This window comes from Streptosporangium sp. NBC_01755, from assembly GCF_035917995.1.
In the GTDB taxonomy this organism is placed as follows: domain Bacteria; phylum Actinomycetota; class Actinomycetes; order Streptosporangiales; family Streptosporangiaceae; genus Streptosporangium.
In genome coordinates this window covers 1,996,564-2,053,512 of record NZ_CP109131.1, presented here as the reverse complement: position 1 = coordinate 2,053,512, position 56,949 = coordinate 1,996,564, and the positions used below count along the sequence as shown (strand labels likewise).

The following is a 56,949-nucleotide window of genomic DNA, read 5'->3' as shown; positions in this document are numbered from 1 at the left end:
GGCCGGGCGGATCGCGCCGTGGATGGTCACCATGGACTACTGCCGTGAGCTGGGCGTTCCCATCGAGACGTTCGTCAACAACAACGCCTCGGCGTACGTCTACACGCGGGGCATGACCGCCCCGGTCCGGGCGCGCACGGCCCGCGCGGACCTGTACGGCTACGTCGCGGAACTGCTGGCCAAGGCGAGCAGCACCGGTGCGCTGAACCGCAGGCTCACCGCCGACGACCGCGAGCGGCTGGCGGAGTTCCTGCGGCGCTTCGGCGACCTCGGCCCCGGCCTCGCCTACCGGGGGTCCGGGCGGCGGGGTTTCGAGACCTATCCGGGAGTGGACGAGGGCGTTCCCCTGGGCGCGGCGCCCTCGCTGCGGGACGTGCTCGCCGCGGGCACCGGCAGGGCCGTCACCATGGACTTCGGCTACGACCAGGCGATGCCCATGTTCCAGCCGGTGGGCGGCATGGACGCGATCGCCGCCGCGCTCGCCGACGCGGTCGGCCGCGACCGGATCAGGACGGGCACCCGGGTCACCGGGATCAGGAACCTGCCCGACGGGGTGGAGGTGACCCACCAGGGCGGTACGGTCCGCGCCGACTACTGCATCGCGTCCCTGCCGCCCCACCTGCTCGCGCGCCTGCCGCACAACCTCGGCACCCCGGTCACCGCCGCGCTCCGCACGCCGGTACCGGTCTCCGCGGGCAAGATCGGGCTGGAGTACGGCAGGCGCTGGTGGGAGATCGACGACCGCATCTACGGCGGCGTCACCGAGACCGACCTGGACATCACCCACATCTGGTACCCCTCCCACGGCTACCACTCCCGCAGCGGCCTGGTGGTCGGCTACTACAACACCGAGGAGAACGCCGACCGCTACGGCGAGCTCTCCCACCGCGACCGCCGAGGGCGCGCGCTCACCCAGGGCAAGAAGATCCACGGTGAGAAGTACCGTGCCGAGCTGCGCTCCAGCGTCTCGATCGCCTGGCGGCGCAGGCCGCACATCGAAGGCGGCTGGGTGAACTGGCCCTCCCACGAGGGGGCCTTCACCCTGCTGCGGCGCCCGGCGGGCCGGGTCTACTTCGCCGGCGACTGGCTCACCCACCTGATCGCCTGGCAGGCCGGTGCCATGGAGTCCGCGAGGAGGACGGTCACCGATCTCCACCGCCGGGTGCTGAGTGCGACCTCCTGACTTCTCCGTAGCGGCCGTAAGGTCTTCGGTGCGGGGAATCAGGAGAACTCTCAAGGAGATGGGGCAGCGATGGCGATCGGGACGTTGGACTGGGTGAGCGTGGCCGAGCGGTTGGAGCTGCTGGCCGAGCCGGTGGCACGGGCGGTAGGGGGGCTTGACGGGGTCGAGGTCGCCGAGATCGACCCGGAACTGGCCGACACGGCGGCCTTCTGCGAGCGCTACGGCGTGGACATGGGCGAGTCGGCCAACTGCGTGATCGTGGCGGCCAGGCGTGCGGGGGAGGTTCGCTACGCGGCGTGCATGGTGCTCGCCACCACGAGGGCCGACGTCAACGGCGTGATCCGGCGTCACCTGGACGCGCGGAAGATCTCGTTCGCGCCGATGGACGACGCGGTCACGCTGACCGGCATGGAGTACGGCGGGATCACCCCGCTCGGACTACCCGAGGAGTGGCCCGTGCTCGTCGACGAGGCGGTGGCGGCCCATCCGGAGGTCGTGATCGGCAGCGGGGTCCGCCGCTCCAAGCTGGCGGTGCCGGGCTCCCTGCTGGCCGGGTTGAAAACGGCGCAGGTTCTCCGCCTGGCGAATTGAAGCGAAAATGAGATTGAGTGGGAACGGGATTCGGGAAACCGTCGGGGTTCTGTGAACGTTATTCAGTCGGAAAATGTGGCCCGATGGTTCATCTCATGGGCGGGGTCTAAGCCGATATGGTGCTTCATGCCATGAATCAGGACGACCGATTGGGTCCTTACCGGTTGCTGCGGCGGCTCGGCGAGGGCGGTATGGGTGTGGTTCACCTCGCAGTCGACCCGCAGGGTCGGCAGGTGGCGGTGAAGGTTCTCCGCGCCGAGGTGGCGGGCGACGACGTAGCCCGTCGCCGTCTTTCGCGTGAGGTCGAGACGATGCGGCGGGTGCGCAGCGAGCACATCGCCGAGGTCCTCGACGCCGATGTGACCGGCCACCGCCCGTACATCGTGACGAGGTACGTCGCCGGCCGGCCGCTGGACGAGGTGATCAAGCAGGACGGCCCCATGGAGCTGCCCGCGCTGCTGCGGGTCGCGCACGGCGTGGCGTCGGCGCTGGCCGCCGTGCACTCGGTCGGGGTGATCCACCGCGATCTCAAGCCCGGCAACGTCCTCATCCTGGACGGCGAGCCGGTCCTCATCGACTTCGGTATCGCCCAGGCCGTCGACGCGACCAGGCTCACCCAGACCGGCATGTTCATCGGCACCCCCGGTTACCTCGCCCCCGAGATCATCGAGGGACACGAGGCGGGCCCCGAGGTCGACGTGCACGCCTGGGCGGGCACCCTGGTCTTCGCCGCCACCGGCCAGCCGCCCTTCGGCAAGGGCACGCTGGAGATGATCTTCTACAACATCACCGCGGGCAAGGCGAACGTCGAGGCCGTCCCGCGGGAGCTTCAGCCGGTGCTGCGGGCCGCGCTCCAGCGCGACCCGGCCAGGCGACCTCCGGCCGCCGACCTGGCGGCGCAGGTAGGGCGCCTGCTGCCGGACACCGGCCGGCCCCGGGTGCCGGACGAGATCACCACGGTCGCGGAGTTCGACGACCCCGCTCCGGGTTTCCGCGGCGACCCCGGCGACGTGCCGACCCCGGTGGCGTCCCGCCCGGCGGCCCCGTCGGTCTCCTGGCCCCCCGCCCCCGTGGCACAGCCCCGCGAGTACGTCTCGCTGCTCGGCGAGGAGCAGCCCGACCCGTGGCCCACCCGCCGGGTGACCCCCGAGGAGCTGCGCCAGGCCACGGCGGCCCAGCAGCCCGCGCACGACCTGCCCACCGGCATGCTCGCTCCGGAGGACGTGCCCACCCGCGCCCCCGGTGCGGTCCCCGGCTCCCCGCCCGTCTCGGGTTCCGCGCCCGTTCCCACCGTCCGTGACCAGCCAGGGGCGCGGGTCAACGACCAGGGCTTCACCGCGCCCGCCTCCGACGGGGACATCCCCACCCAGCGGGTCCGCCCTCAGGATCTGCAGGAGTACATCCGTCAGTACACCAACCAGCCGGGCCAGCCTGGTCATCAAAACCAGCCTGGTCACCAAAACCAGCCTGGTCACCAAAACCAGCCGGGCCGGCCGGGCCAGCCTGGTCAGCAGAGCCAGCCGGGCCGGCCTGGTCACCAAAACCAGCCTGGTCACCAAAACCAGCCGGGCCGGCCTGGTCACCAAAATCAGCCGGGCCAGTACGGTCAGCAGAACCAGCCGGGCCGGCACGGTTACCAGGGGCAGCAGGGCCGGGCGCCGCAGGCGGGCACCCCGCAGCCCTACCCGCAGCGGCAGGACCCGTTCGACCAGCAGCAGACCCCGCACGTCCGCCCCCCCGCACCCCCGCCCTACCACCCCTACCCGCACCCTCAGCAGGCCCAGCAGTACCCCCAGCAGGCCCAGCAACCCCCCTCGCCGCTCCACCCCGGGCAGCGGCCGGGACACGCATTGCAGCGCTCCAAGGCGTACGGGGTGGTCAGCGTGCTGATGCTGGTCATCATGACGATCGCGGCGGTCATCGCTCCGCTGATCGTCGCCGCGGTGGCCATCCCGGTGGCGATCCTGCTGCGCGCCGCCGACATCGCACAGCCCGCCCTCAACGCCCGCAGGACCGCCGGTGAGGCGGCCACCGACGTCCTCCGGGTGCTCGGCCGGCCTGCCGCGCTCCTGAAGTCGATCGGCATCACCGTCGCCCTGGTGCCGTACGCGCTGATCCTCGGCCTGCCGGTGACGCTCCTGCTCGCCGTGCTGGTCGGGAGCATGCCCGTCACCAACACGCTGAGCTGGGGCGCGGCCGTCGCGCTCTGGACCGTCTGCGCCGGCCCCGGCGTGGAAGGCCCCAGCCGCCAGATGCGACGTACGCTGGCATCATTGCTGCCATCACGCGGTGCGGCCATGATCGCCGCCGCGGCGCTGGGCGCGGTGGCGGCGCTGATGGTCTTCCTGGCGATCGGCACCGTGGGAGACAGGGCACGGCCGGCGGTGTGGACGCCGGTCGACGTCGGAACGGTGGTGGACGAACTGAGAGACCTACGAGAGAAGGCGGCGTGATGACGGGGGACACGCGGGCGCACGAGAGGCTGGGCCCGTACCGGCTGCTCAGGAAGATCGGCGAGGGCGGCATGGGCGTCGTCCACCTCGGGGTCGACGAGGACGGACGCGAGGTGGCCGTCAAGGTCCTGCATCCGCATGTGGCGGCCGACCTCAAGGCCCGCGACCGGCTCACCCGCGAGGTGGAGACCATGCGGCGGGTGCGCAGCCCGCATGTCGCCGAGGTGCTCGACGCCGAGTTGACCGCCAAGCAGCCCTACATCGTGACCCGGTTCGCGCCCGGGCGCACGCTGGAGGAGACCGTCCTGCAGGACGGCCCGCTCCCCGCCGACCAGGTCATCCGGCTGGCTCAGGGCATGTGCGCGGCACTGGTGGCCATCCACGCCGCCGACGTCATCCACCGCGACTTCAAGCCGTCCAACGTGATGATCGTCAATGGTGACCCGCTGGTCATCGACTTCGGTATCGCGCACCTGGTCAACGCGACCAGGCTGACCCAGACCGGCATGTTCGTCGGCACCCCCGGCTACCTCGCCCCGGAGATCATCCGCGATTCCGAGATCACCCAGGCGGCCGATGTGCACGCGCTGGCCTCGACGGTCTTCTTCGGTGCGACCGGCAAGCCGCCGTTCGGCACGGGTAGCTTCGAGGTCGTCTGCTTCAACATCATGGAGGGCCGGGCAAACGTCGACAAGGCCCCCGCGTGGCTGCGAGGCTGGCTCAAGCGCGCGCTGGCCATCGACCCCGTCGCCCGGCCGTCCGCGACGGAGCTGCACCGGATGGCCCGCGCCCTCGACCCGACGGTGGCGACCTTCCACGAGACGCCGCCCACCTCCGTCCTCGACGGCGGTACGAAGATCCTCAACACCGACGGCACCCGTGTCCTGGACGGCCAGAGCCCGCCGCCCCCGCCCCCGCCGAGCGGCACCCGTGTCCTGCCGCAGGACGACGGCTACTCCGACCTGCTCCCGCCGGTCGAGTACGCCAAGCCGGAGCGGCGCGCCCGCTCTCCGAGGCAGGAGCCGGAGCGGCGCGAGCGCAGGCCGAGGCAGGAGCCGGGCCAGGCGTCCGGCGCGGCGGCTCCGCCGCCGTACGTCCCGGCCCCCCAGCCGCCGCCCTATGTCCCCGCGTCGCCTCCGGCGCAGGCCAGGGGCGCGGCGCCGCCGCCCTACCCCGACCAGCGGGTGGCCGGATACCCGGCGCCGCCGCCGAGTGGCCAGGCGCGGCCCTACCCGCCGCCGGTCCAGGCACGGCCGCACACCCCGCCGCAGGAGCGGTCCGCGCCCAGGACCCCGCCGCCGGTCCAGGCACGGCCGCACACCCCGCCTCAGGAACGGTCCGCGCCCAGGACCCCGCCTCAGGAGCGCTACCGCGCCGGCCACCCGCTGGCCGCGCTGCTGCTGCTGACGATCCTCGTGGCGGTGGCCTGCGTGCTGCCGGTGGTGGTGAGCGTGTTCGCGCTGGCCGCGGCGCTCTGCCTGCGGGTGGGGGAGTACCTCTTCGGGGACCTGGTCCAGCGCCGCTCCATCAGGGGCAGCAGCGCCACCGATCCCCTGCTCGCGGTGCTCGGCACCCCATGGGCGCTGATCAGGGCCACGTTCGCGACGCTGGTCACCTCGCTGCTCTCCGCCATGTTCGGCATGTGCGTGTGGGGGCTCCTGGTCTACGCCGGCGACATGAACAAGAACCACGCGGCCGCCTACGCGGCCGGTGCCTTCGCGGCAGGGCTGTTCATCCTTCCCGGCGGCGGCAAACCGCGCAAGGCCGTCGCCCGCGCACTGAGCGGGGTCATCCGGAGCCCCGGCGCGGGCATGGTGACCACGATCATCCTGGGCACGCTGGCGTTCTTCGCGGTGATGGCCGCGTTGAGCGTGACCCCCTCCTTCTCCCCGTGGCAGCAGCCGACCGATGTCGTCAACGATCTCACGGCGCAGTGGCGGCAGTCGGCGAACGAGGGCGCGATGGGCGCGCTCGACATCGTCGGCGGCCTCTTCAGCGACCTGATGACAAGTCTCGGCCTCGGGTTCCTGACGTTCTGGAAGTGACGATCTCGCCGACGGAGGCGGGCCTGTGGAGAACAATGGAGAGGACCCACCGGGAGGAGTCGCATGGTCGCGCCGGACGGTGAACGTCTTGGCCCCTACCGCCTGCTGTCGAGACTGGGGGCCGGAGGTTTCGGCGAGGTCCACCTGGCGCTGGATCCCCAGGGGCGCACGGTGGCGGTCAAGATCCTGCATCCCCACGTCGCGGCCGACGCGACGGCACTGACCAGGCTGGCCCGCGAGGTGGAGACCATGCGGCTGGTCCAGGGCGCGCACGTCGCCGAGGTCCTGGACGCCTCCCTTGAGGGAGACCGCCCCTACCTGGTGACCCGCTACGTGCAGGGACGCCCGCTCGGTGAGGTGGTCGCCGCCGAGGGGCCGGTCACAGGCGACGATCTCCTGCGGCTGGCGCGCGGCCTGGCCGAGGCCGTGGCGGCCGTGCACGCGGTGGGGGTGGTGCACCGCGATCTCAAGCCCGCGAACGTGATCCTGGCCGAGGGCGAGCCGGTCGTCATCGACTTCGGCATCGCCTACGCGCTCGACTCGCCCTCGGTCACCGCCTCGGGGGCGGTGCTCGGCACGCCCGGCTACCTGGCGCCCGAGGTGCTTGAGGGCACCGGGTCCGGTGCCGAGGCCGACGTCTTCGCCTTTGGGGCGACGCTGGCGTACGCGTCCACCGCGCGGCACCCCTACGGCACGGGCCCGGCGTCGGCGATCGGCTACCGCGTCGTTCATCACCCTCCCGACCTCGAAGGTGTCCCCGGCCACCTGGAGCCGCTGCTGCGGGAGTGCCTGCTGCGCGACCCCGCCGCCCGGCCGGACGCGGGTGCGCTGCTGGCACGGCTGGGTGCGGACCCCGTCGTGGGGCCGCCGCGGCCCCGTGCCGTGCTGGAGAGCGGGATGCACGGCCTCACCACCCGGGAGTGGCGGCCAGGCGATCGCCGCCCCCGCCCGCAGAAGGGCAGGCTCACGCCGGAGGAGGCCCACGAGCGTCGCAGGATCGTGCTGCACCGCCGCTGGGTCGTCGGCACCGGCCTGCTCGTCTCGCTGACGGCCGCGACCGCCAGGGAACCGCTGCCCGAGGTGGCGCTGCTGTTGCTGACCGGGTACGGCTCGGCGATGCTCGTCGACGCGGGCATCGCGCTGTTCGCCCGCCGGGACCGCGGGCGCACGATCCTCGATCTGTCCGCGGGCGCCGGGGCCGTCGCGCTGGGGCTGGCCCTCAGCACGTTCTTCAGCACGATCACCCTGGCGCTCGCGCTGGGCACCGTCGTCTTCGTCCTGGTCGCGATCCTGGTGGCCGGCTGAGCGGGCAGGGGGCCGGCCGGTCCCCGGGACGCGTTTTCGGTCAGCCGTCACCGGGATACCCCCCACACGCCAGGCCGCAGGGATCCTGACGGGCCTCGGGACGTGTTTCCGGAGCGCGGGACCCGCACACAAGTACCGGAATATAGTTCGGTATGGTGGTGGGGGGATCCTCCGGGGAGACTCCGGACCGTCCGGTCGCGAGCCGTCCCGTCTGATGATTTGCCGCTAAGCTACTGATAAGTAACATAGTCTTGGGGTCGGGGTGGGCGTGTACCAACCCGGCTACCCGCTGCCACGTCGCTCTCGGGCACCTGGCAGTCTTGGCAAAGCGTGCACGTGCCACACATGTGCGCACCGAGTATCCGGCGCCAACCGCAGTGACGCGGTGGCGTAAGCGACCACGGGAGGTCGGCCACCAGCCATGAATATCGTCGTCTGCGTGAAGCAGGTCCCCGACACGGCGACCGAGCGCAAGCTGAAGTCCGATGACAAGACGCTCGATCGCGACGCCGCCGACGGCGTCATCAACGAGTTGTGCGAATACGCGGTCGAGGAGGCGCTGCGCCTGAAGGAGGCTCATGGCGGTGAGGTGACCGTTCTCACCATGGGTCCCGCCAAGGCGAGTGACACCATTCGCAAGGCCCTGGCCATGGGCGCGGACAAGGCTGTCCACCTGGTGGACGACGCACTGCACGGCTCGGACGCGCTGGGCACCTCCCACGCCCTGGCACAGACCCTCAAGAAGATCGGTTTCGATCTGGTCGTGCTCGGTTCGGAGTCGACGGACGCCCGCACCGGCGTCCTCGCCGCCATGCTGGCCGAGCGCCTCGGCGTGCCGCAGCTCACCTTCGCCAACCAGGTCCAGATCGACAAGGGCGCCATCTCCATTCAGCGCGTCACCGACTACGGGTACGACAGGGTCGAGGCCTCGCTGCCCGCCGTCGTCTCCGTGGTCGAGAAGATCAACGAGCCGCGTTACCCGTCTTTCAAGGGCATCATGGCCGCCAAGAAGAAGCCGGTCGAGAAGCTCGGCGTCGCCGACGCCGAGATCGACGCCTCCCAGGTGGGCCTGGCCAACTCCTGGAGCGAGGTCGTCGACTTCGCGGCCGCCCCGCCGCGCGCGGCGGGCACGGTGGTCAAGGACGAGGGTGACGGTGGCGTGAAGGCCGCCGACTTCCTCGCGTCGAAGAAGTTCGTCTGAGAGCGGGGGTAGCTGGAAATGTCTGAGATTCTCGTTCTGGTCGAGCACGTCGAGGGCCAGGTCAAAAAGGTCACCCTTGAGCTGCTGACGCTCGCCAGGAAGCTGGGCGCCCCCGCGGCCGTCTGGACGGGCGCGGGATACTCTCCCGAGGCGGCGGCCAAGCTGGCCGAGTACGGCGCGGAGAAGATCTACGTGGCCGACTCCGCCGAGGTCAGCGACTACGTCGTCGCCCCCAAGGCGGAGCTGCTGGCCCACCTCGTGGCCGAGCGGTCCCCGGCCGCGGTGCTCGTCGCCGCGACGGCCGAGGCCAAGGAGATCGCCGGTCGCCTCGCGATCAAGATCGACTCCGGTGTGCTGACCGACGTCGTGGGCATCGAGGACGGCCTGGTCGCCGACCAGTCCATCTTCGGCGGCGGCGTCAACGTCCGGTCGCGCGTGACCAAGGGCACCCCGATCGTCGCGGTACGCCCCAACTCGACGCCGGTCGAGGCCGCCGCGGGCGCGGGAGCCGAGGAGCGGGTCTCCTTCACCGTGTCCGACGCCGCCAAGGGCGCCAGGATCGTGGAGCGGGTCAAGCAGGAGAAGGGCGCGCGCCCGGAGCTCACCGAGGCCGCGATCGTGGTCTCCGGTGGCCGGGGCGTCGGCTCGGCCGACAAGTTCTCGATCATCGAGGAGCTGGCCGACTCGCTTGGCGCGGCCGTCGGCGCGTCCCGCGCCGCCACCGACGCCGGCTGGTACCCGCACCAGTTCCAGGTCGGCCAGACCGGCAAGACCGTCTCGCCGCAGCTCTACATCGCGGCGGGCATCTCCGGTGCCATCCAGCACCGGGCCGGCATGCAGACCGCCAAGACGATCGTCGCGATCAACAAGGACCCCGAGGCGCCGATCTTCGAGCTCGCCGACTTCGGCGTCGTGGGCGACCTGCACGAGGTGGTCCCGCAGCTGACCCAGGAGGTCACCAAGCGGAAATGACCCGGCAGGGTCACGGCGTACGCGCGGGGTGATGCGAACGCGAGACGGCACCGCACGACATGTGCGGTGCCGTCTCGCGTTCCGGGGTCAGGCCGCGATCGAGAGCTCTCGCCTGGCGGTCTCCGCGGGGCCGGCCGCCGCGCGGTGGCGGGGCAGGAACAGCGCGACCGCGGCGATCAGGACGCCGAGCACCACGGCGATGCCGAGGCTCGTCCTGAGCGTGGCCAGATCGGAGAGGAAACCGATGATCACCGGGCCCAGCAGCAGTCCCGCGTAGCCCATCGCACCGGTCTGGGCGATGGCGGGCCCGGGGCTGCCGGTCGCCTCGCCCGCCAGGGACATGGCCATCGGCGAGACCGTCGCCACGGCGACGCCCACGAACAGCATGGCCGAGAGGGCGACCGACGCAGTGGGGGCCGTGACGACCACGCCGAAGGTCGCGGCGGTGGCCAGGCCCGAGGTGACCATCATGCCGCGAGCGCCGAAGCGGGCCCGGACACGGTCACCGGCCAGGCGCCCGGCCAGCATGCCCGCCTCGAAGATCGGGTAACCCAGGGCGGCCACCGCCTCCGGGGCGCCCAGAGCGTCCCGCAGGTACAGGCCGTTCCAGTCGGCGACCGTGCCCTCCACCATGAACGCGCAGAAGGCGATCACGCCGAGCAGGTAGACCACCGGGGGCATCCGGAGGCGGGGAGTCGCGGGGGTGCCCTTCCCGTGCTCGGCGACGGCAGCCGGGTCGGGCAGGTAGGTGCGGCTGACAAGGACCGTGGCGGGAAGCGCGAGCAGGGCGACCAGCGCCAGGTGGGCGGTGATCGAGAGTCCCGCCGCGATCGCCGCGGTGCCCAGCAGGCCCGCGCCGATCGCTCCGGCGCACCAGCCGGCGTGCATGCCGTTCATCAGCGGGCGGTCGTAGGCGCGCTCGACCGCCGATCCCTGCGCGTTCATCGCGATGTCCACCGCGCCGAACGCCATGCCGAACAGGCCGCTCGCGGCCACGGCCAGGGGGAACGACGGCGCCACCGCCAGCAGGGCCAGGGTGATCGCGGTGAGGGGGGCTGCGACCCGGAGGATGCTCCGGCTGCCGAAGCGCGCCATCACGGCGCGCATCGACTGCATGGTGATGAGCGCTCCCAGCCCCCACGCCAGGAGGGTGACGCCGACCGACGCCTCGGACAGGCCGAGCTTGTCGGAGAGCGCCGGAATGCGCACGGTCATCGATCCACACATCAGACCGGCCAGCACGAATGTGAGAACCGCCCCGATTCGAGCCGTTCTCAGGTCGCGGGTCATGCTCAATCCCTTCAATAAATGTTTTGACAAACCGGTGAACGGGCACACCGAAAGCGGTCGCTTTCGCGCATGCGGAAGCGACCACCAATCTGTGTGACGGGTTGTCCCTGGCCGGGCACGCGATCAGGCGCGCGGGCGAGTGAGGGGTGCCAGGGGCAGAGGGGTGAAAGTCAGCAGAGGTGTAAAAGTCAGAGGTGTCAGGGTCAGGCGGGCAGCAGGGCCAGCAGACGCCGTTTCAGCTTCTCGTAGTGCTCGTCGTCATAGAGATCGGGGTCGTGGCTCGCCACATCCCACAGTCCCTCACAGGCGAGGCGCACGATCTGCGCCGCCTCCGGGTCGGGCTCGCTGTCGAGCCCCTCGCGATGCCAGCGGGCCATCGCCACCCGCAGCGGTGCCAGAAGATAGAGGTTGCCGGAGGCTCCGGTCACCACGGCCCAGCGCCGCAGCCTGCCGCTCCGCACGGCGGCGAACGTGGCTGCCAGGTAGTTCTTGGTGTAGGTGTCGTGGCCCTGGGCGGCGACGAGCTCGTCGAACTCCTCGATCAGCCGCTCGACCATGCCCTTGATCAGGGCTTCCTTCGTGCTGAAATGGTAAAGCAGACCGCCCTTGCTGCATCCGGCGCGCTCGGCGACGGTCGCCAGGGTGAGCGCCTGGGAGCCCTGGTCGGAGAGCAGATCCTCTGCCGCGTCCAACAGCTCGCCCCGTCTCATGGCCGCTACTGTACCGTCTGGACGGTTTAGTGGTCAACTCCGGGGATGATGCTCTTCGCGGGCACGGATACGCTTGGCAGGTTGACAGCGAGTTTGGGGGAGGGGATGCGGCCGTGAAGTCCGCCTATCTCGATCATGCGGCGACCACGCCGATGCTTCCCGAGGCGATCGAGGCGATGACAGTCCAACTGGGCCAGGTCGGCAACGCGTCCTCGCTGCACGCCGCCGGCCGCCGCACCCGCCAGGTCGTGGAGGAGTCGCGGGAGACCATCGCCGCCGCGCTCGGCGCTCGCCCCAGCGAGGTCGTCTTCACCGCGGGCGGCACCGAGGCCGACAATCTGGCCATCAAGGGCCTGTACTGGGCCCGTCGTGTCGGGGGCGCGGACAGGATCCTGATCAGCGCCGTCGAGCACCACGCCGCCCTGGACCCCGCGCACTGGCTGAGCGATCACCAGGGCGCGACCGTCGAACTGCTCGACGTCGACGAGTTCGGCCGGGTGCACCCGCAGACCCTGCGCGAGGCCATCGAGCGCGACCCGGACAGCGTCGCCCTGGTCAGCGTCATGTGGGCCAACAACGAGGTCGGCACCGTCCAGCCCGTCCACGCGCTCGCCGAGGTGGCCCGTGAGCACGGCGTTCCCTTCCACACCGACGCGGTCCAGGCCGTCGGTCAGCTCCCCGTGCTCTTCGCCGACTCGGGGATCGACGGGCTGACGCTCTCCGGTCACAAGGTCGGCGGCCCGATGGGCGTCGGCGCGCTGCTGCTCGCCCGGGGCGTCGACCCGGTGCCGGTGCTGCACGGGGGGGGCCAGGAGCGTGACGTCCGCTCCGGCACGCTCGACGCCCCCGCCATCGCCGGTTTCGCCATGGCCGTGCGGGCCGCGGTGGCCCGGCAGGCCGAGACCTCGGCCCGGCTGGTCGCGCTCCGCGACGACCTGATCCGCCGGGTCCGCGAGGCGGTGCCCGACGTGATCCTCAACGGCGACCCGGTGAACCGCCTCCCGGGCAATGCCCACTTCTCCTTCCCCGGCTGCGAGGGCGACGCGCTGCTCATGCTCCTGGACGCCAAGGGCGTGGAGTGCTCGACGGGCTCGGCCTGCTCGGCAGGGGTCGCCCAGCCCTCCCACGTCCTGCTCGCGATGGGCGCCGACGGGTTCCGGGCGCGCGGATCGCTGCGCTTCTCCCTCGGCCACACCTCGACCGAGGCCGACGTGGACCGGCTGGCCGAGATCATCGGTCTTGCCGTCGAACGCGCCCGCCGCGCGGGCCTGAGTTGATCGCGTGAGGCGTTCTTCGCGCGGGCCTGAGTTGATCGCGTGAGGTGCCCTTCGCGCCGCCCTGAGTTCGCGCCGCCCCAGGTTCGCGCCGGGGATTCCTAGGTGAGGAAGGGTGAGGTGGCGATCCGGCCGGGGTCGCCGGCCGAGGTGACCACGAGGGCCCGGTCGGCGTCGAGGCCGGGGGCGATCTCCCACACCGGTGACGGGTGGACGGCCGGCACGGCCGGCCCGATCCACTCGGCCAGCCGCCCGGCCTCGCCGGCGGCGACCATCGCGTCCAGTTCCGGTCTCGCCTCCGCCCACCACGCCCGGAACTCGCCGATACCGTCAGCAGGGTCGGCGGCGGGCTCGTTCTTCCGCCGGAACAGTCGCATGACCCCGGATTCTCCCAGCCCGACGGGGCGCCCGCCAACGCGGGTACGCTCAAGGGGTTATGAGTCTTCGTGTGCTTGCCGCCATGTCCGGCGGCGTCGACTCCGCCGTGGCGGCCGCCCGCATCGCCGAGGCGGGCCATGACGTCACCGGTGTCCACCTCGCCCTTTCCGCCAACCCTCAGTCCTATCGGACCGGCGCCCGCGGGTGCTGCACGGTCGAGGACTCGCGAGACGCCCGCAGGGCCGCCGACGTGATCGGCATCCCCTTCTACGTCTGGGACATGGCCGAGCGGTTCCATCGCGACGTGGTCGAGGACTTCGTCAGCGAGTACGCCGCCGGCCGCACGCCCAACCCGTGCCTGCGCTGCAACGAGAAGATCAAGTTCGAGGCGGTGCTGGACCGTGCCCTCGCGCTGGGCTTCGACGCGGTGGCCACCGGGCACCACGCGCGCGTCACCGACGGAGTGCTGAGCCGCAGCCCCGATGCGGGCAAGGACCAGTCGTACGTGCTGGGTGTGCTCACCAGGGAGCAGCTCGGTCACGCGATCTTCCCACTGGGCGACTCCACCAAGGCCCAGGTCCGCGAGGAGGCCGCGCGGCGCGGGCTCATGGTGGCCGACAAACCCGACAGCCACGACATCTGCTTCATCGCCGACGGCGACACCCGAGGCTTCCTGGCCGACCGTCTCGGCGCGGCACCGGGTCCGATCGTCGACGAGTCCGGTGAGGTCGTGGGCGGCCACGAGGGTGCCTACGGCTTCACGGTCGGCCAGCGCAAGGGCCTGCGCATCGATCGCCCGGCCCCCGACGGCCGCCCGCGTTACGTGCTGTCCATCGAGCCGGTCTCCAACACGGTCACGGTCGGCCCGCGTTCGTCCCTGGCGGTCACGGGCATCGTCGCGGAGCGCCCGGTCTGGAACGGCCCGACCGGCGAGCCGCGCGAGCCGCTGGCCTGCACGGTCCAGCTCCGCGCGCACGGCGAGATGTACGGCTGCCGTGCCCGGCTCTCCGGCGGGGAGGTCCACATCACGCTGGACACCGCGGCCACCGGGGTCGCGGCGGGCCAGGCCGCGGTGCTCTACCTCGGCGACACCGTGATCGGCTCGGCCACCATCACCTCGGCCTCGTAGTGCGCGTCCCACCGCCGCGCGAACACGTCCTCGACGGTCGTGTCCCCGTACGGGCCGCGTTTGGCGAGCACGGCCGCGTTTGGCGAGCACGGCCGAGCCGGCGTCGCGCGTCCCCGCACCGGGTGTGTCCCACCCGGGCGTGAGGCCGACTCCCGGCTCGGGCGGGCCGGTCAGGGCAGTGTGACCGACTCGCCGGGCTTGAGACGGCGCATCTCGGCCTGCTGCTTACCCGACTCCATCTCCAGCCACCTGTCGATCAGGCCGAGCCCGATGTCGTTGAGCAGGCCGTCGTGGGTGGAGAAGGCCCTGGCCGGGCGGACCTGGCGCAGGTACTCGACCATCTCCGACGCCTTCATCCACGGCGCGTTGGTCGGCACCAGGAGCGTGGGCACCTCGACGCCCGGCGGGGTGAACGCGTCCCCCGGGTAGAAGACCTCCTCGTCCACCAGGAAACCGACATTGCGCACGATCGGCTGGTCCGGGTGGTTGGGGGCGTGCCACTCGCCGACGACTCGCACCCCGAAGCCGGCCGTGTCGAACGCGTCGCCGTGCCGTACCACCTGGATCTTCGCGGGGACATCGGTCAGCGTGGCGGCCACGCCCTCGTTGGTCCAGATCTCCAAGGACGGGTCGGCCTCGGCCGCCCGGCGCAGCCGGTCCGCCTCCACGTGGTCGAAGTGCTCGTGGGTGATGAGCACGGTCTGTGCCCCGTCGAGTGCGGACTCCTCACTGAAGGAGCCCGGATCGATCACGAGAGTGGAGCCGTCCTTCTCCAGGCGGACACACGCGTGTCCGAATTTCGTGAGTCTCATCCCTTCACCCTACGGGCGCGTCGGACCATGATCCGCGAGGGGGCGGTGCCGTCACGCGCTCCCGCCCTTGATCGCGTGCCGGCACGGCGCGGCGGGATTCCCCGGGCGGTAGGCGTGACCCGGCGGTCATAAGCTGGCGTGGGCGGGCGGGTCCCGCCTGCCTCCCAACGCGAAACCAGGAGCAGTCTTGAGCCAGTACCCATGGGGCGAGGCGACCGCGACCGGCATCGGGTCGCATCCGGGGGAGGAGCACGCCGAGGCGGTCAGGGTCGTCCTCGGCGAGTCGCCCGCGCTGCCGTACCTGCCGGAGCTGCCCGCCCGGGGCGTCGGCGCCGACATGATCGGGCGCACCGCGTCGCTCCTGCTGGAGATGCCGGTGGAGGTACAGCCGTCGGGCTGGCGGTTCGCCGACCGGCCGGGCCGCGACTTCAAGCGCGCCCGCGACCATCTCGTCCGTGACCTCGACACGCTGGAGGAGGCGGCACAGGGGTACGAGGGGCCCTTCAAGATCCAGGTATGCGGGCCGTGGACGCTGGCCGGAGCGGTCGAGCTCAGGTACGGCGACAAGGTGCTCGCCGACCCGGGGGCGGTGCGCGACCTGGTCGCGTCCCTGACGGAGGGGATCGCCGCGCACGTCGCCGACGTGCGCCGCAGGGTGCCGGGAGCCTCGCAGATCGTGGTCCAGATCGACGAGCCGGGGTTGCCGGGCGTCCTCACGGGCACGGTGCCGACCGCCTCGGGCTTCGGGCGGCTGGCCGCGGTCGACCGGCAGATCGCCGCGGACCGGCTCGGGGCGGTGTTTCCCGCGGGGACGTTCACCGTCGTGCACTGCTGTGCCTCGGCCGTGCCCTTCCGAGTCCTGCGCGCGGCGGGCGCGGCGGGCGTCTCGCTCGACGCCCACCTGTTGAACAGGCGCGACGAGGACGCGATCGGCGAGACCGTCGAGGCGGGGACGGCTCTCTTCCTCGGTGTCGTGCCGGGCGTGGACGCGAGGCTCCCCGACGTCGGAGTGGTCGCCGGACCGGCCGTCGAGCTCTGGCGCCGCCTCGGCTTCCCCGCCGCGACCCTGGCCTCGCAGGTGGTGCTCACCCCCGCCTGCGGCCTGGCCGGGGCCTCACCCGCCTACGCCAGGGCGGCCCTGGCCACCTGCCGTAAGGCCGCCCGGGTGCTGCAGGACGACCCCGGCGAGTGATCCCGGCCTCTGGGGGCTTCAACTCGGGGTAAGGAAGGACGCAGATTGTCGGTGCTTGAAGATACGTTTGGCTTGGCCGACGACGAGGGGGGAAGCGGGCGATGGGCGCTGAGGTCGAGGGCGTGCCGGTGCGGGCGTTGGAGCGGCACGCGGAGCTGACCGAGCTGGTCGAGGAGGCCAACTGGCGTTACCACGTGCTCGACTCGCCCACCGTGAGCGACGCCCAGTACGACGGGTGGATGCGCGAGCTGCGCGAGCTGGAGGAGGAGAGTCCGACCCTTCGCACGCCCGACTCTCCCACCCAGAAGATCGGCGCGCCGATCTCCAGCGATTTCAATCCCGTCAGGCACCTGCAGCGGATGGAGAGCCTCGACAACGCTTTCAACGCCGACGACCTCGCCTCCTGGCGGGCGAGGGCCGAGCGGCTGGCCGAGCGTGACCCCGCGCCCTACCTGTGCGAGCTGAAGATCGACGGTCTGGCGATCGCACTGGTCTACCAGAAGGGCCGCCTGACCAGGGGGGCCACCAGGGGCGACGGCCGCGTCGGTGACGACGTGACGGCCAACGTCCGCACGATCGTCAACGTGCCGCACCGCCTGACCGGCGACGACGTGCCCGATGTGGTGGAGGTCAGGGGCGAGGTCTACATCCCGGTCGAGGAGTTCAGGAAGCTCAACGAGCAGCTGGTCGAGGCGGGCAAGGCGCCGTTCGCCAACCCGCGCAACTCCGCGGCGGGCTCCCTGCGGCAGAAGGACCCGCGCATCACCGCGCAGCGGCCGTTGCACATGATCGTCCACGGGATCGGCAGGTGGGAGGGGGCCGCCGCGCCCCGCACCCAGTCGGAGATCTACGAACGGCTCGGCGCGTTCGGCCTGCCGGTCAGCGACCTCTACCGGGTCGTCGACGACCTCGAAGGCATCAACGCCTTCATCGACTTCTACAGCGAGCACCGCCACGACCCCGCCTACGAGATCGACGGCGTCGTGGTCAAGGTCGACCGCATCGAGCTCCAGCACAACCTGGGCTCCACCAGCCGGGCCCCCCGCTGGGCGATCGCCTACAAGTATCCGCCCGAGGAGGTCAACACCAGGCTCCTCGACATCCAGGTCGCGGTGGGCCGCACCGGCAGGGTCACGCCGTACGGGGTCATGGAGCCGATCGTGGTGGCGGGCTCCACCGTCGAGCGGGCCACGCTGCACAACGCCTCCGAGGTCGCGCGCAAGGGCGTGCTGATCGGCGACACCGTGGTGCTGCGCAAGGCGGGCGACGTCATCCCCGAGATCGTCGGCCCGGTCGCCGACCTGCGCGACGGCACCGAGCGGGCGTTCGTGATGCCGGAGCGCTGCCCGGAGTGCGACACCGAGCTGGCGTACGAGAACGAGGGCGACGCCGACCTGCGCTGCCCCAACACCAGGGCGTGTCCCGCCCAGCTCCGCGAGCGCGTCTTCTTCGCGGCCGGACGCAGGGCCTTCGACGTCGAGGGGCTGGGCTACGTGGCGGCCACCGCGCTGACCCAGCCGCTGCCGCCGCAGGAGCCGCCGGTCCGCACCGAGGCCGACCTGTTCGACCTGACGATCGAGCAGCTGCTGCCGATCAGGTCGGTGGTTCGCGACCCCGACACCGGACTGCCCAGGACCGATCCGGAGAGCGGCGAGCAGAAGGTCGTCACCTTCTTCGCCAACCAGAGCGGCGAGCCGAGCAAGAACGCCGAGAAGATGCTGGAGCAGCTGGAGAAGGCCAAGAGCCAGCCGGTCTGGCGGGTGCTCGTCGCGCTCTCCATCCGGCATGTCGGCCCCCCGACGGCCCAGGCGATCGCCGCGGAGTTCGGTTCCATCCACGCGATCGCGAAAGCCTCCCAGGAGGAGCTCGCCGCGGTCGAGGGCGTCGGCCCGCGCGTGGCCGCGGCGATCCGCGACTGGTTCGAGGTCGACTGGCACCGGGAGATCGTCAAGCGCTGGGCGGACGCGGGGGTCCGGATGGTCGACGACCCGCCGGCCGAGCAGCTCCCGCAGACCCTGGCCGGGCTGACCTTCGTGGTGACCGGCACGCTCGCCGATCTCACCCGCGACGAGGCCGGTGAGGCCCTGGCCGGCCGGGGTGGCAAGGTCTCGGCGTCGGTGTCGAAGAAGACCTCCTTCGTGGTGGTGGGGGAGAACGCGGGTTCCAAGTTCGACAAGGCGGTGAAGCTCGGCGTGCCGATCCTCGACGAGGCCGGTCTGCGGGTCCTGCTGACCGAGGGGCCCGAGGCGGCGGCGGAGGTGACGGTGCGGCCCGAGGAGTGACGGGACCGACCCGCCGCCGTGCGCCGGAACACGTGAATTTTCAGTGACGGACCGTGCGCAACCGGTTTCGCGAAGTGGCCCGTAGGCCGTACTCTCCCATAGTGAACTAATGGGGGTTTTGTTACTCATGGCCGACCCAATCGACACTCGCGATACCGGACCGCGTCCGGGGTCGCCCCTCTGGGCCTATCTCGCCACCGTCATCGCGGTCGGATTCATCGCCTTGGTCGTGCCCCAGCTGAGTGTGGACATGACCGAGGTCACGGAACTCGCCCGCAGCCCGCTGTTCTGGATGTTCGCGGTCCTTGTCGTGCTGGGCGAGTTGCGGCCGGTGGTCCTGTCGTCGTCGTCGACCGTGGGCGGCACCTACCCGTCGACCATGTTCACCTTCGCCGCGCTGCTCCACTACGGCCTGCCGATCGCGGTGCTGCTGCAGGCGGTCGCCATGGTCGTCAACGGGGCGGTCACCCGCAAGGCGTGCCATCGGGTCATGTTCAACATCGCCCAGGTGACGCTGGCCTGCACCGCCGCCTGGGTGGTGCTCGGGCTTTTCGGCGACCGGCCCGTCACGGTGGGCGCCGGGGTGCCCGACGGCGCCGACCTGCTGGCGATCGGGCTGGCCGGGCTGGCCTACTTCGTGGTCCGGGCCACGCTGGTCTCCGGCGCGGTGGCGCTGCACGAGCGCAGGTCGATCCACAGGGTGATCAGGACCACGATCGGCCACCAGAGCCTCGTCTACGCCGGGCTGCTCGGCCTGGCCCCGCTCGTCGTGGTGGTGATGAACCACTCGCCGGCCCTGGTGCCGCTCTTCCTGGCGCCCATGTTGGCCGTCTACTTCACGGCCAACATGTCGGTCCGCCGCGACCACCAGGCGATGCACGACGGCCTGACCGGGCTGCCCAACCGCAAGATGCTCGTGCTCAGCACGGAGGAGGCGCTCGCCGAGGCGCGGGAGGGCGAGCGGGTCGGCCTGTTCCTGCTCGACCTCGACCGGTTCAAGGAGATCAACGACACCCTCGGGCACCCGGTCGGCGACCGGCTCCTGCAGATGGTCGCGCACCGGCTCACCCACAGCGTCCGTCCCGGCGACGTGGTGGCCCGGCTCGGCGGCGACGAGTTCGCCGTCCTGCTGCCCTCGATCAGGGACGCGGCGGCGGCCAGAGAGGTGGCGGCGCGCCTGCGGGTGGCGATCACCGAGCCGGTACGGCTGGAGGGCATGAGCTTCGACCTGGACGCCTCGTTCGGCATCGCCCTCTACCCCGACCACGCGCCGGACTTCGAGATGCTCCTGCAACGCTCCGATGTGGCGATGTACCTGGCGAAGGAGAGCAGGACCGGGGTCGAGATCTACGCCGCCGACAAGGACCGCAACAGTCCCGAGCGGCTCACCCTTCTCGGTGACCTGCGCAGGGCCATCGACCGCTCCGAACTGCGACTGCACTACCAGCCCAAGCTCGACCTGTCGGGAGGGCAGGTGCGGGGCGTGGAGGCGCTGCTGCGATGGCGCCATCCGGAGCGAGGGATGATCTCCCCGGGGGAGTTCGTGCCGATGGCCGAGCAGTCGTATCTGATGCGTCACCTCACCGGATACGTCATCGACGCGGCCCTGGAGCAGGCCGCCCACTGGTGGCACACCGGCCTGCACGAGCAGATCTCCGTCAACGTCTCGGCCAGGGACCTGCTCGACTCGGCGCTCTCCGACCAGCTGGGAGCGGGTCTGGCGCGGTACCGGCTGCCGCCCAAGGCGATCCAGCTGGAGGTCACCGAGCGTATCCTGATGACCGACCAGGCGTACACCGCCGACGCGGTCGGTGCCCTGACCTCGCTGGGCGTGCCGCTCGCGCTCGACGACTTCGGCACCGGTTACTCCTCGCTGGTCCGCCTGCAGCGTCTGCCGGTGGCCGAGGTCAAGATCGACTCCTCGTTCGTCCGGCGCATCGGCGAGTCCAAGGACGACGAGCGGATCGTCCGCTCGATCGTCGACCTGGTCCGCTCCCTCGGCCTGCGCTCGGTCGCCGAAGGCGTCGAGTCGGCCGAGGTGGCCGGGCGCCTGGCGGACATGGGGTGTGATCTGGGCCAGGGCTGGCTGTTCGCCGAGCCCATGTCGGCAGCCGACACGACAGTATGGTTGCGCAAGCATCGAGAGCTCGCCACGCACGACTTCGGCTTCCTGCGCCCCACCGAGATCCTCGACCCCCAGCGGGCCTAGCGCTCCGCGAGCTCCCCGTCCAGGCCCTGGTCGCGGCGGCATTACAGGCGCGTATCGGGCGGTCCGGGAGCCGATTTCTCCGGCCTGGCGGGCCGGGGGCGGTCTGACCGCTTCGAGTAAGAGATCTTCGGTTGGTTGCGACGGTGTTAATGAGTCAGGACCCTCAGGCCACGAGCCATAGGATGACAGTGTCCAATTGCCATTCCACGAAACGGGTTCAACGACTCATGTCCGCCATAACCCGCGACGAGGTCGCTCACCTCGCCCGGCTGTCCCGGCTGGCGCTGGCCGACGAGGAGCTCGACCACTTCGCCGCCCAGCTCGATGTGATCATCGGTGCGGTCGCCCGCGTCGCCGAGGTGGCGGCCGACGACATCCCGCCGTCCTCGCACGCGCTGCCGCTCACCAACGTCTACCGCCCCGACGAGGTGCGGCCAGGACTGACGCCGGAACAGGCGCTGTCAGGCGCCCCGGCAGTAGAGGACGGCCGCTTCCGCGTGCCGCGCATCCTCGGGGAGGAAGCATGAGCCTCATCCGCAAGTCCGCCGCAGACCTGGGCGCGCTGATCGCGAGCGGTGAGGTCTCCGCCGTCGAGGTCGCTCAGGCCCACCTCGACCGGATGGCCGCCGTCGAGCCGAAGATCAACGCCTTCCTGCACATCAACGCCGAGACGACCCTGGAGCAGGCGCGAGCCGTCGACGCCCGCCGGGCGGCCGGCGAGGAGCTCGGCCCGCTGGCCGGCGTGCCGATCGCGCACAAGGACGTCTTCAGCACCGCCGACATGCCGACCACGGCCGGGTCGAAGATCCTCCAGGGCTGGAACCCGCCGTACGACGCGACCGTGACCCGCCGCCTGCGCGAGGCCGGGCTGGTGATCCTCGGCAAGACCAACCTGGACGAGTTCGCGATGGGCTCCTCCACCGAGAACTCCGCCTACGGTCCCACCCACAACCCGTGGGACCTGTCCCGCATCCCCGGCGGCTCCTCCGGCGGCTCGTCCGCCGCGGTCGCCGCCTACGAGGCCCCGCTGTCCACCGGCACCGACACCGGCGGCTCGATCCGCCAGCCCGCCGCGGTCACCGGCATCGTGGGCATGAAGCCGACCTACGGCGGCTCGTCCCGCTACGGCCTGATCGCTTTCGCCAGCTCGCTCGACACGCCGGGCCCCTTCGCCCGCAACGTGCTGGACGCGGCGCTGCTGCACGAGGCGTTCTCCGGCCACGACGCGATGGACTCGACCTCCGTCGACGCCCCGGTGCCCTCGGTCGTGGAGGCGGCGCGCAACGGCGACGTGGCGGGGCTGCGCATCGGCGTGGTCAAGGAGTTCGGCGGCGACGGCTACCAGGCGGGCGTGCTCGCGCGTTTCCACGAGACCGTGGAGCTGCTGGAATCGCTGGGCGCGAAGGTCTTCGAGGTTTCCTGCCCCTCGTTCACCACCGCCCTCCCGGCGTACTACCTCATCGCCCCCTCGGAGTGCTCCTCCAACCTGGCCCGCTTCGACGCCATGAGGTACGGCCTGCGCGTCGGCGACGACGGCACGCGCAGCGCCGAGGAGGTCATGGCCCTGACCAGGGCACAGGGCTTCGGCCCCGAGGTCAAGCGCCGCATCATCCTGGGCACGTACGCGCTGTCCAGCGGTTACTACGACGCCTACTACGGCCAGGCGCAGAAGGTCCGCACGCTCATCGCGCGCGACTTCGAGGCGGCCTTCCAGCAGGTGGACGTGCTCATCTCGCCGACGACGCCCACCACGGCGTTCCCGATCGGCGAGCGCGCCGACGACCCCATGGCGATGTACCTGGCGGACCTGTGCACCATCCCGGCCAACCTGGCGGGCAACGCGGCCATCTCGGTCCCGTGCGGCCTGGCGGACGAGGACGGCCTGCCGGTCGGTCTGCAGATCATGGCCCCGGTGCTCGGCGACGACCGCTGCTACCGGGTCGGCGCCGCGGTCGAGAAGGCCCTCCAGGCACGGTGGGGCGGCAGCCTGCTGTCCAGAGCCCCGGAGCTATAAGGGTTTTCTGGATTTCGGGGCGAGGGGGCGACAGGTGACAGGGAGAACGGCGGCATGATCACTCGGATCGAGATCGACGGGTTCAAGTCCTTCTTGAGCTTCGATCTCGATGTGCCGCCCTTCCTCGCGCTGGTGGGCCCCAACGCGAGCGGCAAGTCGAACCTCTTCGACGCCGTGGGGTTCGTGGCGGCCGAGATCGAGGGCCCCGGCGGGTTGCTGGGCGCGACCCGCGGGCTGCCTGGTGAGCAGTTCCACCGGGTCGCCCACGGCTCCGCCGTGGGCGGGTTCGTCGTCTCGGTGGAGGCGCTGGTCACCCCGGAGCCCGGCTCCGTGGTGCCGGTCAGGTTCGACGTGGGCGCGGAGATGGTGCTGAAGATCCCCAGGACCAGCGGGGCCGTCGTCAGCCACGTGGCCCAGCGGATCCCGCACGAGCTGCTGGATCTCCTGGTCGAGGACCCCGACCCCGAGAACACGCCCCGCCGTACGGTCTCCTCGTGGCGCCGCTACTCGCCGTCCCCGGCGGCGATGCGCCGCCGCTGCCCCGCGGCCAACCGGGGGCCGCTCGCGGCCGACGGTGCGAACCTGGCCGCGGTGCTCGGGCGGATGGCCGGTACGGAGGCGCTGGCCGACCTCGTGGTCGACCTCGCGGGGGTGCTTCCCGACGTCACCGGGCTGGTGCCGCGCACCGACCGGAGGGAATGCTCCTTCGACCTGCTCGTCGACGGCCAGGGAGCGGTACCGGCCACGCTGCTGTCCGACGGCACCCTGCGGGTCCTCGGACTGCTGACCGCCCTGCACGACCCCGACCACCCGGGCACGCTGCTGGTGGAGGAGATCGAGAACGGCGTCCACCCGGGGCGCCTCGGCGAGCTGCTGCGGCGGGTGCGCCAGAAGACCTCCGGGCCGGGGGGTGCCGAGCCGCCGCGGCAGGTGATCCTCACCAGCCAGTCCCCGATCGTCGTCGCGGAGGTCTACCGGACCGAGCCGGACGCGCTGACGTTCCTCGACACCGCGGTCCGCGTCGACCCCGACAACGACCGGGTGTCGCGGGTGACCGTGGCCAAGCCGATCCAGCCGGACGGTGAGCCGGGCACGTTCATCTCACCCCGGCAGGTCCGCAAGTACCTGGGAGCGGCCGCATGAGCCGCCCGCTGGTTCCGGGACTCATCGCGGAGGGGGAGACCGACGAGGGCTTCCTCGGCATCGTGATCGCCAGGCAGCTGCGCGAGCTCACCTGGATGTCACCGTACGCGGTGGACATCGAGGAGACGGAGATCGTCTCTCACGACCGGGAACACATGGTCACCGCGCTGGAGGAGCTCGCGGCCGACTGCCACCTGCTCTTCACGCACGACGACGGGCGGGAGCGCCGCCGTAGCGACGGCGTCCGCTACCACTCGCACTACCTGGTGCCGGTGATCGGTCTTGGTGACACCGAGGCCTGGCTGCTCGCCGACCGCGCGGTGTGGGCGGGGCTGGTCGGCAGCGACCTCAGCGGGCTGCCCGCACGGCCCCGCGACGTGGAGAGGATCGCCGACCCGGCGGGGGTGCTGGCCGCGACCGTTCCCCGGCGCGGCAAGCCGGTCCGCGACTACTTCGAATACATAGGACGCAACATCGATCTCGCCGTCCTGGCCCAGGTGCCCGCCTACGCGAACTGGGTGGCCGAGACGAGGAACGCGTTGAAGGGACTTGGTTACCTATGACGAGGACAATGAGAGTGGTGAACGACAGTGAGCGCTGAGAGAGCCCGACGCAGTGAGCGGAGTGGCGCGCGAGGAACGAGCGCTCCGCGTAGCGAGCGAGGAGTGGTGAACGACAGTGAGCGCTGAGACGTTGATGCCGTACGACGAGGCGCTGGAGCGCTTCGAGCCGGTGCTGGGCCTGGAGACGCACGTCGAGCTGGGTACGGCGTCGAAGATGTTCTGCGGCTGCCCGACCACGTTCGGCGCCCCGCCGAACACGCACGTCTGCCCGGTCTGCCTGGCGCTGCCGGGTTCGCTGCCGACGGCCAACGCCGCCGCGATCGAGTCGACGATCCGCATCGGCCTGGCGCTCAACTGCTCCATCGCTGAATGGTGCCGCTTCGCCCGGAAGAACTATTTCTATCCGGACATGCCGAAGAACTACCAGATCAGCCAGTACGACGAGCCGCTCTGTTTCGACGGCTACCTCGACGTCGAGGTCGACGGCAGGACGGTGCGGATCGAGATCGAGCGCGTTCACCTGGAGGAGGACACCGGCAAGTCCACCCATGTGGGCGGCGCGACCGGTCGCATCCACGGGGCCGACTACTCGATCGTCGACTACAACCGGGCGGGCATCCCGCTGGTGGAGATCGTCACCAAGCCGATTCCGGGGACCGACAGGCTCGCTCCCGAGATCGCCCGCGCCTACGGTACCGAGCTGCGCGAGCTGGTGCGCGGTCTCGGCGTCTCGGACGTACGCATGGAGGAGGGCTCCATGCGTTTTGACGTCAACGTCTCGCTCATGCCGCGTGGCTCCTCGGAGTGGGGCACCCGCACCGAGACCAAGAACGTCAACTCGCTGCGCAGCGTCGAGCGCTCCGTACGGGGTGAGATCGAGCGCCAGGCCGCGATCCTGGCCGGCGGCGGCCGGATCATCCAGGAGACCCGCCACTTCCACGAGAACACCGGCACCACCACCTCGGGACGGTCCAAGGAGGAGGCGCAGGACTACCGCTACTTCCCCGAGCCCGACCTGGTGCCGATCGCCCCCGACCCCGCGTGGGTCGCCACGCTCAAGGCGGCCCTGCCGGAGCTGCCGGGCGTGCGGCGCAAGCGGCTCCAGCAGGAGTGGGGCGTGTCCGACCTGGACATGACGTCCATGCACAACGCCGACGCCATCGGCCTGGTCGAGGCGACGGTCGCCGCCGGGGCCCCGCCGGTGGACGCCCGCAAGTGGTGGATGGGCGAGCTGGCCCGCCGCGCCAACGAGGCGGGGCTCCCGCTGAGCGCGCTGCGGATCACCCCGGACCAGATCGCCAGGGTGTGCGCGATGGTCGCCGGGGGAGCGCTGAACGACAAGCTGGCCCGCCAGGTGCTGGAGGGCGTGCTGAACGGCGAGGGCTCCCCCGACGAGGTGGTGGCCGCCCGCGGCCTGCAGATCGTCAACGACGAGGGCGAGCTGATGGAGATCATCGACCAGGTCCTGGCCGGTAACGCCGACGCGGCGGACAAGGTCCGCAACGGCAAGGTCGCCGCCGTCGGCGCCCTGGTCGGCGGTGTCATGAAGGCCAGCCGGGGCAAGGCCGACGCGGGCCGGGCCAGGGAGCTCATCCTGGAGCGCCTCGGCGTCTCCGAGTAATCGGCGTCTCCGGGCAACCCGCGCGTAGGGTTTCCCGGGAGCTCAAGCGAAGGGTCTGCGAGTGGCCCGCGCGTAAGGTTTCCGGGGAACTCACGCTGAAGGTTTTACGGGGAGCCCGTGCGAAGGGTTTCCGGGAGTCCGCGTGAAAACCCCGCCGCCCTGGCGGGAGCCGCGCTCGCGCCCGGGTGATCCGATCGCGTCCAAGCTCCGCGAGCGGCCCGTGGTTGCGTACCACCGCTCGCGAGAAGTTGGGCGCGACGGCACGGGAGTCGTCCCTCCGTGCCGCCGCGTTGCTCATGATGGGTTCAGCGGCTCGGCATAGTGCTCACCGAGCCGTTCGGCGATCCGGGCCGCGACCCGCACCAGGTCGTCCACGTGGCACCTGGGGACGAGGTTCGCCAAAGGTCGAGTTCCACCTGTTGCATGCGGTCCCACAGCTCGGCGGCGCTGTCCGCGTGGACGGTGCGGAAACACGCCGCGTCCCGGCAGTCCCAGGCTTCGAATCGCCGGTATCTCAGGCTCCACCAGACCAGCCACCCGTACGCGTACGCCTGTACCTGCTCGGCGGCCAGCGCCGCGTCGGCGTCAGCACGGGTCGACATGCTCTGCCAGGATCACGTCGGCCAGCAGCGGCAGCTCGCAGCCCAGCAGCGTGGTGAGGGGGCGGGCGCGCAGGATCTCGTAGTGCTCGGCGAGCCGTTCGGCGGCCGTGGCCGGGCCTGAGGCGGCGCTGAGTAGATGCTCACCCGATCCGTCAAGCTCAGGGCTGGTCCACCAGAAGTTCTCACCGTCGCTGTAGGCCAGGAGCCCGCGATAGACGGACACGATGGCGTTGCCGGAACGGAGCTCATGGATGTCGGCCGAGATGCCATGGGCGCGATCCAACTCGACGACCAGTTCTTCGGCGCGGAGCCGGGCGGCGGTCGGCGGCGCGGCGGCGTGCACCGGGGAAGGGAGACCGCCGCGCCTGCTCACGGAAGCGTCGCCACGCTTCGGGGCCGCGTTCATGCCGCAACCCCTCGCCGGTACGGCTCGCGCCGCCAGGGCGGGGAGGTGGTGTCCGGCGAGCGGCCCCCGCCATAGGCATCGATGACCGCCACCGGCCGCGCGTGACGTCCGGGGCGAACCTGGGAGGGAGCGGCGGGCGGGTGAACCTTCAGCGGGCGCGACGGCGCCGTGACCGGTAGCCGACCGCCCAGGCCCAGAAGCCGCCGCGCGGCCATCCGAGCGCACACCTGCTGGGACGTGGGCTGCTCCCACAGATGGTCACGACGATGCGGCAGGCTGCGCGCCTCATGGGCATAGGGGGCATGCCCGCACCAGCGGCAGCCCAGCGGCAGCGGCGGGGAATCCGCGTTCCAACGGATCCGGATGGCTCTAACCTTGGCCATGGATCAGGACTCGCTTCCTGGTCAAGGGGCCCGTACGGCGTATCAGCGCCTGCGGGCCCCGTTGCTGTTACATCTCCTTCCATCACAACGCTGCGTAATCCCTTCGGCACAGATGCGTTTGGAGGACGCTGGGGGCGACAGAACCTCCCCCCGAGTTACGGCGAAGAGGTGTACGTGATGGCCGCTGATCTCCCTGCGTGGGCCGTACGACTCCGCGAGGAGCGACGCAACCGGCTGTGGCCCCAGCGCGAGATGGCCCGCCGACTCGTCGAGGCGGCTGACGAGGAAACCCGCAACCACCTGCCCACTCGGGAGACCATGATCCGTCGGATCAAGGCGTACGAGGCCGGGCACAACCGGCCCGGCGACCCGTACCGCGTGCTGTACGCACGAGCGTTCGGCATCCCCGAAGCCGAACTGTTCCGGGAGGAGCGCCAAGTGGTGACGGGCGCCATCCCCACGTTCGCCAGGGCATTCCCGGCTTCTCCTAACCGCTACGTGGCACCGGAGCTGGTGGACTACTTCTGCCTTCAGCTACTAAGCCACTACGCCGCCGACGCGTTCCTGGGGCCTCGCCATCTGATAGGTACCGTCGTGGTTCAGTATCAGTCCATCGCCGAACTCGCAGGCCAAGCGAAGGGCGAAGTACAACGCGAGTTGCTTCGTCTCGGTGCGGGCTTCGCCGCCTTCGCCGGCTGGCTGTGCCAGGACGCCGGTGTGACCGACCAGGCGGCCTTATGGCTCAACGCCAACCTTGAGATGGCACATCGCGCCCAGGACGCCCAGCTCATCAGCCATGCCCTCACGAACAAGGCGATGCTGGCCGTAGACCTCGGTGACGCATCCGCGGTGATCGACCTCACCGCCGCAGCCCTGTCGAACCGGGCTGGGCTCATGCCGAAAACACAGGTACTCGCCCTACAACAAAGGGCCCACGGGTACGCACTGGCAGCAGACCGTACTCGCTGCGACGCACTACTGGATGAGGCCGCGACACTCATCGACGACATCGACGATGACCATATGTGGGGTAACGCCTGCCGAACGCCCAACTACGTGGAGATCCAACGAGCCACCTGCTACGGGCGACTCGGACTCAACGCTGACGCCGTCACCCTCTGGGATCAGATCCTTCCGTCCATGCCCGCCACGGCCCGCCGTGACATCGGGGTTTTCCTGGCTCGGCAAGGTGCCGCCCTCGCGGCGATTCCCGACCCTGAACGGGCAACGGAAGTGGCCAGCAAAGCGATCGAGCTTCTGCGTCAGACCGGCTCAGTGCGCCAACGTGCGGAACTGATCGCTATGCCAGCCCGCATGGGTGCGTGGGTGAAAACCGCTAAAGGACGCGAGATGACTGAGATGCTGGCAAATGTCACGCAGTAGGAACCTTGCGAGATAGGGAGGTGGTGGACATGGGTCTTCGTGACCCCCTGCCCGCCGAAGAGGTTACGCGGCGCCTGGCATCAAGCGGCTGGTCCGGCGACACCAACGAGATCAGCAAGAACTACTCGATCGACTACGACAGCGCGATGCGCGCCGTCGCCGAAATCGCACAGGTTGCCATCGAGCTGGAACATCGGCCAGACATCGATATCCGATGGGACCACCTACGGATCGCCATGACCACCCACACGGCGGGCGATGTCGTAACGGAGCTGGACTTTCTGCTTGCTGTCCGTATCAATAAGATCACCCAAAGGCACGGAGCCGCAACGACCTGATACGCACCCGTGACGTTTTATCGATGTGGCGGCTACCCCCAAAGCTGGCGCAAGGCCATATCGCCCACTCGCTTCCGCAAGGGGGCGCAGGCAACTCGGCGGTGCTATCGGGTCGCGTCCGCGCAGGTGGTGTACGAGTGTTTGAGATCGGTACCTGCGTCGCGCCTGGCTGATCGCCGTTGAAAAGCGCGGCGTAGTACGTGGGGAAAAGCGCAGCGAGGGCGGTGAAGTGGTTCAGGACCGCTCACCGGTAACGCATCGTGCGGGGTTGAAGATCAAAAGCGCGGCGAGGGCGGCGGAGTCGCTCGGGACCGCTCACCGGTAACGCATCGTGCGGGGTGGTGGCGGGCGTTGGCCGGGTGTGGGTGACAAGGGGCGGGCTGACGGAGCTCCGGGAGGGGGCAAAGCGGGTCATGGCGGGCATGGAGGCGGGGCCGTGGTGGTGACGATCGGGGATTTTCCATGATCTGGGTGAGTTGGCACGCTGGGGGCGTGCGGATTCACCCAGATCAAGGAAGGCGCCGCTCCCGCCCCTCGGGGTGGGCCGCTTTTCGTGGTGGAAGGCCCGGTTCGTCCCCGCACCCGGCCGGGGGCGACCCGTGACCGGACGCCCCGCGGACCTTCGTACCCCGCACGGCGAGAGCCCCGCGCGAGGCGGCGGCGAGCAGCGGCGAGGAGCGGCCCCGAATCCCTCCGCACCGCGGCGGACCCGTACCGATGAGCGGTCTGGGGCCACTCCACGGTCCTCGGCGCGCTTTTGATCTTCCACCCCGCACGATGCGTTACCGGTGAGCGGCCCCACACCACTCCACCACCCTCGCCGCGTTTTTCCCCACGGACGACGCCGTGCTTTTCCACCGTGACCGGCTTACCGGATTCGGATGCTCGTACACCACGTCCGTGGACGCGACCGTGGCCGATGCCCATGGCGAGCGCGTCGGCCTGGTCCCCGGTCAGGAGTGGCGGACTCTCAACGTCCGGCGCGTGTGGTGATAACACCCCGCTGGTCAGCTGACCTGCTGACCAGCGTCAGCGTCGAAGGAAATCGATCATCTCGGTTCTGGTCTCCTCGTGCGGTTCGACCGATGCCGCCTGCCGCATCCAGTGCCTTGCCTCGTCCGGTACGGCCGAGGCCGGCCAGGTGGCCAACGCGGCCAGGGCGGCGCGCCGGATCCGAGTGACCCGGTTGCGCAGTGCCACGTCGATCAGTGCCAGCCCGATGCCGGGGAAGGTTTCCAGCCCGCCCACGATGGACTCCAGCGCTCGATCCGGCCCGTACTCCTCGCCGATGTCGTGGCTGTCCTCTGGCCCATTGGCCAGATCGGCCAGGGGAAGAAGTCGTTCGGCCAGGTGGCTGAGCTGCTCGGCTTCCTCGGCGGTGGCGAGCCGGATGGCGTGGTGCCAGGCGAACTCATCCAGCGGATCAATCTTCAGACGGGCGATGATCTGCTCGACCACCTGTAGATGAAGTTCGTCGGCAGTCCACATCGCATGGCTGAAATCGACATGGTGTGGATCGGCCAGGCACCCCAGCACGAGATCGTTCCACCGAGGTTGGGTGGTGAGTTCCTCGTAGCGGCGGCGGAGCTGCGCGATCATGTCGGGCGGCCAGGGCGAATCGTCGTCGGGCTCGCGCAGGAAGGCCAGGATTCTCAGCACGGCGTGCAACCTGTCGAGCGTGGCCTGCCGGTCGGCGAGGAGGTCGGCGAAGCGATGCATGGCCGGTACGGCGTCGGCGTAGTCGCCCATGTCTTCGGCCGGACCACCCAGCGCCAGGGCGGCCAGGATGTCCGCGGCGCCGTCGAGCAGGGTGTCGTCGATGTCCGGCTCCAGCAGGGCCGAGTACAGGTCGCCGGTCGTGGCCGCGAGGTGGGCCAGGTATTCGTTCATGATCCCGTTGCGGAAACCATCCCTTAGCAACCAGGCCTTGATCTGTGGATCGTCGCATCCCTTGAGCCGTTCCACCGCGTGGATGCGGCCCCAGTCCCGCACTCGGCGGGCCAGTTCGTAGGCGGCACGTTGGCGGTCGGGCTGAGTGTGCTGCAGGGCCACCACCGCGTACAGGGTGAGCTCCTCCAGCGTGCCGAGCAGGAGCAGCAGCTCCCTGTCCCGCTCGTCCCCACAGGCGCCGAGCAGCACAATGCCGATCTTGACAGCGCCGCGCCGGGTACCGTGCTCGGTCAGATGCCGTCCGACTTCGCCGATTCGATCACGGGGGAGCCGCCGTCGCCGGATCTGGTCGACGAGGTCGTCGGCGATGCCGAGTGCTGATACGGTGCCGAGCCGATCATGTAGCCGCAGAAGATCTTCACGGGCGGGGTCGCCGGTGACGAGCCTGCTGATCAGGCCGGCGATTTCGATGACGGCGTTGTTGTCGGGCTCGATACCAAAGTGGTGGCTCTGGATGCCGTCCATGACGACGCTGGTGATGAACGGCTCATGGTCACGGCGGGGCGGGTCATCTGGGAGCTGGTAGGCGTCCTCGGGCCACGGGCCGGGCCCGTGGCGCAGGGACATCGCGAGTGCGTGAGCGAGGAAGGTGGGGCGATCGTCGAGGGGATCGTCACCCAGCTTCCACGTGCCGGGGTTCACCGGCTGGGGCGGTGGCCGCCCTTCCCATAGGTCATGCCCGCCATGATGGGCCACCGGGCGCCCGGATGGCAACCACGGGCCGCTCCCCTTGACTACGCCACCTCGAGATTTTGATCAATTTACGCCGGTCTCGTATCGCGTGAAGCAGGCGAGGTCAGCCCGGCGCGGCCTGGACGGCGACGAGTTCCGCGTATTTGCCGCCCGCGGCCATCAACTCGTCGTGGGTGCCGCGTTCCACGACGCGTCCGGAGTCGACCACCAGGATCAGGTCGGCGTCCCGGATCGTGCTCAGCCGGTGGGCGATCACGATCCGGGTCTGGGTGAGCCAGAACAGGTTGGACTCGATGGTCGCCTCGGTGGCGCTGTCCAGGCTGCTGGTGGCCTCGTCGAGCAGCAGGATCTTCGGCCGCGGCAGGATGGCGCGGGCCAGGGAGAGCCGCTGGCGCTGGCCACCGGAGAGACCGCCGCCGTCGGTCAGCATCGTCTCGTACCCCATCGGCATGGCCGCGATCTCCTCGTGCAGCGCCGCCACCTCGGCCGCGGCGACCACCCGCTCCAGGGACGCGTCGGGGAAGTTCAGCGCGATGTTCTCCCGGATCGAGCCGTTGAACAGGGAGGGATCCTGGCTGACCACGCCGAACTGGCGGCGCAGGGTGCGCAGGTTGAGTTCGGAGGCCGGAACGCCGTCGTACAGGATCTCGCCCTCCACCGGAGTGTGCAGTGTCAGCAGCAGCCTGGCCAGCGTGCTCTTGCCCGCCCCCGAGGCGCCCACCAGGGCGACCTTCTGCCCCGGCCGGATGGAGACCGAGACGTCCCGCACCACCCACGGGCCGCGAGGGTCGTGCCGGAAGCCCACGCCGCGCAACTCCACCGCGCCGCGCAGCCGCAGTACCTCGATGCCCTCGCTGGGCTCGGGTTCGGAGGCCAGGATGTCGGACAGGCGGTCGAAGTGCGCGCCCGCCTGCTGCAGGCTCTGCAGGCCGGTCATCAGCGAGCCCAGGGGTGTCAGGGCGCCGAGCGCGATGGCGTTGAGCGCGATCAGCGCACCCACGGTCAGCTGCCCGTCGAGGACCCGCCACGTGCCGAGCCACAGCAGGCCGAGTGGGGCGATCACCCGGATCGCGGACAGCGCGGCCTCCAGCAGGCCCTGGGTGAGGCCGCTGCGTACGTCGGCGTTGAGCTGCTGGGTGAAGTGGGCCGACCACTGCTCCACCGCCCGATTCTCGGCCCCGGACGCCTTCAGCGTCTCGATGCCGGTGATCGCCTGGATGAGGCTGCTCTGCGACGCGGAGAAGGCGGCCAGCTCCTGCTGGGTGAGCAGGTTGATTCGGCGGGTGGTGGCCAGTACCAGGAGCCCCTGGGACACGACCACCCCGGTCAGTGCCAGTCCGAAGACGGGATCCCAGACGTACACGAGCACGAGGTAGCCGATGGCGAGCGGGCCGTCGAGCAGCGCCGCCACGATCTGGCCGGTGAGGATGTCGCGCAGCGTGGATACGCTGGAGGCCCGGGTCAGCAGGTCGCCCTTGCCGCGCTGTGCGAAGTACCGGTACGGCAGCGCCACCAGGTGGCCGATCACCCCCTCGGTGAGTTCCTGGTCGGCACGGACCCGTACCGCCACCAGCAGCGCCGCCCGCAGGTAGCCGATCACGAACTGGGCCACGCCGGCCAGCAGCACGGCTCCGCCCAGCAGGGGCAGCAGGTCCGTGCCCCGCGACGGGATGACCTTGTCGATCATCAGCTGGGAGAGGAAGGGGAGGGCCAGCCCCAGCAGCTGCAGCAGCAGCGAGGCCATGATGACCTGCGCGAGCAGGCCGCGCCGGCGCCGGAACAGGGTACGGATGAACTCGCGCCGCCAGGCGCTCGCCATCGAGGACGTGCCGCGGTGAAACCCCTCGTCGGGTTCGAAGACCAGCAGCACGCCGGTGAACCCGGCGCTGAACTCCTCCGTGGTCAGCCGACGGCGGCCCTGCCCGGGATCGACGATGTCCACCCGGTCGGGTGCCCAGCGCTCGACCACCACGAAGTGCTTGAACTCCCAGTGTGCGACCGCGGGGAGCGGCACGCGCGCCAGGTCCTCGGGCGCGAGGGAGAAGGCCCGCGCCTTCAGGCCGTGCTCGCGGGCACCCTCCACGATGGCCTTGGCGCTCAGCCCGTCCCTGCCGACCTGGAGCCGTTCGGACACCTGGTGCAGGGTGGTGCGTTGGCCGTGGTGGCAGAGCACCATGGCCAGGCACGCCGCGCCGCACTCGGTGGCGGTGTTCTGCAGCAGGACCGGTACGCGGTTCCTCATCCGCCCGCTCCCAGCGCGAGCGTGACCAGTACGGCACCTGCCGCCAGGACGGCGGCCACCACGATCCACAACAGCAGGAACGACGGACCGCTGATCACCAGCGGCATCCGGGCGGCGGCGCGGGACTCGACATGCCGGCGCAACGCCTCCTCCCGGTAGGCGAACCGACCCTTGCCGTTTCCGGGGCCGTTTCCGGGGCCGTTTCCGGCAGGGGGGCCGGGAGCGGCCGTCGGAGGTTGAGGCTGGGGGGCGGGGGGCGAGTAGGGGGACCTCGTACGGTACCCCTCGGTGTCCTCCCAGTGTCTGACCCTGTGCCGGCCGGGAGCCGGGACGGCCTGGGTGCTGTCCGGGTCGATCACGACCAGTGCCACTCGACAGTGGCCGCGGCGCGGCGCTCCGCCAGCCAGCCGGTGAACGCGGCGCGTCCGGCGGCGGCCAGTGTCTCCGGATCGTCGGAGGCCGGGCTCCTGAGCAGGACGGCACCGGTCAGGAAGTCGCCGCCGGGTAGCTCGACCGGGCCGATGACCTGGCCGGGCGCCGTGTCGCGCAGGGCCTCCGGCAGATCCGCCTCCCAGCGGGTCGCGAAGGTCACCGCGGTCTCCCCGATCGATGGCGTCGCGCTTTCCCTGATCGAGGTCACCGCGGTCTCCCCGATCGATGGCGTCGCGCTTTCCCTGATCGAGGTCACCGCGGTCTCCCCGATCGATGGCGTCGCGCTTTCCCTGATCGAGGTCACCGCGGTCTCCCCGATCGATGGCGTCGCGCTTTCCCTGATCGAGGTCACCGCGGTCTCCCCGATCGATGGCGTCGCGGCTTCCCCGGGCGAGGTCAGCGCCGTCTCTCCGGGCGAGGTCAGCGCCGTCTCCCCGAGCGAGGTCAGTCCGGCGAGGAGGTCGGCCGCGGTGCCGGCGGTCACCTTCTCCTTGCCGGTGACCCACACGGCCCTGACCCGGGCGAAGTCGCCGGGGTTCGCGGCCAGGTGGCCCGGAGCCAGTTCCGCCTCCTTGTCCCGGCGGAACCGGCGGCGGCGGGCGATCCCGGTGATGTACGCCTCGAACTGCTCACCCGACATACCGGCATCGGTCATCCAGGCCAGGGTCGACTCGCGGTCGTGCAGTCCCCGGCCCCTGCGGAACTCGTCGGCCGTGGCCTGGAGGTCGGCGGAGGTGAGCGGTTCGGTCTCGTCGACGGCCTCGACGAGCAGGCACTGGTCGACGATCTCCTGGTACGGCGACGCGTCCCGCCGGGAGAGCGAGCGCAGCATGGTCAGCGCCTGGGGGACCGTCACGTCCACGTCGTTGACGCTGACCAGGTACCCGGCAGCCCAGTGCGTCGAGTGGTCGATCAGCCAGGGCACCCCGTCCTCGGGCGGGGCGGTCAGCGCGACCGTGCCGCCGTCGGGATGGTCGAGGAGCAGGTCGTAGTCGACCACCGGGGTCCCGGGGCGCCGGTCGACGACGAGCTGTGCCCGGATCTCCGGATGCCGCGCCGCCCACTCGCCGACCGCGCGGTGGGCGTCGGCGACGCCTACGCTGCGGCGGGGCAGCGTACGTAGCAGGGAGGCCCCGGATTGCAGGGCCTTCGCGAAATCGGTCACGGTGTTCCTCCGTCAATGAGCCAGCCCGCGATCGCGTCGCTGACGGGCAGCCCGGTCCACAGCTCGACGAACCCCCACGCGCCGTTGGAGTTCAACTCAAGGAAGACGTACTCGCCGCCGGGGGTGACGATGAAGTCCAGGGCCGCGTAGGTCAGGCCGACGTCGGCGACCAGCCGGGCGCAGCGCGACGCCACCTCGGCAGGCAGCTCGTGCACGCCGTACCTGACCCGGTCGTTGTCGTAGTGCCGCCAGTCGTCCCTGGCCGCGCGGGAGGCCGACACGTCGATCTCCGCGGCGAATACCCGCTCTCCCACGACGATCACCCGCAGCTCGACCGCCTTGGGGACGTAGGGCTGCAGGATGACCGGCTCGTGCTGGATCCGGTGCCGGGAGGTCAGGTGGCGGCGGGTGACCACCGTCGTGTACGCGCGGTGCTCGGCGCCGTCGACCTGGAACGGCTCGGCGGTGATCTGCTTGGCGACCAGCCGCCCCTCCGCCGCCTCGTACGCGCCCGCCAGCCCCGCGGGGTCGTTGGTGTACATCGTGTCGGGTACGGAGAAGCCCAGCTCGATCGCCCGCGCCATGTGGAAGATCTTGTTGTGCGCGCGGCGCTCGTCCGCGCGCCGTCCGGGCAGCCAGCGCGCGGGTAGCAGGCTCCACACCCCGTCCAGCATGAACTCCGCCTGCTGGTCGACGTGTGCGCGGTGGCTCGGCTCGGTCACGGTGTCGGCGGCGGAGGGGGCGCTTGGCCGGCTGCGCCAGACCGCGGTGATCCGGGACAGGTCGATCGTCTCCGTACCGGTGTCCAGCAGCAGCCGCCGCTCCCCGCCGGCGAACGACGCGGTGATCCGGCTGCGGCCCGGGAAGTCGCCGGTGTCCCACCACAGCACCGGCGTTCCGGGACCATCCGTGGTGGTGTCCGTGCCGCCGTCCGGCCCCACCAGCCGAGCGCCGCGCCGACGGAGCGCGGTCACAACCCTTTCGACCGCCCCGTCATCTCGCTTGCTGATGATCAGAATCACTGTCCGGTCCCGTCTCGAAGACGCGGCGGAACGGGTATCCCGTTCCGCCGCGCCGTGTTCATCCGATGCGCCGTCCGTCGAAGGCCCGGCCCGTCTCACGGCGGGCGGGTTCTCGGTGCCGGTTGGGCGGCCCGATCAGTTGGCGGACTCGCGGACACAGCCCTCAGGGCGGTAGGTCAGCACCCACCCGGGCATACCGCCGGACACCTGGCCCAGTTCGGCCTCGGCCAGCTCGGCGCCCTCGAAGGGCAGGTCGTCGATCGTGATCTTCGACATGGTCACTCCTCTCGGTCGCGTCGCTGCGGTACGGTCGTGTGCTCGGGTCAGTACTGCCACCACTCGCACGGCAGGTCCTTCTTCCAGGCGCTGACCGACCACCTGCCGCCGGACACCTCGCTCAGTTCGGCCTCGGCCAGCTCGGCGCCCTCGAAGGGCAGGTCGTCGATCGTGATCTTCGACATGGTCACTCCTCTCGGTCGCATCGCCGCGACCCCCACTGGTCATCCGGCCTCGGTGTCGAGAACCGGCCACCGGGCCCCCGTCTTCGGCACCCGGTCATGTGGAGAAACCTATGAACGATCACTTGTGGGTTACTTGTGTCCTGCTTGTGGCACGCCGATTTCGGAGGGAGGCTCATCACGGGTGTGGGCGGAGATCCCGAAGGCCGGCCCGGGGACGCGACCCGTTTCGCGGGGCTCCGTACGCGCCCACGCGCGCCGCAACCTTGATCGGCTGCTGGGCCCGGCCTCGTCGACCAGGGCGACCACTTTCCGGGGCTCATGATGGACGGGCTGCGGTGGATGGATAGGGACGGGGCTCTGGTCCTCTCGGTCGTGTAGCGGAGGTGAAGGTCCTTTCGGTCATGCAGCGGAGGTGAAGGTCCTCTCGGTCATGCAGCGGAGGTGAAGGTCCTTTCGGTCGCTTGCATTCCAGTAATCGGAGGGGCCTTTTTTATGTGGTAATTCACATTTTTGAAACCGAGTAGGTATTGACGAAATTCTTGATGGCTTGCACAGTATTCACTGCAGTCCCTACTGTCACTCCGGCACGACCTGACCTCGCGATCGGAAGACGTCCAATGAAAAGGTTTCTGGCATTCGCCGCCGTGACGTTGACGGCCGCCGCGGGAATGGCCGTTGTGGCCGTCCCCGCTCAGGCGACCCATGTGAACAGTGCTTTCGCCCTGGCGGCGCTCCCTGCCGTGGACGCGGTGGTCATCGCCAACGGGGTGCGTCTGCGATCGAGCCCGGGAGGGGCGACGGTTATCGGCTATCTCTACCACGGCGATTACGGTCAGATTCTCAATCCGCTCTCGACGAACGGCTGGTGCAACTTCCGGCTGGGTGCCAGTTCGGCTTCGGGGCTGCCCTCCGGCACCACGGGATGGGTTTCGTGTACCTATCTGGCCAGGGAGGACGGCCGGAAATTCAACGGCCCGGCGGTGGACACCCTGCGGGAATAGCCTGCCCTCCGGGATAAGCCCGGCCGCCCGACTTCCCACGGTCGGGCGGCCGTTTCCGTTTTGCACGTCAGCGCCCTCGGCGCCGGTCAGGCTCCGCGACGGGCGATCGTCTTCCTGATGAGGGGGGTGAACAGCGCCAGGAGCGAGACGACCAGCAGCGTCGCCGCGATCGGGCTCCTGACCAGGACCGTCGCGTCGCCCGCGCCGATGGCCAGGGCCCGGCGGAGTTGGATCTCGGCCATCGGGCCCAGGATCAGGCCGATCACCGCCGGGGCGATGGGCAGGCCGAACCGGCGCATCGCGAAACCGGGCAGGCCCAGAAGGTAGAGGATGACCAGCTCCACCCAGGAGGAGTTCAGCGCGTAGACGCCGAGCGCCGCGAACAGCGTGATCCCCGAGTAGAGGTAGGGGCGGGGGATCTGCAGCACCCGGGCCCAGAGCGGAGCCAGCGGCCCGGGCCCAGAGCGGAGCCAGCGGCAGGTTGAGCACCAGCAGCATGGTGTTGCCCACGAACAGCGAGGCGATCATGCCCCAGACCAGCGCCGGGTTGTGGTCGAACAGCTGCGGCCCCGGCTGCAGCCCGTACTGCCCAAGGCCTCCTCCACCCTGGAGTCGTCGGACAGCACCAGGGTGGAGGAGGCCTTGGGCAGTACGCCGAGATCCGCCGGAGGCCGGCCACTCTCGGGGACGAGGCGCGCCAGGACGAGGTCGACCAGCTCTTCGGCACGGTAATAGGGGGTCCAGCCGCCACTGCCCAAAGGGTTGTCGGCCACCACGTGCACCCCGGTGGCCGCCGCGCTCAGGAAGAGTGACACCGACATGTCGGCGGCCGAGGCGGCGGCGATCACCGGTCTCTCCAGAGTCGGCGCCCGCCGGTACCTGGAGCACCTGTGCGCGGCGGGTCAGGCGGAGCTCCGTCCGAAGTACGGCACCGCGGGCCGGCCCGAGCACCGCTACCGCTGGACTGGTTGATTTGTTATTTCTTTTCGGTTGTTGGTTGACCGATGTGGTTTAGGGTTACAGGAGGTAGAAGCTGCGAAGCAGGAGGAGACGGAGGCCGTGCGGAACGCCGGAGCGTCTGTGGACCCGCCGACGGATCCCTTTGAGGCGATGCCGCTCCCCTCGCGTCCTGTCCCGCCCGGTGCCCGCGATCCGCGCCGTCCTCCGGGAGCACAGGCCGGGCATTCCCAGGATGGCTCGCGCCTTCCTCCGGGAGTCTCACCTGACATCTTCGGCTCCACCGGCTCCACCGGCTTCGGCGGTCCCGCCGCACCGGCCCGCGGGGCGACGGCGCTCCCGCCCGCGGCACAGCCGCCGCAGCCCTGGCAGATGGCGGCCCCGCCCGAGCCCTCCTTCCGGCGGGACGAGCCCTCGCTCGTCCCCGGCGGCGACGGGGGGTTCCCGCCACCTGGCGGGCTCCGTTACGAGGAGCCGCCCCCAAGCCGTCGCAAGGGCCGCGGGGTCTTCCTGATCGTCCTCGCCGTGCTGTTCGTCGTCGGCCTCGCCTACGCGGTGCCCGCGGTCATCATGTCCGGCAAGATGCTGCCGGGCACCACGGTGCGGGGTGTCGACATCGGCGGTCTGACCGCGACCGAGGCGGCCGACAAGCTCAGAGACCGCCTGGCGGGCGAGGCGTCGGAGGAGATGACCCTCCTGGCCGCGGGCAAGCGCTATGACTTCGACCCGGGCAAGGCGGGGCTGGAGTTCGACGTGGTCGCCACCATCGACCGGGCGCCCAGCGACTTCCCCACCCCCGTCGAGGTCTGGCGGGCCTTCACCGGCACCACCGAGCTGGACCCCAGGATCTCCACCGACCCCGAGGCGATGAAGACCGCGGTCGCGGGCCTGGCCAAGAAGATCGACCTCAAGGTCCGCGAGGGCTCGGTCACGTTCAAGGGCGTCAAGCCCGTCGTCGTGACGCCCCGCGACGGCAGGGCGCTGGAGAGGGAGGCCGCGGTCGCCGCGATCACGGACGCCTTCCTCGGCCCGGCGAAGGAGGTCCGGCTCCCGGTCTCGGTGATCAAGCCCAAGGTCGGTGCGGAGACGGTCAAGAAGGCCGCGAACGACGCGGTCAAGGCTCTGTCCGGGCCGGTCACCCTGACCTTCTCCGGCAAGCAGGTCCAGTTGCCGGTGGAGACCCTCGCCGCGCACCTGTCCTTCGAGCCGGAAGGTGCCGGCGGGATGCGCCCGGTGTTCGACGCCAGGAGCGCCGTGGCCTCGGTGGAGGGGGAACTCGTCGATCCGGCAGTGGCCCCGCGCGACCCCACGTTCCAGATCGTCGGCGGAAAGCCGAAGCTGGTGCCCGGCCGCAAGGGGAAGGGCATCGACGACGAGCGGCTCGCGGCCGACGTGGCCGAGATGGTCGCCCGTGACGGAGACCGGACGATCCCGGTGGCCATGACCACGGTCCGGCCGCGGATGTCCGACGCCGAGGCGCGCAAGCTCGGCATCAAGGAGCGGATCAGCCAGTTCACCACGCCCTACGAATGCTGCCCGCCGCGGGTGACCAACATCAGGGCGATCGCCAAGCTGATGGACGGTTACCTGGTCAAGCCGGGCGAGACCTTCTCGCTCAACGGTGTCATCGGCCAGCGCGACACCGCCCGTGGCTTCGTCCCCGCCCCCATGATCCAGGGCGGCAGGCTGGTCGACTCGGTCGGCGGTGGAATCTCCCAGTTCGTAACCACGATGTACAACGCGGTGTTCTTCGGCGGCCTTGAAGACGTCCAGCACATGGCACACGAGTTCTACATCTCCCGCTACCCCGCCGGACGGGAGTCCACGGTCTCCTGGCCCCAGCCCGACTTCCGCTGGAAGAACGACTCGCCGTACGGGGTGCTGGTGAAGACCTCCTTCGACAACAGCGGGGTCACCGTCGCCTTCTGGAGTACCAAGCGGTACGAGATCGAGTCGATCTCGTCCGGGCGCTATAACGTCACCCCGTTCAAGAGCGCGACCGACAGCGGCCCCGCCTGCATCCCGATGGTCGGCCAGCAGGGCTTCACGATCGACGTCTGGCGCGTCTTCAAGCAGGACGGCAAGGAGATCAAGCGCGTCAAGAAGACCACGGTCTACCGCCCCGAACTCGACCTGAAGTGCGTGCCCGAGGGAAGCGCGGACGAGTAGTGGCTCACGGGCATCGCGCTTGGATAATGCGAGGATGAAGATCTGGGTCCCCTCGAAAGCCGCCGCCGACGTTCTGTGTGATCTGCCCGAGGTCGAGTGTGTCGTCTACGACGGCACGGGGCCGGTGCAGGAGGGGGCGGAGAAGGTCGAGGTCTGGATTCCACCGCTGATGCCGGTGGCGGATCTCCCCGAGTTGCTCGCCCGGATGACCGGCCTGCGGTTGCTGCAGACCGTCACGGCGGGTGTCGACGCCTACCGGCCGCACCTGACGGAGGGGGTGACGCTGTGCAACGCCCGGGGCGTGCACGACGCGGGTACCGCCGAGTGGGCGGTGGGAGCCATGATCGCCGTGCTCCGGGAGTTCCCCGGGTTCGCCCACGCGCAGCGGAAGGGTGAGTGGACCTACCACCACACCGGGGTGCTGGCCGACTCCACGGTCCTGATCGTCGGCTATGGCTCGATCGGTGAGGCGCTGGAACGACGGCTCGACGGTTTTGAGGTGGACGTCGTCCGGGTGGCCAGGACCGCCAGGCCCGGCGTGCACGGCATGGACGAGCTGCCCGCCCTGCTGCCCGCGGCGGATGTGGTGGTGCTGCTCGTGCCGTCCACCCCCGCGACCGCCGGCATGGTGGACGCCGGCTTCCTGGCGGCGATGAAGGAGGGCGCCGTCCTGGTGAACGCGGCCAGGGGCTCGGTGGTCGACACCGCCGCTCTCGTCGCCGAGCTGGGCAGCGGCCGGATCCTCGCCGCGCTCGACGTCACCGATCCCGAGCCGCTGCCCGAGGGGCACCCGTTGTGGAGCGCGCCGGGGGTCTTCATCACCCCGCACGTCGCGGGCAGCAGCCCGGCGTCCGTACGGCGCACGCTGAAACTGCTCCGCTCCCAACTGCTGCGCTACCTCGCGGGCGAGCCGCTCAAAAATGTGATCACGGGTTCCTACTGACCGGCAAAGGAATCCGGACCGTGGCTGCCTCGTGACCTGCGGTGCGTACCGTCGGCTAAAGCGATTTCCATCGCCCGCGCGGTTATCAGATCGGTGACGACTACGGTGTTGTCGCCCCTCGCGCGGGCTGGACGGCCCACACTGGCCGTGTGCCGGTACGAGCGACGAGGACGACGCTCGCGCCGGCGGCACGAGCGCAGCGAGCAAAGGATGCTGCGGGAGCAGAACACACCAAAACGACACCGATGGGCAGACGACATTGATCCGCTGGCGTGACCCCCGGGTAGCGCTGACCGCCGCCGCCGTCGGCGTGGTGGGGCTCGTTGCCGCTCTTGTCGGCGGCGCTCCCGCCGTGGTCGTCGAGGCGGTGGCGGGCGTCGTCACCGCGGCGGCCGCCGCGGGCTCCCTGTTCACCGCGGCCTCCAGGGGGATCGGCCGGCGCAGGGCGCTGGCCTGGCGCTGGCTGGCGGGTGGCTCGGTCACCTGGCTGGCCGGGGTGGGGGTGCGGCCGATCGCGGACGGCGCGCCGTTCGTGGTGACCTTCGCCGACCTGGTGCTCCTGGCCGGTACGGCCATGATCGCCGTCGGTGCCGTGCTGTCGGCGACCCGGCCCGCCCGAGGGCATGCCCTGCTGCGCGACCTCGCCGACTCCTACGTGTGCGCCGCCTCCATCCTGGTGATCATCTGGGTGACGTTGGTGGGACCGGTCTACCGCGACGCCGGCGACGCGGGCAACATCGCGGTCACCTTCGCCTCACCCCTGTTCTGCCTGATCCTCGCCTGCGTCGTGGGCCCCGCCGTGGTGCCGATCAGGAGGTCGGCCTGGCCGGTCGGCCTGGCGGCGCTGGCCGTGCTGGCCGCCGTCGCGACCTCCGAGACGATCACCGCGCTGGCCCGGGTGAGCGGTGACACGCCGTCGCTCACCTGGGTGTGGCTGGCCCCCGTCGCGTTCCTGGTGCTCGCCGCGGTCCCGTGGAGCGGGCGCGCGGCGCGACCGCCGGATCTCGAGGACGACGAGCCCCTCCTCCGGGAGAGCACGTCCTCGCTGATCGCGGCGGTGCCGCTGTTCCTTGTCGCGGTGGCCGCCGTCGTCGTGCTCCTGAAGGTTATCGGCGGCGGGGTGCAGGGGCCGCCGGTGGTGCTGGCCTCGGTGTGCGCGTCGATCGTCGCGGTTCTGCTGGTCCGCATGTTCGTGATGCTGCTGGAGACCGGGCGGCTGCGTAGCCTGCTCCATTTCGGTGAGCGGCAGCTGCACGACCTGGCCGAGAGCGCCGGCGACGTGGTCCTGCTCTGCGACTACGACGGCGTGGTGCGGCAGATCGGCGAGGGTGTCGAGATCACGTACGGGTACCGCCCCGAGGAGCTGGTCGGCGGGAAGATCTTCGACTACATCCATCCCGAGGACGTGCCGGGAATCCAGAGGGCGCTGAGCGCGATGAGCCTGGAGGAGGAGCCCGAGGAGGGGCCTGGCGCATGCATGGTCGCCTGCCGGGTCCGAGCCTCCGACGGTACCTGGCGTCCCGCCGAGTCGGTCGCCACCCGGCACGTGCGCGGCGAGGGTCTGCTGCTCGTCACCACCCGCGACATCAGCGACCAGGAGGCCCTGCGCAGCCAGGTCGCCCACCTGACCTTCCATGACGGCGTCACGGGCCTGCCCAACCGGGCCTACTTCGAGGAGCGCACCCGCGAGGTGCTCGGCCGTCCCAGCGCGAGCAGCGTCGCCGTGGTCTTCCTGGACCTGGACGGCTTCACCGCGGTGAACGACTCGGTCGGCCACGCCAGCGGCGACTACCTGCTCGGCCAGGCGGCCCGCAGGCTCCGCGCCGCCGTACGGACCGACGACACCCTGGCGCGCTGGGGCGGAGACGAGTTCGCGGTGCTGCTTGAGGCGGCCGACGCCCAGACGGCGGTGGACCTGGCCGAGCGACTGGTTCGTACGGTCTCGTCCGAGCCGTTCCGGGTGGCCGACCGCGACATCGCGCTGACCGCGAGCGTCGGGGTGGCCTTCGCGGCCGACGACGTCTCCTCCGCCGATCTGATCCGCAACGCCGACGTGGCGATGGCCAGGGCCAAGGAGCTGGGCGGGCGCAGGGTCGAGGTGTTCGCCGCGCACATGCACGCCGACGTGGTACGGCGCCTGGAGCTCGCCGCCGACCTGCAGCGGGCGCTGCTGGAAGACCAGTTCGTGATCGAGTACCAGCCGGTGGTCGACCTGGCCACCTCGCGCGTCACCGCCGTCGAGGCGCTGGTGCGCTGGTGCCGGGGGGGCGAGTTCGTGCCGCCCGAGCAGTTTCTCGGCCCGGCGGAGGACACCGGCCTGATCGTGCCGCTGAGCGAGTGGATCCTGCGCGAGGCATGCCGGGAGGTGGCCGCCTGGCGCGCCTCCGCGTGGGAGATCGGGCTCTCGCTCAACCTGTCCGCCCGGCAGATCATGGCGCCGCGTTTCGTGGAGACCGTCGAGTCGGCCCTGGTCGAGAGCGGACTGCCGCCCAGCGCGCTGACCCTGGAGGTCATCGAGGAGATGCTGGTCGAGGACGCCGAGCAGATCATCGCCCGGCTCTCCGAGCTGCGCACCCTCGGGGTCCGGCTGGCCATCGACGACTTCGGCACCGGCTACGCCTCGCTGGCGCTGCTGCGGCAGCTACCGGTCGACATGATCAAGATCGACCCTTCCTTCGTGTCCGGGCTCGGTCGCGACGAGACGCTGACCCTGCTGACCCGTACGATCGTGCGGCTCGGTCACGACCTGGGGCTGATCGTGGTCGCCGAGGGCATCGAGCGGCCCGAGCAGCTGGAATCGCTGCGCGAGATGGGCTGCACCCGAGGCCAGGGATTCCTGGTGGCGCGCCCGATGGCCGCGCGCGGCGTCGACTCGCTGATGCGCACCAGCCTCTCCAGCCTCGGGACGCACGCATGACCTCACATCTTGGACTCTGAGATATGTGTCCCATGAATTTGACGCGGGGGCACTTCGTCGGCCAAGGTGGAGGCATGCAGATTGACCGTGGGATCCTCGTAGTACTTCACCGGCGCGCAGGTCGCTGAGCGAAGTACTTCGACCTGCGCGCCGCCCCAGCTCCGCCGATCAAGCGGAATGGGGCATTTTTTATGCCACCAAGCATGTTCAGCCACAAGGAACGAGCCGATGACCGAACAGATGACAGGAGCCCAGGCCCTCGTGAGGGCGCTGGAGCACGTCGGGGTCGACACTGTGTTCGGGATCCCGGGCGGCGCGATTCTCCCCGCCTATGATCCCCTCTACGACTCGACCAAGGTCCGGCACGTGCTTGTACGGCACGAGCAGGGGGCGGGGCATGCGGCCCAGGGCTATGCGCAGGCCACTGGCAAGGTCGGGGTCTGCATGGCCACCAGCGGTCCCGGCGCGACCAACCTGGTCACCCCGATCGCCGACGCCTACATGGACTCGGTCCCGATGGTCGCGATCACCGGCCAGGTGGCCAGCCACGCCATCGGCACCGACGCCTTCCAGGAAGCCGACATCTCCGGCATCACCATGCCGATCACGAAGCACAACTTCCTGATCACCGACCCCAACGACATCCCCAGGACGATCGTGGAGGCATTCCACATCGCCTCGACCGGGCGTCCGGGGCCGGTGCTGGTCGACATCGCCAAGGACGCGCTCCAGGCGAAGATGACCTTCGAGTGGCCGGTCGTCATGCAGCTGCCCGGCTACCGGCCGGTGACCCGGCCGCACTCCAAGCAGATCCGCGAGGCGGCCAAGCTCATCGCCAACGCCGGCAGGCCCGTGCTCTACGTGGGCGGTGGCGTGCACCGGGCGGGGGCGTCGGCACAGCTGCTGGAGTTCGCCGAGTTGACCGGCATCCCGGTGGTCACCACCCTGATGGCGCGGGGCACCTTCCCCGACAGCCACCCGCAGCACATGGGCATGCCCGGCATGCACGGCTCGGTGTCGGCGGTCGGCGCGCTACAGAAGGCCGACCTGATCATCGGGCTCGGTGTCCGCTTCGACGACCGCGTCACCGGCGACCTGTCGAGCTTCGCGCCGTACGCGAAGATCGTCCATGCGGACATCGACCCGGCGGAGATCTCCAAGAACCGGCACGCGGACGTCCCGATCGTGGGCGACTGCAAGGAGGTCATCTCCGAACTGATCACGGCGGTGCGCAATGAGGGGCGCGCGGGCGACTACGCCGACTGGTGGAAGGCGCTCAACGCCTACAAGGCGACCTACCCGCTGGGCTACACCGAGTTCGAGGACGGCTCCCTCGCCCCGCAGTACGTGATGGAGCGGCTGGGCGCGCTCGTCGGCCCGGACACGATCTACACCGCCGGGGTCGGCCAGCACCAGATGTGGGCCGCGCAGTTCATCGGCTACGAGAACCCCGGCACGTTCATCAACTCCGGCGGCGCGGGCACCATGGGCTTCGCCCTCCCGGCGGCGATGGGTGCCAAGATGGGTCGGCCAGACGTCACGGTCTGGGCCATCGACGGTGACGGCTGCTTCCAGATGACCAATCAGGAGCTCGCCACCTGCACGATCGAGGGTGTGCCGATCAAGGTCGCGATCATCAACAACGGTAACCTGGGCATGGTCCGGCAGTGGCAGACGCTGTTCTACAACAAGCGTTACTCCAACACCGACCTGCAGACGGTCCGCCGCATCCCCGACTTCGTCAAGCTCGCCGAGGCCTACGGTTGTGTGGGGTTGCGGTGCGAGCGTCCCGAGGACGTGGACGCGACGATCAAGAAGGCCATGGAGATCAACGACGTGCCGGTGGTGGTCGACTTCGTGGTGCATCAGGACGCCATGGTGTGGCCGATGGTCGCGGCCGGGACCAGCAACGACGACATCAAGTTCGCGCGCGACATGGCGCCGGTCTGGGACAGCGAGGACTAGGCATGAGCAGGCACACGCTCTCCGTGCTGGTGGAGAACAAGCCCGGCGTGCTCGCGCGCGTCGCGGCGCTGTTCAGCCGCAGGGGGTTCAACATCGACTCGCTGGCGGTCGGGCCGACCGAGCACGCGGACATCTCCAGGATGACCATCGTGGTCAGCGTCGCCGACCTGCCGTTGGAGCAGGTCACCAAGCAGCTCAACAAGCTCGTCAACGTGCTGAAGATCGTGGAGCTCGACCCGGCGCAGTCGGTGCAGCGCGAGCTCACACTGATCAAGGTGCGTGCCGACGCCGACAACCGCTCCAACGTGCTGGAGCTGGTCAACCTGTTCCGGGCGCGCTGCGTCGACGTCTCCTCGGACGCGGTGACCATCGAGGTCACCGGCACGCCGGACAAGCTGCAGGCCTTCATCAAGGTCCTTGAGCCGTTCGGTATCAAGGAGCTTGTCCAGTCGGGCATGGTGGCCATCGGCCGCGGCGCCCGTTCCATCACCGACCGTTCTCTCCGGGCCCTGGACCGGACCGCATAACGCACATGAGAAACCCGAAAGGTTGAGCAAGTGACTGAGATCTTCTACGACGACCAGGCCGACCTGTCGATCATCCAGGGCCGGCACGTCGCCGTTCTGGGATACGGCAGCCAGGGCCACGCCCACGCGCTCTCGCTGCGCGACTCCGGCGTGGACGTCCGGGTCGGCCTGCCCGAGGGTTCCAAGAGCCGGGAGAAGGCCGAGGCCGATGGCCTGCGGGTGCTCACGCCCTCGGAGGCCGTCGAAGAGGCCGACCTGACCATGATTCTCGCGCCGGACCACATCCAGCGCCACCTGTACGCCGACCACGTGGCCCCGAACCTGGTCGAGGGCGACGCGCTCTTCTTCGGGCACGGCCTGAACATCCGCTACGGCCTCATCGAGGCGCCGGAGGGTGTGGACGTGGCCATGGTCGCCCCCAAGGGCCCTGGTCACCTCGTGCGCCGCCAGTACACCGCGGGCCGCGGCGTGCCGTGCCTCGTCGCGGTGGAGAAGGACGCCAGCGGGAACGCCCTGGACCTCGCCCTGTCCTACGCCAAGGGCATCGGCGGCACTCGCGCCGGCGCGCTGAAGACGACCTTCAAGGAGGAGACCGAGACCGACCTGTTCGGTGAGCAGGCCGTGCTCTGCGGCGGTGTGTCCGAGCTGATCAAGGCCGGTTTCGAGACCCTGATCGAGGCGGGCTACCAGCCCGAGGTCGCCTACTTCGAGTGCCTGCACGAGATGAAGCTGATCGTCGACCTGATGTACGAGGGCGGCATCCACAAGATGTACTGGTCGGTCTCCGACACTGCCGAGTACGGCGGCTACTCCCGTGGCCCGCGCGTGGTGACGCAGGAGACCAAGAAGGAGATGCAGCGCATCCTCGCCGAGATCCAGTCCGGTGAGTTCGCCAGGGAACTGGTGGAGGAGTTCGACAGCGGTCAGAAGAGGTTCACCGCCTACCGCGAGGAGCTCGCCGAGCACCCGATCGAGAAGACCGGTGCCAAGCTCCGCCCGATGATGAGCTGGCTGAAGTAGGAGCCGGCTGCGCCAGGCGCCCGGTATGGCCCGCGCCCCCGCGACGTGAACTCGTCGCGGGGGCGCGTGCCGTTTTCACGGGGATGGCCGACCGGCTCCCATACCCTGGCCGGGGCGTGGGAGCCGGTCGGACGCGGAGTCCGGCCGGGCCCAGGGCCTGGGGCCCGGCCGGATCCGGTACCCGGTGGGTGCTCAGTGCTTGGCGAAGTTCTGGGTCCAGTAGATGCCACGGGAGCTGTTGGCCACGCCCACTCCGAGGTGGGTGTAGCCGCAGTTCATGATGTTGGCTCGGTGACCGGAGCTGTTCATCCAGGCCCGCACCACTTCGGCGGGGGTGCGCTGGCCCATCGCGATGTTCTCCGCCCAGGCTCGCACCGGGCTGAACCCGCTCGCCTTGATGCGGGCGGTCAGGTTCCTGCCGTCCGCCGAGGTGTGGCTGAAGTAGTTCTTGGCCGCCATGTCGGCGGAGTGGCCCTGCGCGGCCGAGCGCAGCTGGGGGTCGGAGACGAGTGGAGCACAGCCGCCCTTCTGCCGCTCGGCGTTGGTCAGGCGCACCACCTCCTCCGAGGTGGAGGACCCTCCCGGTGCGGGTGTGGGAGCCGTGGTGCCGGGGGTGGTGGGAGTGGCGGTGGGAACAGGGGCCGGTGTCGGCTTGGCGGTGGAGGTCGGGGTGGGCGTGGGGGAGCAGGCGAGCCTGACGGCCGTGGAGCGGCTGACATTGCCCCGGTAGTCGGTGACGACGGAGTAGTAGACGCCGGGGGCGCACGACAGCCTCACGGTCACCCGTCCGTTGGTCCCGCGCAGGGAGGCGCTCTTGACGACCGGGTCGGCACCGGCCACGGCGCGCTTGATGCGGATGCGGACCAGCGCGGTGTCGTCGCAGCCCAGCCGTGCGGCGGACGCCTGGATCCGTCCCGCCGCGGTGACGTACGGCTTGGCGGCGTACACGCGGCACTCGGCCAAGGGGGCGCTCGCGGCGTTAGCCGTGGCGATCGGCGTGCTGAGGGCCGCCAGGCTCCCGAGGCACAGCAGTACCCCTAGCGGTCTGCGCATGTCGGTTCCTCCAGTTGGTTAGACGCTGGACGGTTCCGCATTCTTTCGGGGACAGATCAGTCTTGTCAGCAAATTACCGACATTAACTGTGGGCTCCAGGTAAACCAGAGCGATCACATAGGCGTCTGGGGGCGGTGATGCACCGGTCCAAATCGGAGGTGATTTGCCGAGAAAACCCTACGGCGACCACCACGCTCTTCCTGAGTCTCGTCGGCCCGCTGCTGATCACCATTTGCGTTCGCCGGAAGCCCTTGGGCTTTGGCCCCGGTGAGCGTTGAGGAGCCGCAGGCCCCCGGCTTTGGCCGTGGGGTCAGGACAGCAGCTGAGGCGTGATCATCAGGAAGCCGCAGTCGCCGAAGGAGACGACGTCGCCCGGCCGGACCTTCGCCGGGCCGACCAGGCGCCAGTCGTTCAGCCGGGTACCGTTCAGCGAGCCGAGGTCGACGAGGACCCAGCCGTCCGCGTCGCGGCGGAGTTCGGCGTGCACCCGGGAGACGGTCAGGTCGGCGAGGACCAGGTCGCAGGCGGATCCCCTGCCCACCACGTAGCGGGCCCGGTCGTCGGCGGGTAGCGCCAGCCTGGGCAGCCTGGGGCGCCGCCAGGCCGACTCCACGCGCTTGGTGAAGTCGGAGGCAGAGGCGACGACCTCGGTGACCATGCGGCGGAACCGGCCGCGTTGCGGCAGGTCGGCGACAAGATTGTCGAGTTCGCCCTGGTTGCGTGCGCGCAGGGCCATGTCGACGCGGCCGAGGAACGTGTCGTGCGACAGATGCCCCTCGACAGCACGGTCACGGAGCTCGTTGATCGCACGATCGCGATCCCCGTCGGAGGCGCGGGACGGGGGATGCGTCGAGCTCATCCTCCGAGTATCGGCCCCAGGGGCGGAACCTGTCCAGAATATGTAAATCTCGTGCAAGGAGCATACCGGGTATGCATACTTAGTATGCATGGCGATCCGACAGGGGCTACTCGCCCTGCTGAGTCAGGGACCTCGCTACGGCTACCAGCTGCGCACCGAGTTCGAGGCGTCGACGGCGGTGGTGGTGGTGGGGGTGCCGTCAGTCGGTGACGTCGGCGCAGACCACGTGGGCGCCCAGTTCGACCATCCGCTGCTCGCTGCGGGCGTCGGCGACCCTGGCCATCAGGATCGGCGCCTCGCTCGCGGCGAGTTGCGGCAACCGGGCGCGCACCCCGCGATGGATGTCCCTGACCACGTCCTCGGCCGCCGACATGTGCACCTTCACGTGCAGCATGATTCCCGGCGCGCCGGAGGAGGTCCTGGCCTCGGAGATCCACACGTGAGGGACGAGCGGGTAGTCGACGAGCAGGTGCGAGATCGCGGCGCGCAGCGCGGGCAGGATCGGGTGCTCGCACCGCCGGTAGCCGGGATCCACCAACTGCATCGGCCCCGACAGGTGGGGCCGGGGCGCCGGGATCCACGGCTGGGCGGGTGAGGCGGGCACCGGCGTTCTCTGCGGGCGCGCCGGCGCGGGACGCGAGACCGTGGCCATCGCCCCGGTCGCGTACGCCGTCGGCGCCGCGCTCGACAGCGCGGGCGCGGGGCCGCTGCGCTTCGAGAGCAGGTAGCGCTGGAGGTCCTCGATCGGCACGGCCGCGGCCGCTGGGCCTGCCGCGTCGATCACTATCTCCCGCACGCCGGTGACCCGCTGGATGTCGAGGACAGTGTCGGCGTCGCACGCCGACAGCGAGTGGCTGCCACGGTGCCGCGCGTAGGTGTCCGCCGAGGTGTACCCCAGCAGAACACGCTCACCGGCCTGCGTCGTGCCGAGCACGACGGAGCGGTCGGGTCGCACGGCAACCAGGAGTCCCCATTCGGCAAGCGCCGCCAGCAGCCGGTGCGGGTCGCCGTGCTGCGCGAGCACGTTGCCGAGAGCGGGGTTCCCGATGCTCATATGAGGAACGATAGGTAGTGAACCACGGCTTATCAGAGTAATCGCGAAGTTTTCTTAGGATCAAGACCAACTTGAATTTCGGCCGCATGAGATGCGTCAAGGACGGGTACCGGCGTGCTGGATCATGGAGGCGGCCGCGTCTCGTATCTCGGGACACTCGTGAATGGGTTCACAAGCGCCGATAGACTACGTGAGGTCCGTGCACCCTCACCGCCTAGTGTGCACCCTCACCGCCTAGTAAGGATCCAGCCTGTGAACAAGCCCGTCGTACTGGTCGCCGAGGAACTTTCCGAGGCCGGTCTCGCGGTCCTGGGCGCGGACTTCGAAGTCCGCCACGCCGACGGCGCCGACCGTGCCCAGTTCCTGCCCGCGCTCGCCGACGTGGACGCGCTCATCGTGCGCAGCGCCACGCAGGTCGACGCAGAGGCGATCGCCCACGCGCCCAGGCTCCGCGTCGTCGCCCGCGCCGGTGTCGGCCTGGACAACGTCGACGTGGAGGCCGCCACCAAGGCCGGCGTCATGGTCGTCAACGCGCCGACCTCCAACATCACCAGTGCCGCCGAGCACACCGTCGCGCTGATCCTCGCCTCCGCCCGCAACGTCGCCCAGGCTCACTCCGCACTCAAGGGCGGTGAGTGGAAGCGCTCGAAGTACACCGGCGTGGAGCTCGACGAGAAGGTCGTCGCCATCCTCGGTCTCGGCAAGATCGGCCAGCTGGTCGCGCAGCGCCTCCAGCCGTTCGGCGTCGAGCTGATCGCCTACGACCCCTACCTGCAGCCGGCCCGCGCCGCGCAGATGGGCGTCCGCCTGGTCTCGCTGGAGGAGGCCCTGCGCGAGGCCGACTTCATCACGGTGCACCTGCCCAAGTCCAAGGAGACCATCGGTCTCATCGGTGACAGAGAGCTGCACGCGGTCAAGCCGAACGTCCGCCTCATCAACGTCGCCCGCGGCGGCATCATCGACGAGAACGCCCTCTACTCCGCGATCAAGGAGGGCCGCGTCGCCGGCGCCGGCATCGACGTGTTCCCGAAGGAGCCGGTCACCGACAGCCCGCTCTTCGAGCTCGACCAGGTGGTCGTCACCCCGCACCTGGGCGCCTCCACCCACGAGGCCCAGGAGAAGGCCGGCACCCAGGTGGCGCGTAGCGTGAAGCTCGCCCTGGCCGGGGAGTTCGTGCCCGACGCGGTCAACGTCCAGGGCGGCGCCGTCGCCGAGGGCGTCAAGCCGGGCCTGCCGCTGGCCGAGAAGCTCGGCCGGGTGTTCACCGCCCTCGCGGGCGAGGTCGCCACCAAGCTCGACGTCGAGGTGCGCGGCGAGATCGCCGCCCACGACGTCCGCGTACTGGAGCTGGCCGCGCTCAAGGGCGTCTTCACGGACGTGGTCGAGGACTCCGTCACCTATGTCAACGCCCCGCTGCTGGCCAAGGACCGCGGCGTCTCGGTCGAGCTGGTCACCAGCACCGAGAGCCCCGACTGGCGCAACGTCGTGACGGTCCGCGGCGTCCTCGCCGACGGCCGCGCGGTCTCGGTCTCCGGCACCCTGTCGGGTCCGAGGCAGATCATGAAGATCGTCGAGGTCAACGGCTACCAGATGGAGATCGAGCCGACCGACCACCTGTCGTTCTTCACCTACACCGACCGCCCCGGCGTCGTCGGCGTGGTCGGCCGCATCCTCGGCGACCACTCGATCAACATCGCCTCGATGCAGGTGGCCCGCGACGTCAAGGGCGGCAAGGCCCTCATCGCGCTCACCGTAGACACCGCCATCCCGGCAGAGGTGATCGACCAGATCGGTGCGGAGATCGGCGCCGACAGCGGTCGCTCGGTCGACCTGGCCGACTAGGCCCGGTAGGCAAAAGATCCACCGAGATGGCCGCCGCCCCGCAGTGCGGGGCGGCGGCCATCTTTCGTCCCGGCATGTGAGAAGTGTGTACACCGGGTGAGACGGTGCTTCGGCCGGCAGGTAACCTGAAGTGGAATGCGCCAGGTCTTACCTGCCGCGACGAGGCCTGACAGGGACAGGCCGGCAACTCGCCGGCTCCACACCACGAATCATCGGTCCGTGATCCGGATCCGTGACATCAGGCCTGGCCGGAGCCCTGATCGGAGTCTCGACCATCTTCCTTGCTCGCATGCGACCGAGACGAGATCCACCATGTACGACATGTATCCCTGGAACCGCGCCGAAGAGGTCGAGGACGAGGCCGCCGAGGCGCTCCAGACCGCCCTGGACCGCCGGGACAACGGTGGTGCTCCCATCCGCTGAACCTGATTCCCGATGCCGTCGGGATTTTTGGGGCTTTCTACCGGTTGCCGGCCGGCGTGTCCTATCCGCCGGTCGCGATTTTGATCTGTTCGGTCAGCTTGACCCCCTGCGGATCGGGGCGCACCGCGCCGACGAAGGAGGACCGGCGCCAGGCGCTGAGCTTCTCCTCCTTGACCACGTCGCCGCTCCGCGGGGCGTGGACCATGTAACCGGGCCTGGTGATCATGCCGACGTGGCCGAGGCCGCTGAAGAAGGCCAGGTCACCGGGCTTGAGATCCTTCCAGGCGATCTTCTTGGAGAAGGCCGCGTACTGGTCGTTGGTGACGCGGGGCAGTGTGATCCCGGCGGCGCCGTAGGCGCGGAGCATCAGGCCCGAGCAGTCGAAGCCGCCGTTGCCGGTGCCGCCCCAGACGTAGGGCGTGCCGCGCTTGGACATGGCCCAATTCACGGCTTTCCGCCAGGCGGGCCTGGGCGTCGCGCTTTTCAGCGCCGCCTTCAGCGTGGAGGTGCCGAGCGCGGGGGATTCGGGGGAGGGGAGGGGGGCGGCGGCCAGTGCCGCTGTCGGCGCCATGGCCGAGGCCGCGAACACCGCGGCGCCGGAGACGAGGATGGACAGGACGCGAGAGTACATCTTGCCGGACAGGATGATTCCTTCCATAGGGCCGGCCGGGTGAGCTGTCGGGCTCGGGCGTGGAGGCCGCCCTACGGTGCGCGAGCGCACCGATTCGCCCCAAGGAATCCCGTGATGGCGGCCGGGAACGCGCTCCGGGGGAGGAGCGGGTTCCCGGGGGCCGGGTGGATCCCGGAAAAAGTGGTTCCCCGGCTCCGTACGGGCCGATAAGGGGATGGTCCGTACGGATTAGGCATCAATGTGAATGGGGAGGACGATAACGAAACCTCGCGAAACGGTCAATAGGGAGTAAAAAAGGACAAAGTGATCACATGTGGACGTGTGGACGTGTTGACGTGTCCGAAGAGTGAGACCAGTGTTCGATCACCGAGACGGACAGGTAAGGTGCCTGCATGGATTCGCGTAACATTCGCCTGGCGGTCATCCCCGGGGACGGGATCGGAGTCGAGGTCGTCACCGAGGGACTGAAGGTCCTCGAAGCGGTCGGCACCAAGATGGAGACCACCACGTACGACCTCGGAGCCAAGCGCTACCACGAGACCGGCGAGACCCTGCCCGACCCGCTCCTCGACGAGCTACGCGGATACGACGCGATCCTGCTCGGCGCGGTCGGCGACCCCAGCGTGCCCCCGGGCATCCTGGAGCGCGATCTGCTGCTCAAGCTCCGCTTCCAGCTCGACCACTACGTGAACCTCCGCCCGGTCAAGCTCTTCCCCGGCGTCGAGACGCCGCTGGGCAATGCCCGCCCCGAGGACATCGACATGATCGTCATCCGCGAGGGCACCGAGGGCCTGTACGCCGGAGCCGGCGGCGTCCTGCGCCGCGGCACGCCGCACGAGATCGCCACCCAGGAATCGCTGAACACCGCCTACGGGGTCGAGCGTGTGGTGCGCTACGCCTTCGAGAAGGCCGTGGCCCGCCCCCGCAAGAAGCTGACGCTGGTCCACAAGACCAATGTGCTCACCTACGCAGGCGACCTCTGGGCCCGCACGTTCGACCGGGTCAGCCTGGAGTATCCCGAGGTCCAGACCGACTACTGCCACATCGACGCGGCCTCGATGTTCTTCGTCAGCCAGCCGGAGCGCTTCGACGTGATCGTCACCGACAACCTCTTCGGCGACATCATCACCGACATCGGCGCGGCGATCGCCGGTGGCATCGGCCTGGCGGCCAGCGGCAACGTCAACCCCGACCGCACCGCGCCGAGCATGTTCGAGCCGGTCCACGGCAGCGCCCCCGACATCGCGGGCCAGGGCAAGGCCGACCCGACCGCCACGATCCTGTCGGTCGCCATGCTCCTGGACCACCTGGGCCTGGCCGACGAGGCGGCCCGGGTCGAGCAGGCCGTCGCCGACGACCTGCTCGAGCGGCTGGCCGGCTGGGCCGGCCGGACCACCCAGGAGATCGGTGACGACATCACCGCGCGAGTAGCCGGCTGAGGAAGCCGCCCCCTCGACTCTGACGCGCCCGGCGGCTCTCTGAGCCGCCGGGCGCGTTTTTGTTTCCTCCGCACTGCCGGTTTGCGGCATGGATGCAGTAGTTTCCCGTTACCCGGTCCAACGCAGAATGGACCCGAGGTAAGCCAGACATCAAGATAAGGATCCGCGTCATGACCACCGCTCAGAAGCTCAGCTTCGACGTGCAGCTCTCCGACCACGCTCGTACCGCGGCCGAGCGCGAGCAGGTAATGGCGACTCCGGGGTTCGGTCAGGTCTTCACCGATCACATGATCTCGATCGACTACACCGAGGGCGAGGGCTGGCACGACGCCCGGCTCATGCCGTACGGCCCGCTCAGCCTCGACCCCGCGACCGCGGTCTTCCACTACGCGCAGGAGCTCTTCGAGGGCATGAAGGCGTACCGCCAGCAGAACGGTGCGATCGTGACCTTCCGCCCCGAGGCCAACGCCGCCCGCTTCAACACCTCCGCGCTGCGGATGGCCATGCCCGAGCTGCCCGAGGAGACGTTCGTCGAGTCGCTGGAACTGCTCGTCCAGACCGACCGCGAGTGGGTTCCGACCAGGCCCGGACACAGCCTCTACCTGCGCCCCTTCATGATCGCCACGCAGCCGGCGCTCGGGGTCAACTACCCCTCCAGGACCTACAAGTACATGGTGATCGCCTCTCCGGCGGCGGCCTACTTCG

49 protein-coding genes, 2 pseudogenes and 1 riboswitch (2 of these 52 cut by a window edge) are annotated in these 56,949 nt (G+C 70.1%); of the genes and pseudogenes, 31 read left to right on the top strand and 20 right to left on the bottom strand.

What is annotated here, in order from left to right; all coding sequences use genetic code 11:
* The 7 genes from OG884_RS09305 to OG884_RS09275 form a co-directional block, all read left to right on the top strand.
* Positions 1–1,183, top strand: the 3' portion of a protein-coding gene (locus tag OG884_RS09305) for a flavin monoamine oxidase family protein (protein WP_326644116.1). It extends 416 nt beyond the left edge of the window; only the last 1,183 of its 1,599 coding nucleotides appear in the window; the start codon falls outside the window, past its left edge; its stop codon occupies positions 1,181–1,183.
* A gap of 69 nt (positions 1,184–1,252) precedes the next feature.
* A complete protein-coding gene (locus tag OG884_RS09300) occupies positions 1,253–1,774 on the top strand; it encodes a YbaK/EbsC family protein (RefSeq protein ID WP_326644115.1) in 522 nt (173 codons plus the stop codon).
* Positions 1,775–1,905: 131 nt separating this feature from the next.
* On the top strand, positions 1,906–4,227 hold the full coding sequence (locus OG884_RS09295; RefSeq protein WP_326644112.1) for a serine/threonine protein kinase: 2,322 nt from the start codon (positions 1,906–1,908) through the stop codon (positions 4,225–4,227).
* The gene (locus tag OG884_RS09290; protein ID WP_326644111.1) at positions 4,227–6,272 is read left to right on the top strand and encodes a serine/threonine-protein kinase; all 2,046 of its coding nucleotides are present in this window, start codon (positions 4,227–4,229) and stop codon (positions 6,270–6,272) included. The genes OG884_RS09295 and OG884_RS09290 overlap by 1 nt, the downstream gene beginning before the upstream one ends.
* A gap of 63 nt (positions 6,273–6,335) precedes the next feature.
* Positions 6,336–7,577 (top strand): serine/threonine-protein kinase, encoded by a 1,242-nt coding sequence (locus tag OG884_RS09285; protein ID WP_326644108.1) that lies wholly within the window; start codon positions 6,336–6,338, stop codon positions 7,575–7,577.
* A gap of 421 nt (positions 7,578–7,998) precedes the next feature.
* A complete protein-coding gene (locus OG884_RS09280) occupies positions 7,999–8,778 on the top strand; it encodes an electron transfer flavoprotein subunit beta/FixA family protein (protein ID WP_326644107.1) in 780 nt (259 codons plus the stop codon).
* Positions 8,779–8,796: 18 nt separating this feature from the next.
* The gene (locus OG884_RS09275; RefSeq protein ID WP_326644105.1) at positions 8,797–9,750 is read left to right on the top strand and encodes an electron transfer flavoprotein subunit alpha/FixB family protein; all 954 of its coding nucleotides are present in this window, start codon (positions 8,797–8,799) and stop codon (positions 9,748–9,750) included.
* An 87-nt stretch (positions 9,751–9,837) separates the two neighbouring features.
* Here OG884_RS09275 and OG884_RS09270 read toward each other — a convergent pair whose 3' ends face one another.
* Positions 9,838–11,040, bottom strand: a complete 1,203-nt coding sequence (locus tag OG884_RS09270; protein WP_326644102.1) for an MFS transporter — start codon at positions 11,038–11,040, stop codon at positions 9,838–9,840.
* Positions 11,041–11,243: 203 nt separating this feature from the next.
* Positions 11,244–11,750: a TetR/AcrR family transcriptional regulator gene (locus OG884_RS09265; protein ID WP_326644101.1), complete on the bottom strand. Its 507-nt coding sequence runs from the start codon at positions 11,748–11,750 to the stop codon at positions 11,244–11,246.
* A gap of 113 nt (positions 11,751–11,863) precedes the next feature.
* Here OG884_RS09265 and OG884_RS09260 point away from each other — a divergent pair, with 113 nt between their 5' ends.
* Positions 11,864–13,027 carry a cysteine desulfurase family protein gene (locus OG884_RS09260; RefSeq protein WP_326644099.1) on the top strand — a complete coding sequence of 388 codons (1,164 nt, stop codon included), beginning with the start codon at positions 11,864–11,866 and terminating at the stop codon, positions 13,025–13,027.
* A 98-nt stretch (positions 13,028–13,125) separates the two neighbouring features.
* On the opposite strand, the gene OG884_RS09255 is transcribed toward OG884_RS09260, so the two are convergent.
* On the bottom strand, positions 13,126–13,401 hold the full coding sequence (locus tag OG884_RS09255) for a hypothetical protein (protein WP_326644098.1): 276 nt from the start codon (positions 13,399–13,401) through the stop codon (positions 13,126–13,128).
* Between the two features lie 59 nt (positions 13,402–13,460).
* Here OG884_RS09255 and mnmA point away from each other — a divergent pair, with 59 nt between their 5' ends.
* Positions 13,461–14,531 (top strand): tRNA 2-thiouridine(34) synthase MnmA, encoded by a 1,071-nt coding sequence (gene mnmA, locus OG884_RS09250; RefSeq protein ID WP_326644096.1) that lies wholly within the window; start codon positions 13,461–13,463, stop codon positions 14,529–14,531.
* Positions 14,532–14,701: 170 nt separating this feature from the next.
* On the opposite strand, the gene OG884_RS09245 is transcribed toward mnmA, so the two are convergent.
* Positions 14,702–15,343, bottom strand: coding sequence for an MBL fold metallo-hydrolase (locus OG884_RS09245; protein ID WP_326644094.1), 642 nt, complete (start codon positions 15,341–15,343; stop codon positions 14,702–14,704).
* A 187-nt stretch (positions 15,344–15,530) separates the two neighbouring features.
* Between OG884_RS09245 and OG884_RS09240 the strand changes: the two genes are divergently transcribed.
* The 8 genes from OG884_RS09240 (at position 15,531) to gatB (ending at position 26,367) form a co-directional block, all read left to right on the top strand.
* Positions 15,531–16,535 carry a methionine synthase gene (locus OG884_RS09240; RefSeq protein ID WP_326644092.1) on the top strand — a complete coding sequence of 335 codons (1,005 nt, stop codon included), beginning with the start codon at positions 15,531–15,533 and terminating at the stop codon, positions 16,533–16,535.
* A 101-nt stretch (positions 16,536–16,636) separates the two neighbouring features.
* Positions 16,637–18,817, top strand: a complete 2,181-nt coding sequence (ligA, locus tag OG884_RS09235) for an NAD-dependent DNA ligase LigA (protein WP_326644090.1) — start codon at positions 16,637–16,639, stop codon at positions 18,815–18,817.
* Positions 18,818–18,944: 127 nt separating this feature from the next.
* The gene (locus OG884_RS09230; protein WP_326644088.1) at positions 18,945–21,026 is read left to right on the top strand and encodes a putative bifunctional diguanylate cyclase/phosphodiesterase; all 2,082 of its coding nucleotides are present in this window, start codon (positions 18,945–18,947) and stop codon (positions 21,024–21,026) included.
* A gap of 227 nt (positions 21,027–21,253) precedes the next feature.
* Positions 21,254–21,553, top strand: coding sequence for an Asp-tRNA(Asn)/Glu-tRNA(Gln) amidotransferase subunit GatC (gene gatC, locus OG884_RS09225; RefSeq protein WP_326644086.1), 300 nt, complete (start codon positions 21,254–21,256; stop codon positions 21,551–21,553).
* Entirely contained in the window at positions 21,550–23,040 is a 1,491-nt protein-coding gene (gatA, locus tag OG884_RS09220) for an Asp-tRNA(Asn)/Glu-tRNA(Gln) amidotransferase subunit GatA (RefSeq protein ID WP_326644084.1), read from the top strand. The genes gatC and gatA overlap by 4 nt, the downstream gene beginning before the upstream one ends.
* A gap of 54 nt (positions 23,041–23,094) precedes the next feature.
* Positions 23,095–24,183, top strand: coding sequence for an AAA family ATPase (locus OG884_RS09215; protein ID WP_326644082.1), 1,089 nt, complete (start codon positions 23,095–23,097; stop codon positions 24,181–24,183).
* A complete protein-coding gene (locus tag OG884_RS09210; RefSeq protein ID WP_326644081.1) occupies positions 24,180–24,746 on the top strand; it encodes a hypothetical protein in 567 nt (188 codons plus the stop codon). Before OG884_RS09215 ends, OG884_RS09210 begins: the two co-directional genes overlap by 4 nt.
* Positions 24,747–24,861: 115 nt before the next feature.
* A complete protein-coding gene (gene gatB, locus OG884_RS09205; protein WP_326644079.1) occupies positions 24,862–26,367 on the top strand; it encodes an Asp-tRNA(Asn)/Glu-tRNA(Gln) amidotransferase subunit GatB in 1,506 nt (501 codons plus the stop codon).
* Positions 26,368–26,672: 305 nt separating this feature from the next.
* On the opposite strand, the gene OG884_RS09200 is transcribed toward gatB, so the two are convergent.
* From OG884_RS09200 to OG884_RS09190, 3 genes are read right to left on the bottom strand one after another with little or no spacing between them, the layout of a single operon-like run.
* Positions 26,673–26,969 (bottom strand): hypothetical protein, encoded by a 297-nt coding sequence (locus OG884_RS09200; protein WP_326644077.1) that lies wholly within the window; start codon positions 26,967–26,969, stop codon positions 26,673–26,675.
* Positions 26,953–27,375 (bottom strand): hypothetical protein, encoded by a 423-nt coding sequence (locus OG884_RS09195; protein ID WP_326644075.1) that lies wholly within the window; start codon positions 27,373–27,375, stop codon positions 26,953–26,955. The genes OG884_RS09200 and OG884_RS09195 overlap by 17 nt, the downstream gene beginning before the upstream one ends.
* Entirely contained in the window at positions 27,372–27,758 is a 387-nt protein-coding gene (locus OG884_RS09190; RefSeq protein WP_326644073.1) for a hypothetical protein, read from the bottom strand. Before OG884_RS09190 ends, OG884_RS09195 begins: the two co-directional genes overlap by 4 nt.
* A 177-nt stretch (positions 27,759–27,935) precedes the next feature.
* Between OG884_RS09190 and OG884_RS09185 the strand changes: the two genes are divergently transcribed.
* Together OG884_RS09185 and OG884_RS09180 are read left to right on the top strand one after the other, a co-directional pair.
* Entirely contained in the window at positions 27,936–29,141 is a 1,206-nt protein-coding gene (locus OG884_RS09185) for a hypothetical protein (protein ID WP_326644071.1), read from the top strand.
* A 29-nt stretch (positions 29,142–29,170) separates the two neighbouring features.
* A complete protein-coding gene (locus tag OG884_RS09180) occupies positions 29,171–29,479 on the top strand; it encodes a 4a-hydroxytetrahydrobiopterin dehydratase (protein ID WP_326644069.1) in 309 nt (102 codons plus the stop codon).
* Between the two features lie 1,029 nt (positions 29,480–30,508).
* Here the strand turns inward: OG884_RS09180 and OG884_RS09175 are convergent.
* From OG884_RS09175 to OG884_RS09145, 7 genes are all read right to left on the bottom strand, one after another.
* Entirely contained in the window at positions 30,509–32,071 is a 1,563-nt protein-coding gene (locus tag OG884_RS09175) for a hypothetical protein (RefSeq protein ID WP_326644068.1), read from the bottom strand.
* Positions 32,072–32,225: 154 nt separating this feature from the next.
* On the bottom strand, positions 32,226–34,364 hold the full coding sequence (locus OG884_RS09170) for a peptidase domain-containing ABC transporter (protein WP_326644066.1): 2,139 nt from the start codon (positions 34,362–34,364) through the stop codon (positions 32,226–32,228).
* Positions 34,361–34,735, bottom strand: a complete 375-nt coding sequence (locus OG884_RS09165; RefSeq protein WP_326644064.1) for a hypothetical protein — start codon at positions 34,733–34,735, stop codon at positions 34,361–34,363. Before OG884_RS09165 ends, OG884_RS09170 begins: the two co-directional genes overlap by 4 nt.
* Complete coding sequence (locus OG884_RS09160) at positions 34,720–35,961, bottom strand: TIGR04500 family putative peptide maturation system protein (RefSeq protein WP_326644062.1); 1,242 nt, start codon at positions 35,959–35,961, stop codon at positions 34,720–34,722. The genes OG884_RS09165 and OG884_RS09160 overlap by 16 nt, the downstream gene beginning before the upstream one ends.
* The gene (locus OG884_RS09155) at positions 35,958–36,983 is read right to left on the bottom strand and encodes an MvdC/MvdD family ATP grasp protein (protein ID WP_326644060.1); all 1,026 of its coding nucleotides are present in this window, start codon (positions 36,981–36,983) and stop codon (positions 35,958–35,960) included. Before OG884_RS09155 ends, OG884_RS09160 begins: the two co-directional genes overlap by 4 nt.
* A 135-nt stretch (positions 36,984–37,118) precedes the next feature.
* The gene (locus OG884_RS09150) at positions 37,119–37,259 is read right to left on the bottom strand and encodes a putative ATP-grasp target RiPP (protein WP_326644058.1); all 141 of its coding nucleotides are present in this window, start codon (positions 37,257–37,259) and stop codon (positions 37,119–37,121) included.
* 47 nt (positions 37,260–37,306) lie between these two features.
* The gene (locus tag OG884_RS09145; protein ID WP_326644056.1) at positions 37,307–37,444 is read right to left on the bottom strand and encodes a putative ATP-grasp target RiPP; all 138 of its coding nucleotides are present in this window, start codon (positions 37,442–37,444) and stop codon (positions 37,307–37,309) included.
* Positions 37,445–38,088: 644 nt separating this feature from the next.
* Here OG884_RS09145 and OG884_RS09140 point away from each other — a divergent pair.
* Positions 38,089–38,445 carry an SH3 domain-containing protein gene (locus OG884_RS09140; RefSeq protein ID WP_326644055.1) on the top strand — a complete coding sequence of 119 codons (357 nt, stop codon included), beginning with the start codon at positions 38,089–38,091 and terminating at the stop codon, positions 38,443–38,445.
* Between the two features lie 86 nt (positions 38,446–38,531).
* On the opposite strand, the gene OG884_RS09135 is transcribed toward OG884_RS09140, so the two are convergent.
* A complete protein-coding gene (locus OG884_RS09135; RefSeq protein WP_326644054.1) occupies positions 38,532–38,873 on the bottom strand; it encodes a tripartite tricarboxylate transporter permease in 342 nt (113 codons plus the stop codon).
* Positions 38,874–38,979: 106 nt separating this feature from the next.
* Positions 38,980–39,333 (bottom strand): annotated as a pseudogene (locus OG884_RS09130) (hypothetical protein); the annotation flags it as partial.
* Here OG884_RS09130 and OG884_RS09125 point away from each other — a divergent pair.
* From OG884_RS09125 to ilvC, 7 genes are all read left to right on the top strand, one after another.
* The gene (locus OG884_RS09125; RefSeq protein ID WP_326644052.1) at positions 39,265–39,417 is read left to right on the top strand and encodes a hypothetical protein; all 153 of its coding nucleotides are present in this window, start codon (positions 39,265–39,267) and stop codon (positions 39,415–39,417) included. The pseudogene OG884_RS09130 and the gene OG884_RS09125 overlap by 69 nt on opposite strands.
* A gap of 138 nt (positions 39,418–39,555) precedes the next feature.
* The gene (locus OG884_RS09120) at positions 39,556–41,571 is read left to right on the top strand and encodes a VanW family protein (RefSeq protein WP_326644051.1); all 2,016 of its coding nucleotides are present in this window, start codon (positions 39,556–39,558) and stop codon (positions 41,569–41,571) included.
* 34 nt (positions 41,572–41,605) lie between these two features.
* Positions 41,606–42,514, top strand: a complete 909-nt coding sequence (locus OG884_RS09115) for a 2-hydroxyacid dehydrogenase (RefSeq protein WP_326644049.1) — start codon at positions 41,606–41,608, stop codon at positions 42,512–42,514.
* Positions 42,515–42,773: 259 nt separating this feature from the next.
* Positions 42,774–45,431 (top strand): putative bifunctional diguanylate cyclase/phosphodiesterase, encoded by a 2,658-nt coding sequence (locus OG884_RS09110; protein ID WP_326644048.1) that lies wholly within the window; start codon positions 42,774–42,776, stop codon positions 45,429–45,431.
* Positions 45,432–45,608: 177 nt separating this feature from the next.
* The gene (locus tag OG884_RS09105) at positions 45,609–47,396 is read left to right on the top strand and encodes an acetolactate synthase large subunit (protein ID WP_326644047.1); all 1,788 of its coding nucleotides are present in this window, start codon (positions 45,609–45,611) and stop codon (positions 47,394–47,396) included.
* A gap of 2 nt (positions 47,397–47,398) precedes the next feature.
* Complete coding sequence (gene ilvN, locus OG884_RS09100) at positions 47,399–47,923, top strand: acetolactate synthase small subunit (RefSeq protein ID WP_326644045.1); 525 nt, start codon at positions 47,399–47,401, stop codon at positions 47,921–47,923.
* Positions 47,924–47,962: 39 nt separating this feature from the next.
* Positions 47,963–48,943: a ketol-acid reductoisomerase gene (gene ilvC / locus OG884_RS09095; RefSeq protein WP_326646885.1), complete on the top strand. Its 981-nt coding sequence runs from the start codon at positions 47,963–47,965 to the stop codon at positions 48,941–48,943.
* Between the two features lie 192 nt (positions 48,944–49,135).
* Here the strand turns inward: ilvC and OG884_RS09090 are convergent, their stop codons facing one another.
* Positions 49,136–49,996, bottom strand: coding sequence for a CAP domain-containing protein (locus OG884_RS09090; RefSeq protein ID WP_326644043.1), 861 nt, complete (start codon positions 49,994–49,996; stop codon positions 49,136–49,138).
* A gap of 310 nt (positions 49,997–50,306) precedes the next feature.
* Positions 50,307–50,855, bottom strand: a complete 549-nt coding sequence (locus tag OG884_RS09085) for a DUF1707 and FHA domain-containing protein (RefSeq protein WP_326644041.1) — start codon at positions 50,853–50,855, stop codon at positions 50,307–50,309.
* An 88-nt stretch (positions 50,856–50,943) separates the two neighbouring features.
* Between OG884_RS09085 and OG884_RS09080 the strand changes: the two are divergent.
* A pseudogene (locus tag OG884_RS09080) lies at positions 50,944–51,030 on the top strand (PadR family transcriptional regulator); the annotation flags it as partial.
* A gap of 24 nt (positions 51,031–51,054) precedes the next feature.
* Here the strand turns inward: OG884_RS09080 and OG884_RS09075 are convergent.
* Positions 51,055–51,909, bottom strand: a complete 855-nt coding sequence (locus OG884_RS09075; RefSeq protein WP_326644039.1) for a hypothetical protein — start codon at positions 51,907–51,909, stop codon at positions 51,055–51,057.
* Between the two features lie 252 nt (positions 51,910–52,161).
* Here OG884_RS09075 and serA point away from each other — a divergent pair, with 252 nt between their 5' ends.
* A complete protein-coding gene (serA, locus tag OG884_RS09070) occupies positions 52,162–53,751 on the top strand; it encodes a phosphoglycerate dehydrogenase (RefSeq protein WP_326644038.1) in 1,590 nt (529 codons plus the stop codon).
* Positions 53,752–54,235: 484 nt separating this feature from the next.
* Here serA and OG884_RS09065 read toward each other — a convergent pair whose 3' ends face one another.
* Positions 54,236–54,832: a C40 family peptidase gene (locus OG884_RS09065; protein WP_326644036.1), complete on the bottom strand. Its 597-nt coding sequence runs from the start codon at positions 54,830–54,832 to the stop codon at positions 54,236–54,238.
* Positions 54,820–55,050, bottom strand: a riboswitch (cyclic di-AMP (ydaO/yuaA leader). Its footprint overlaps the gene before it by 13 nt.
* 147 nt (positions 55,051–55,197) lie before the next feature.
* Here OG884_RS09065 and OG884_RS09060 point away from each other — a divergent pair.
* Both OG884_RS09060 and OG884_RS09055 read left to right on the top strand, forming a co-directional pair.
* The gene (locus OG884_RS09060; RefSeq protein ID WP_326644034.1) at positions 55,198–56,244 is read left to right on the top strand and encodes a 3-isopropylmalate dehydrogenase; all 1,047 of its coding nucleotides are present in this window, start codon (positions 55,198–55,200) and stop codon (positions 56,242–56,244) included.
* 170 nt (positions 56,245–56,414) lie between these two features.
* Positions 56,415–56,949, top strand: the 5' portion of a protein-coding gene (locus tag OG884_RS09055; RefSeq protein ID WP_326644032.1) for a branched-chain amino acid aminotransferase. Its footprint extends 560 nt past the window's final position; the window shows 535 of its 1,095 coding nt (coding positions 1–535); its start codon is at positions 56,415–56,417; its stop codon lies beyond the right edge, outside the window.

What these genes read in the sequence shown, in the direction of transcription:
- OG884_RS09300 (WP_326644115.1), top strand. Translation starts at nt 1,253, where the DNA reads ATGGCGATCGGGACGTTGGACTGGGTGAGCGTGGCCGAGCGGTTGGAG.
- OG884_RS09295 (WP_326644112.1), top strand. Translation starts at nt 1,906, where the DNA reads ATGAATCAGGACGACCGATTGGGTCCTTACCGGTTGCTGCGGCGGCTC.
- OG884_RS09290 (WP_326644111.1), top strand. Translation starts at nt 4,227, where the DNA reads ATGACGGGGGACACGCGGGCGCACGAGAGGCTGGGCCCGTACCGGCTG.
- OG884_RS09285 (WP_326644108.1), top strand. Translation starts at nt 6,336, where the DNA reads ATGGTCGCGCCGGACGGTGAACGTCTTGGCCCCTACCGCCTGCTGTCG.
- OG884_RS09280 (WP_326644107.1), top strand. Translation starts at nt 7,999, where the DNA reads ATGAATATCGTCGTCTGCGTGAAGCAGGTCCCCGACACGGCGACCGAG.
- OG884_RS09275 (WP_326644105.1), top strand. Translation starts at nt 8,797, where the DNA reads ATGTCTGAGATTCTCGTTCTGGTCGAGCACGTCGAGGGCCAGGTCAAA.
- OG884_RS09270 (WP_326644102.1), bottom strand. Translation starts at nt 11,040, where the DNA reads ATGACCCGCGACCTGAGAACGGCTCGAATCGGGGCGGTTCTCACATTC.
- OG884_RS09265 (WP_326644101.1), bottom strand. Translation starts at nt 11,750, where the DNA reads ATGAGACGGGGCGAGCTGTTGGACGCGGCAGAGGATCTGCTCTCCGAC.
- OG884_RS09255 (WP_326644098.1), bottom strand. Translation starts at nt 13,401, where the DNA reads ATGCGACTGTTCCGGCGGAAGAACGAGCCCGCCGCCGACCCTGCTGAC.
- mnmA (WP_326644096.1), top strand. Translation starts at nt 13,461, where the DNA reads ATGAGTCTTCGTGTGCTTGCCGCCATGTCCGGCGGCGTCGACTCCGCC.
- OG884_RS09245 (WP_326644094.1), bottom strand. Translation starts at nt 15,343, where the DNA reads ATGAGACTCACGAAATTCGGACACGCGTGTGTCCGCCTGGAGAAGGAC.
- ligA (WP_326644090.1), top strand. Translation starts at nt 16,637, where the DNA reads ATGGGCGCTGAGGTCGAGGGCGTGCCGGTGCGGGCGTTGGAGCGGCAC.
- OG884_RS09230 (WP_326644088.1), top strand. Translation starts at nt 18,945, where the DNA reads ATGGCCGACCCAATCGACACTCGCGATACCGGACCGCGTCCGGGGTCG.
- gatC (WP_326644086.1), top strand. Translation starts at nt 21,254, where the DNA reads ATGTCCGCCATAACCCGCGACGAGGTCGCTCACCTCGCCCGGCTGTCC.
- gatA (WP_326644084.1), top strand. Translation starts at nt 21,550, where the DNA reads ATGAGCCTCATCCGCAAGTCCGCCGCAGACCTGGGCGCGCTGATCGCG.
- OG884_RS09215 (WP_326644082.1), top strand. Translation starts at nt 23,095, where the DNA reads ATGATCACTCGGATCGAGATCGACGGGTTCAAGTCCTTCTTGAGCTTC.
- OG884_RS09210 (WP_326644081.1), top strand. Translation starts at nt 24,180, where the DNA reads ATGAGCCGCCCGCTGGTTCCGGGACTCATCGCGGAGGGGGAGACCGAC.
- OG884_RS09200 (WP_326644077.1), bottom strand. Translation starts at nt 26,969, where the DNA reads ATGTCGACCCGTGCTGACGCCGACGCGGCGCTGGCCGCCGAGCAGGTA.
- OG884_RS09195 (WP_326644075.1), bottom strand. Translation starts at nt 27,375, where the DNA reads ATGAACGCGGCCCCGAAGCGTGGCGACGCTTCCGTGAGCAGGCGCGGC.
- OG884_RS09190 (WP_326644073.1), bottom strand. Translation starts at nt 27,758, where the DNA reads ATGGCCAAGGTTAGAGCCATCCGGATCCGTTGGAACGCGGATTCCCCG.
- OG884_RS09185 (WP_326644071.1), top strand. Translation starts at nt 27,936, where the DNA reads ATGGCCGCTGATCTCCCTGCGTGGGCCGTACGACTCCGCGAGGAGCGA.
- OG884_RS09180 (WP_326644069.1), top strand. Translation starts at nt 29,171, where the DNA reads ATGGGTCTTCGTGACCCCCTGCCCGCCGAAGAGGTTACGCGGCGCCTG.
- OG884_RS09170 (WP_326644066.1), bottom strand. Translation starts at nt 34,364, where the DNA reads ATGAGGAACCGCGTACCGGTCCTGCTGCAGAACACCGCCACCGAGTGC.
- OG884_RS09150 (WP_326644058.1), bottom strand. Translation starts at nt 37,259, where the DNA reads ATGTCGAAGATCACGATCGACGACCTGCCCTTCGAGGGCGCCGAGCTG.
- OG884_RS09145 (WP_326644056.1), bottom strand. Translation starts at nt 37,444, where the DNA reads ATGTCGAAGATCACGATCGACGACCTGCCCTTCGAGGGCGCCGAGCTG.
- OG884_RS09125 (WP_326644052.1), top strand. Translation starts at nt 39,265, where the DNA reads ATGTCGGCGGCCGAGGCGGCGGCGATCACCGGTCTCTCCAGAGTCGGC.
- OG884_RS09120 (WP_326644051.1), top strand. Translation starts at nt 39,556, where the DNA reads ATGCCGCTCCCCTCGCGTCCTGTCCCGCCCGGTGCCCGCGATCCGCGC.
- OG884_RS09115 (WP_326644049.1), top strand. Translation starts at nt 41,606, where the DNA reads ATGAAGATCTGGGTCCCCTCGAAAGCCGCCGCCGACGTTCTGTGTGAT.
- OG884_RS09105 (WP_326644047.1), top strand. Translation starts at nt 45,609, where the DNA reads ATGGGGCATTTTTTATGCCACCAAGCATGTTCAGCCACAAGGAACGAG.
- ilvN (WP_326644045.1), top strand. Translation starts at nt 47,399, where the DNA reads ATGAGCAGGCACACGCTCTCCGTGCTGGTGGAGAACAAGCCCGGCGTG.
- OG884_RS09090 (WP_326644043.1), bottom strand. Translation starts at nt 49,996, where the DNA reads ATGCGCAGACCGCTAGGGGTACTGCTGTGCCTCGGGAGCCTGGCGGCC.
- OG884_RS09085 (WP_326644041.1), bottom strand. Translation starts at nt 50,855, where the DNA reads ATGAGCTCGACGCATCCCCCGTCCCGCGCCTCCGACGGGGATCGCGAT.
- OG884_RS09075 (WP_326644039.1), bottom strand. Translation starts at nt 51,909, where the DNA reads ATGAGCATCGGGAACCCCGCTCTCGGCAACGTGCTCGCGCAGCACGGC.
- OG884_RS09065 (WP_326644036.1), bottom strand. Translation starts at nt 54,832, where the DNA reads ATGGAAGGAATCATCCTGTCCGGCAAGATGTACTCTCGCGTCCTGTCC.
- OG884_RS09060 (WP_326644034.1), top strand. Translation starts at nt 55,198, where the DNA reads ATGGATTCGCGTAACATTCGCCTGGCGGTCATCCCCGGGGACGGGATC.